This is a genomic window from Flavobacterium sp. (assembly GCF_031423415.1).
Taxonomy (GTDB): Bacteria; Bacteroidota; Bacteroidia; order Flavobacteriales; family Flavobacteriaceae; genus Flavobacterium.
The window spans coordinates 1-57,671 of sequence record NZ_JANPFL010000038.1; the positions used below are offsets into that span (position 1 = coordinate 1).

Here is a 57,671-nt window from a genome sequence, read left to right on the forward strand (position 1 = left end):
TGTCTCGTCCTAAAATAAGTTTACATATTTATACTTAATCCTAAAATAGATTTACAACTCATTTTTAGTCCTGTTATTGGTTTACAATAATAGGACTTTTTACATAATAATTCTTCCATAATTTTTCAGTTTTTATATTATTTTGATGTACTTGATTTGGTGTAAGATTACCTATACTCATATGAGGTCTTTCATTATTGTATAATTTTATAACTGCTTCCAATAATTCTTTAGCTTGTTCTAAATTATCTACTTGATAATCATTTAAATATTCTTCTTTAATTATACCATTAACCCTTTCTGCAATTGCATTTTCCAAAGGATCTCCGTTTTCTGTCATGCTAATTCCTATGTTATTGCTTTCTAAAAGCTTTACATATTTATCGCTGCAATACTGCATTCCCCGATCAGAATGGTGCGTGAGTTGAAAATGGCAATCTGGCCCCTTTCTTAGGCCAGAGATTGCTATTTTCAACGCTTCCATGGTTTCAACCGCTTCCATGGTTTGCGCTACATGAGAGCCAACAATTTTTCTTGAATAAGCATCCGTTATAAAGCTGATATAAACAAATCCTGTTGCAATTTTCCAATACGTTATGTCGCTAACCCATAATTGATTTGGTTCTGTTGGAATGAAGTTCCGTATCAAATTCGGATACTTTTTAAATCGATGATAGGAATTGGTTGTAATTGTTTGTTTTTTTCTACGCTTAACTAAAAGATAATTTGCAGATAAAACGTCGAATAATCGATCTCTACCCATCTTTATTTGATGCTCTATTAGAAAGGGTTGAAGTAATTCATACAACTTTCTTCCTCCTATATGACGATGATTCTTTCTTATATTTATCACCTCAGACACAATTAATTCATCTTAAAAAGCATATTGTTCTTGATGCCAAAAGTGTTGATAATATGCTTGTCTTGTTACACCAAGTAATCGGCAAAATTTGCCTAAACCAATCTTAGGATGATTGTTTTTCATCTCCTGAATTACTTGGTACTGGACTTTTTTACAATATTAATTTTAAACTCTTTTTCAGCTATTTCTATCATTTTACGATAAGCTTCAGCTAAAAGGTTTGCTTCTTGTAGTTCTCTTTCCAGTTCTGTAATCGACTTTTGAGACTCTTTTCCGCTGGCATCAATTTTAACTGCTTTCATATCAGGTAAAGATACAATTCTTGGTTTTAAATAGTCATATCCCATTTCTCTTAACCAATAAGTGAGTCGAGAATTACCAATACCATGTTTTACTTCAACTTCTCGCCTAGTAAAAGAACCTGTTAAATAATCATTACAAACAAATCTTTTAAATTCTTCCGAATATATAGATTGCCACTTTGAACTACTTACTCTTGAATATCTTTCCATATTTTTACACTTTTTTGTAAATCTATTTTAGGACAAGACAATATATAGAAAATGTTTTGAATACTAGTGTCGCTTCGTACCCTATATATAGTAAATGTTTTGCATACTAGGGTTGCTTCGTTCCCTATATATAGAAAATGTTTTGAATACTAGTGTCGCTTCGTTCACTATATATATAAAATGTTTTGAATACTAGGGTCGCTCCGTTCCCTATATATAAAAAATGTTTCGAATACTAGGGTTGCTTCGTAGGGTTCATATAATGAAACTACTTTACTATACCCTACGCTCGTAGGGTACATATAATGAAACTACTTTACTATACCCTACGCTTGTAGGGTACATATAATGGAACCACTTTACTATATCCTACGCTCGTAGGGTACATATAATGAAACTACTTTACTATATCCTACGCTCGTAGGGTACATATAATGAAACTACTTTACTATATCCTAGGCTCGTAGGGTATCTATAATGAAACTACTTTGTTATATTCTACATCCAATCGCTCGGTCTTTAAAATATTTATCGTACCAAAATCAGTCATTAGCCTCAAATAATGCAATGAAAATCAATCTTTGCATCAAAATCTTTAACATTTTCAAATAAAAACAAAAAATAAAACAGTTTCATAAGTTACTTTTTGCTATTTTTAGACTTTTTAAATCAAAAACGTACTAAACTGAATCTGATATGCATCTTTCACCAAGAGAAACCGAGAAATTACTGCTGCACCTAGCAGGTGAATTGGCAGAAAAACGAAAAGCAAGAGGCTTAAAATTAAACTATCCCGAAGCGATTGCCTTAATTAGCTCTCGTTTACAAGAAGCCATTCGAGACGGAAAATCGGTCGCAGAATTGATGCAGTATGGCGCCACTATTCTGACCAAAGAGGATGTAATGGAAGGCATTGCCGAAATGATTCACGACATTCAAGTTGAAGGAACTTTTCCGGATGGCACGAAGCTCGTAACCGTTCACGACCCGATTAGATAATCTTTCAAAAACCTAATTTAATTCCCATTCGATTATGATACCAGGCGAATACATCTTAAAAGAAGGCAGCATCGAACTGAATGTTGGTCGTGCTACATCAAAAATACTTGTTACCAATACTGGAGATAGACCAGTGCAAATAGGCTCTCATTTTCACTTTTTTGAAGTGAATTCACAAATGCAATTCGATCGAACTAAAGCATTCGGCATGCGGCTGAATATTGCTGCGGCTACTGCGGTACGTTTTGAACCTGGGGAAGAAAAAGAGGTAGAATTGGTAGCATTTGGTGGAGAAAAGAAAATTTTTGGGTTTAATAATTTAGTTAACGGAAGTGTCGCAATTCAAAAGTAAATAGGATGAGTTTAGAAATTAGTAGAATAAAATATGCCAACATGTATGGCCCTACAACTGGCGATAAAGTTCGGTTGGGCGACACTGAATTGTTTATAGAAATTGAAAAAGATTTTACTGTTTATGGTGATGAAGCCAAGTTTGGTGGCAGTAAAACCATACGGGACGGAATGGCGCAATCTGCCAGAGCGACTAGAGCTGAAGGTGTTTTAGATTTTGTGATTACTAGTGTAACGATTGTCGATCATTGGGGAATTGTGAAAGCGGATATTGGTATTAAAAACGGAAAGATTGTAGGCATTGGTAAAGCCGGGAATCCCGATACAATGGACGGAATTTCGCCAAATATGGTTATTGGCGCCAGTACCGAAGTTCACGGAGGTGCAGGAATGATAGCCACTGCGGGAGGAATAGATACACATATTCACTTTATATGTCCACAACAAATAGATCACGCTTTATTTAGCGGAATGACCACGATGATAGGCGGAGGAACTGGTCCTGCAGATGGTACCAATGCCACTACGGTAACGCCCGGCGCATGGAATCTTCAACGTATGTTAGAAGCTGCTGACTCCTATCCGATGAATTTGGGGTTCTATGGTAAAGGCAATTGCGCTTCGCTCGCTCCTTTAGAAGAACAAATAGAAGCAGGTGCATTGGGTCTTAAAATACACGAAGATTGGGGAAGCACTACTGCAGTAATTGATGCGGCTTTAACGATTGCCGATAAGCACGATGTTCAAATTGCCATTCATACCGATACGCTCAATGAAATGGGGTTTTTAGAAGACACCATAAAAGCTATTGATGGTAGAGTGATACATACGTTTCATACCGAAGGTGCTGGTGGCGGTCACGCTCCAGACATCATCAAAGCATCTATGTATCCTAATGTATTGCCCTCCTCTACCAATCCCACCAGACCATTTACGGTAAATACTATCGATGAACATTTAGACATGTTAATGGTTTGCCATCATTTGGATAAAAATGTTCCAGAAGATGTTGCTTTTGCCGATAGCAGGATTCGTCCTGAAACCATTGCAGCCGAGGACATTCTTCATGATATGGGCGTATTTAGTATGATGAGTAGCGATTCGCAAGCGATGGGTCGCGTTGCCGAAGTAATTACTCGTACGTGGCAAACCGCTCACAAAATGAAAGTACAACGCGGTCCATTAGAAGAAGACCAAGACAATAACAACGACAATTTTAGGGTAAAAAGATATATCGCAAAATACACCATAAATCCTGCTATTTCTCACGGAATCAGTGAAAATGTAGGTTCTATTGAAGCGGGAAAACTAGCAGACATTGTCTTGTGGAAACCGGCAATGTTTGGTGCAAAACCAGAAATGATTATCAAAGGAGGGATGATTATAGCCTCAAGAATGGGCGATCCTAATGCCTCAATACCCACGCCGCAACCTGTTATTTACCGCCACATGTTCGGGGCAAGTAGCAAGGCAATATTCAATACATGCATTACTTTTGTTTCTAAATTATCATTAGAAAACAATGTAGTTCAAAGTTATGGTTTGCAAAAAATGGTTTTACCGGTCAAAAATTGCAGGAACATCTCAAAAAAAGATTTGATTCACAACGATAAAACACCTCAAATTGATGTAAATCCTGAAAACTATGAAGTAAAAGTAGATGGCGAAGTCATAACTTGCGAACCAATGAAAGAATTACCATTGGCGCAACGCTATTTTTTATTTTAATGCTGATTTTTGCTCTAAAGAAAATTTCAACCCCATCATACTATGCTCATTCAAAAAAAAATAGGGAATACTAGTGATTATTCTATTTCAAATAAAACTATAGATTGGCTGTTATTGCAATGGTATGAAACCAATAAACGCATTCAAAGAAAACAAACCCAACTAGGCACAGAAATTACAATTAAATTTTTAAATGAAAGTCCAAATTTAACGCAAGGAGATATTTTGTTTGAAGATGATACCACTATTATTGTGGTGGAAATAGTACCCTGCGAATGTTTGATCATTACACCCAAAGACAGGTTTGAAACAGCCAGTATTTGCTATGAAATCGGCAACAAACATTTGCCACTGTTTTTTGAAAATAAAGCCTTGTTAGTGCCTTTTGAAAAGCCTTTATACCATTTATTTGTAGCGCAAGGCTACGAAGTAGAACAAGAACAGCGAAAATTATTGCAGCCCTTAAAAACTACTGTTTCGCCCCACGGCAGTACTAACGATACTTTGTTCTCCAAAATAATGAAGCTCACTATACCCAATGAATAATTCTTTACTTTCTTTATTGCACCTTACAGACCCAAACTTACCCATTGGGGGCTTCTCTCATTCTGCAGGATTAGAAACCTATGTTCAAAAAGGATTGATTCACGATACCGCTTCGGCTAAAGAATTTGTTGTTCAAATGCTGTCACAAAATTTACGATATACTGATGCTGCTTTGGTTTCATTAGTATATAATGCCGCAGACAACCATAATTTAAAAGAAATTTTATCCTTAGATGACCAATGTACAGCGGTAAAACTTCCTAAAGAAATGAGACAAGCTAGTCATAAATTAGGCTTACGATTGATGAAAATTTTTCAACCTTTCAATAAAAGCGAATTGATTGATGGGTACGCTTTGGCGATCAAAAATCAAGAAATTGTTGGACATTACTGCATTGCATTCGCCTTATACGCGCATTCGCTAAACATAAAAAAGGAAGATGCACTAAGCGGTTTTTACTACAATGCTGCGGTAGGTTATGTTACTAATGCTGTAAAATTGATTCCGTTAAGCCAACAAAGTGGTCAGGAAATTTTATTTTCTATTCAAGATTTGATTGCAGAATTAGTGCAACAAACGGTAGATCCCGATGAAGATTTAATAGGAATGTGCTGTTCCGGTTTTGATATCCGAAGTATGCAACATGAGCAATTGTATTCGAGATTGTATATGTCGTAAGTTTGAGTTATGGGTTAAGGGTTATGAGTTATGGGGTATGAGTTAGCGGTAAGTTTAAAAAACACAACGAATATGAAAATAAGATTGAAAATTGCCACACTATTTGTTCTTGCAAGCCAAGTAGTAATTGGCCAAAATGGCTATTTGACAAGTAATGAAGCTCATATTTTGTGGCAACCAAATACAAAAATCACAAAAACTGATTATCAAGGGCAACCAACAAGTCAAGTTGATAAAATGATGGACGAATATGGATTTACAGCTTCGGCATCAGTTGGACTTTGGAGTGTCCTAGACATTCCAAAGAAGAAAAAAGACAGATATAAGAAGTTTGAGAAAGTATATTTTGCACCTGCATTTGAAAAAACAACCTCTTACATTCGGACAAACGATTCTCTGCAAATAGAAATGCAAAACTTATATTTTGATATATGTGAAGTATGGGCAAGATGGGCAAGGAAAGAATTAAAAGTATTTCAAGACGCGACAAAAGCAACAGGAACAATGAGTATTTTTTATATGACAGTTAAAGAAGATATGCACAAAAATAGAATTTCAATGTTTCGTGCTTATTTTAAAGAAGTGTTCATTGACAAAAATAAAGGTGCATTTGAAAAATGGCGAAAAGAGATTGACAAAACACTTGAAGAAACTAAAATGTGGGCAACAGCACCAGAAGAATGTCATAGATTGTTGACACAAAAGCCGATTGAAGAAGGATATATAATGGCACCACCCTTAATCGGGCCATTATTTAATGACAAGAAATAGAAGACCTACCGTAACACGGGTTTTGTGCCAGGCGGGCTGACGTGCAAACTTGTAGCTTTGTTCTTCTATTCAAGTTCAGTTCTAGCTGACAGTTTTGTGCTCCGAAACCGGCCCGCACGAAAAGCCCGAAAACGTTATGGGTTGTGAATTGTAAATGATGAATTAGTAAATGATATATTAAAAATGAACGAGAGAAATTATATAAAAATAGGAGTTGCTGGACCGGTTGGTTCGGGAAAAACAGCCTTGATTGAACGATTGAGTAGAAAATTAGCCCATAAGTACAGCATTGGGGTGATTACCAATGATATTTATACCAAAGAAGATGCTGATTTTTTGACACAAAATAGTTTGTTACCCAAAGAAAGAATCATTGGGGTAGAAACTGGAGGTTGCCCTCATACTGCCATTCGAGAAGATGCCAGTATGAATCTTGAAGCTGTCGATGAAATGGCAAACCGTTTTGCAGACATTCAAATTATTTTTATAGAAAGTGGTGGCGATAATTTATCAGCAACTTTTAGTCCTGATTTGGCCGATGTCACCATTTTTGTCATTGATGTAGCCGAAGGTGATAAAATTCCTCGGAAAGGTGGACCCGGTATTACAAGAAGCGATTTGTTGGTCATTAACAAAATTGATTTAGCTCCTTATGTCCATGCTGATTTAGGTGTTATGGAACGTGATGCCCGAAAAATGAGGAATGGAAACCCATTTATTTTTACCAATTTGATGAGTTTACAAGGCTTAGATGCCGTGATTGGCTGGATCCAAAAATATGCCTTGTTAGAAGAAGTGGACGAACCCCAATTGTGCCGATGATAGCCAAATTGCACATTCAAACCACATTCAAAAACGGCATAACCCAGTTGGGTAACTGTTATTTTTCTCCACCTTTTAAGGTGATGAATATTACCGAAGACAAGAAAGCAACCCAATTGCATTTGATGCTCATGAGTTCCTCACCCGGAATTTTAGATGAAGATGAATTTGAAATAAGCATTGAAGTCTCTGAAAATGGTGCGCTGCAATTGCATACCCAATCCTACCAACGGTTGTTTACTATGACTAAAGGAGCGCAACAAATCACGGAAGTTACTCTAAACGATAACGCATCATTTACCTACTTGCCTCATCCTTCGGTCCCGCATAAAGAGTCTATATTTAAGTCTAAAAATAAAATTTATCTAGGAAATCATTGCCATTTACTGTGGGGCGAAATCATCACCTGCGGAAGAACGCTAAAAGACGAAGTTTTTACTTTTTCAAAATACCATAATTGCACCGAAATATTCCTGAAAAATAAACTCATCATCAAAGAAAATATCGTGATGCAACCTTCATTATGTGATCCCACACAAATGGGACAACTAGAAGGTTTTACTCATCAAGCGAGCTTGCTAATTATAAACGAAACGCTAGATGTCGATGGATTTACAACCGCTGTAAATGACTATCTTCAGCAACAAACTCAGATCGATTTTAGAATTTCTACAATAGCAACACATGGAATTATAGTTAGAATTTTAGGGTTCAAAGCGGAACAATTGTTCGATGATTTGAAACATATTGCAGCCTTAGTCCCCACATTTAAAATGCAAATGTCGAGTTAGGATGTAGATAAATGTTCTAAGTCAGGTAGTGATTGATAATTTTTTAAAATAAGTAAAATCTTAAAACCAACATCCCTTTTTTTGAAGCGTTTAAAAAAAGATAATTTATGTATGATTTTCAACTATTAATTACCAGCGCTATTGCCATTGCTTGTTTGCATACGGTTTCAGGACCAGACCATTATTTGCCTTTTATTGCTTTGTCAAAATCAAGAGGATGGAGTTTTGCCAAAACACTTTTGTGGACTGTTATCTGCGGGTGCGGTCATGTTTGGAGTTCCGTTTTATTGGGGCTTGGTGGTGCTGCAATTGGTTGGAATTTATCAAAAGTGTCGTGGCTTGAAAACGTGAGAGTTGGGATAGCGGGATGGGTTATGCTGGTTTTTGGTCTGGTGTATGGAATATGGGGATTGGTTAGAACGTATAAAAACAAATCCCACAAACATTTTGACACTTATGAAGATGGCAGTATGTTTGTTTATGAACACCAACACGGCAGCCCCATTCCCACGTCCGAAAGACATAGAGTAACGCCTTGGGTGATGTTTGTCATCTTTCTTTTGGGCCCTTGCGAACCTATGATTCCGCTATTGTTTTTCCCTGCGGCCCAACATTCTTGGCATGGCATGGTTTTGCTCGTTGCAGTTTATACTTTTTTTACCCTAGTTACCATGGTGACTATGGTAGTTTTAGGATATTATAGTATCTCATTTTTTAAAACTGAGCAACTCGAAAAACACATGCATTTCTTAGGAGGTTTAACCTTATTTATTTGCGGTGCAGGGATGGTTTTATTAGGATGGTAAAAGTGGTTTATTGGACTACTTCGCTTTTCTGTTTTCTAGTATTTTCTTAAAGGATCGACCTCTAATTTCATCTAATGTTAAACCAGTTGCCAGCACTTCTTCTTCAGTAATAGCGCCACTATTCAAGGCACGAAGAAAATAATTCAGCAATCCTTGTCCTGTTGCAGCATCATCAAAAACGTCTCCAATCAAGGTAGCACGTGCTGCTTTGTCAACAAAGGTTTTCAAACGATCCACCGCATCATCATAACTTTCCAAAAAGAATGCATATACCGCAGCATATCGCATAGGGAATTGGGCAGGATTCAAATCCCATCCTTGGTAATACCCATTCCATAATGAATGACGAATGTGATCATATCCTTTTTTCCAAGCTCGATGCACGACCTTTTTGTTCTCTTCTTGTTGCTCTGGAGTCAATTCGCCACGATGTGGTCCTATCGGCATCGTGTTTGTAGCACCATCACTTAACCAAATTCCGGTATGAGCCAAAGCTACTTTGGTCACGTGATGGGCAAAGTCACAAACAGGATGATCCATTTCTTGGTATTTTGCAGTAATGCTACAACTGGCGGTATAATCATAAGTTCCAAAATGCATCGCAATGCAACGCCCTTGAGCGGCTTTAATAAAGCGATACAGGGGATTGGTTCCATTTACATCCATTATGGCTTGTGTTGTTTCTACCATCATTTCCATTTTTAGGATTCCTTTGGTTAAACCCAATTCTTCCTCTAAAATGCTGAAAAAATTGGCTAAGGTTTCGGGTTGTTCTGGAATGGTCACTTTAGGCAACATGACCACAAAATTATCGGGTATTTTGCCTCCTGTTGCTGCCACTAAAGTGCTGATAAAAATATCCAAAGTGCGTAAGCCTCTTTCTTTCATTTCTTCGGTAAATGGCTTGATACGAATGCCAATAAAGGGCGAAAGAGTTTGGTCTGCCATTCCTTTGGCTACCTCTTTCGCAGTAGATGCTGCTGTGGCATCTTCTTCTTCATTGCTTCGGTTTCCATAACCGTCTTCAAAATCAATTCTAAAATCCTCAATGGCTTCCGTTTGGAGTTTGGCTACTACTTTATCATAAATACGTTTGCTGAAATCAGTACCACCAATTAATCCAAAAGCTTTTCCGAATACTTCATGATTAGGCGCATAGGTTTGTAGTATTTCTAAGGCTCTATTTCCCAAGGCAATAGGTGAATCGGATTTGAAAAGATTGGCACCTCCATATAAGGTGTGAACCGGTTGGCGGTCGCTACGGTCTCCTGGATAAATTTCGTTAAATGCTGTATTGGCTTGACTTAAACTTTGGAACAATTGTTCTTTTTTGGTTGAAGGAATGGTCATTTGAGTTATGGGTTATGGGTTTTGGGTATTGGGTTCTAGGTTCTGGGTTCTAGGTTTTAGGTTCTGGGTTTTAGGTTCTAGGTTATGAGTTATAAAATTATATTTAATTCTAATTTCTAGCTGTCTATTATCTATCCGTCTATCATCTATCCGTCTATTTCTTTTATCTAAACGTCTATTTTCTTTCTCTAGCTTCCTCGATAGGTATTAAAACCAAAAGGATTAATTAGCAACGGAACATGATAATGCGTTTCGTCGAAAGTGCTGAACTGGATTTCTACCTCGGGATAAAAGGTTTTTAAGTTTTGATGAGCATAATACGAACCCGTATCAAAAACCATTTTATACGTTGCAGGTTTTAAATTCCTTTCTTGTGGTAACAAATCCGGAATTCTGCCATCAGTATTTGTAATGCCTTGTGCGATGGTTTGCCAAATGTTATTTTGTTTTGCTTGCAGTCGAATAGAAATGTTTGCACCGGGTAAACCAATGGCTGTATCTAAAACGTGAGTGGTAATTTGGCTCACTTTCAAAAAACTGAAATCACCGTCGGTTAGTAATTTTCTGAATCGGATAATACTGATTTTTTGCTGTTCACCCATTGCAATATGCAACTCTTCTTCGACTGTGTTTTTTAGTCGATCTAAAAGGATTTGCAACATTTCGTTAGCCGATTTTCCGGTCGCACAAACAATGAAAATAAAACCATTTTTGCTTTCATAATTGGTATTGGCTTGAGCCAATGCTTCAATTGTTTGGGTTGTGGCAACGGCTACACCAGCTTGTTCTTTGCCTGCAAATTTTTCGGTTAAGCTCTTCACGTCACCAATTTTTGGATGATGCGTAAATGATTCTCTCCAATCTTTTTCTCCACATTCGTCATACCAAATTTTTCCTGATAAATCGACCAACTCTTTTTCTGAAGTAAATGGAAAATGAGCCATCATACTAGAAGCCCATTGGGTAGAACCACAACAATCCATCAAATGTTTGGTGGCAGTGGCAACGTCTAAAGTATTAAATTGAGATAATGTCATAACTATTTATTTGAGACTTGCGCCTTGTTCGATCCAACAACGAATCGTGTTTCGTTCTTCTTCAGTAATATTCGTTTTATTATTTTGAGGCATCGTTTTGGTAATGACCACACGCTGCATAATCAAATCTTTCTTCTTTACTATTTCTTCTGGAGTGTCGTACATAACACCATTTGGAGCTACTTTATAAACATCATCGGTGGGATTTGAAGAGTGGCATTGCACACATCGTTTTTGTATGATCTCTTGAACTTCGGTAATACTTACTTCTTTTTTACATTCGTACGGATCAGTACTTGGCGCAGATATAAAAGTTGCAGCGAAAAGAATCAAAATCGAAACCGGTAAAATCCAAACATTGAGTTGTTTTTTCTCCTTGAGATTTAAATAATGTTTTACTCCGGCAGCGCCTAATGAGATAATTGCCAAGATAAGCCACGGATATTCATAACCAAAAGTAGACGGAAAGTGATTACTAACCATAACAAACAAAACGGGTAAAGTAAAATAGTTGTTATGCAAGGAACGAGCTAAAGCTTTTTTACCCAAAGAAGGATCTAATGGAATTCCTAATTTGGCGCATCGCACCATTTCTTTTTGACCCGGAATAATTACAAAGAAAACATTAGCGACCATAACGCTTCCTATCATAGCTCCGAAATGAATGTATGCCGCTCGGGCACTAAAAACATGGCAATAGAACCAAGCAAAACCAAGCAGAATGAGAAAACCAATAATAGAAAATGCCAATTGATTTTTGATTAATGCCGATTTGCACATAACATCATAAATTATCCAAGCAACAACGAACGAGCCAACACCAATCAAGATGCCTTGCGTTGCGGAAATATCCATTACATTTTTGTCAATAAGAAGGGCAGAGGCATTGAAATAATACACTACAAATAACAAACATAAACCAGAAAGCCAAGTAAAATAGGCCTCATATTTAAACCAATGCAAATGCTTAGGAATGGTTTTGGGAGCGACTTTGTATTTTTCTAAATAGTAAAAGCCACCACCATGAACCGCCCAAAGATTGCCGGCTAACTCATCGCGAACATCTTCCGTTCTATTCAAAGCGTTTTCAAGAAAAACAAAATAGAAAGAGGCACCAATCCAAGCAATACCAAACGTAATATGCATTAGGCGAATGACAATATTAAGCCATTCCATCATATGACTTTCTAGAGGAGAATCTTGCACCAGAATATACGTATTGACCAAAATTCCTATAATAGCCAACAGTATTCCGGTATAGATATAATTCTGACTGGTATTTTTAATTTCTTCTGTGTTCTCCTCACTGGTTTTGCCCATTTTAAGCGCGGGCATTTTATAGGACACATAGCCTAGTAGTATTAAAATACCAAAATAAACAAAATATAAAACTAATATTATGAATGTACTTACTATCACTATGTATTGATTTTACCAAAAATTCTTAATCGGCTAATTCCTCCGTCAGGAAAAATATTCAATCGAACATGTGTTATTGCAGTTCCTTTATTAATCTCTGAAATAAATTCATGTTCGTGATCGGCGCTTAACTTTTGCTGCGGCAATAGTGTTTGCCAATTGGCATTGTTTTCGACATCATCCGTATCAGAAACACATGCTTCAATCAGACAACTATCGGGATAATTCCCTTTGAAATGACAAGTATCAACAACAATGCGGTCAACAGTTCCTTTATGTGCTAATTTTAAAATGACCCAATCACGGTTATTAGGCGTTCTGTTTCTTTTAGTTTCCCAACCGTCACCCATGTTAGCCCCACGATTCGGCATAATTAAATTACTCATGTCGCTAAAGAACATATCGTTACAGGCAATGGCTTGACCACCATTGATGGCTGCAGCTAAATCTATTTCTTGAGTTGCGGCAACGGCATCCCAATTTTTAAATACTTCGCCATAAACGCGTAATCTTGCGACACCACCATCAGGATAAATGTGTAAACGAAGGTGCGTAAAAATGGCATCACTATTCGATTCGTAGAAATTCTGAGAACCTGGATCTAAATGTGATTTTGGTAGTATTTCTTTCCAAGCCAGCGTTGACCAATCGGTAATTTCGTCAGCATTTGTAATACTAATGGCTTCAATAGAAGCATGTGGCGGATGATTTCCTAAAAAGAAATTGGTGTCAATATCAAAACCTGTAATTTTTCCCGAAGTCGCTAATTGAATAATTGCCCAATCGTGACCTGGAGTTCTTTTACGACGGCTTTCCCAACCGTCCATCCATTTTCCTCTATCGGTGTATTTATCGGTAATGAAAATACCTCGAGTTGGTGCTATTAAGTTTTCTTTTTCAGCAAAAAAATCATCGGTTGCAAACAATACTTTTCCACCCAATCGCTCAGAAGCTAAATCAGTAAGTTTTGTATATACGGGGGATTCTTTGATTATCTCTGTTACTTTTGCAAAAGCCATTGTCCTTTATTTTTACTTTGTATGGATTTATTTTTATAAATTGTTTCGCCATTAACTATGGTCTCCGTTACAACTCCACTTAAATTTTGATTTACGTATGCACTTATTTTATATCTAAAAAGAATATCATCTTCCTTTACAATGCTTGTTTTTTCGGGATTCCAAATAACAAAATCAGCATCTTTTCCAATGGCAATGCTTCCTTTTTTATCCGATTTTATAAACTTCGCAGGCTTTGAAGTGACTAACGGAATAAATTGTTGTAAAGTCATGGTGTTTTTCAATGCTGTCCATGAACCATTTAGCAAAAATTGAATTCCTGCAATTCCTCCCCAAGCTTTTTTTAAATTACCTGTTTCCATTTCCTTTATACTCGGCGGCGCAGGAGAATGATCGGTTGTAATGAAATCTAAAACGCCGGTTGAAAAAGCATTTTTTAATTGGTCATTGTTTGCTTTTTCCCGAATTGGCGGCGCACATTTATAAATGCAACTGGCATCTGGAATATCTTCGGCATTAAAGTAAATGTATTGTGTACAAGTTTCAGCGGTAATTGGTAAACCTTCTTTTTTAGCGGTTGCAATTTTAATCAAGGCTTCAGCAGAAGCTACGTGCACAATATGAACGGGACAATTGTGTTTGCGACACATTCGTATCATTAAATCTATCGCATCATTTTCCCATTTTTTGGGTCTGCTGGCTAAATAATGTTGGTAACTTGTGGGATTATTTTCAAAATCGCAATCAATTTCTGTATCATACAATTCGCAATGCGCAAGTAAAGGCAAATTATATTTGGCAATTATAGGCATAGCTTCATCTAAATCTTTTTCAGTAACATTGGGGAATTCATTAATTCCAGAATGCGTCAGAAAACATTTCACACCAATAACACCCGCTTGAATCAGTGCTTCTAAATGGGGAGTATTTCCGGGAATAAGTCCGGCATAAAAACCAACATTGACATTCATTTTTCCTACTGAAGAATCTAATTTTTCTTGGAACGCTTGTAAAGTTGTAGTCACAGGACTTGCATTCAAAGGCATATCAATAACTGTAGTTGTTCCGCCAGCAGCTGCGGCTTGTGTTGCCGTTTCAAAACCTTCCCATTCAGTTCTCCCAGGTTCGTTGATGTGCACATGTACATCAATAACACCGGGCATAATAACTACATTACCAAAGTCTTCGGCATCATTAGTTTTTTCAAAATGAATAGCATTAATGTGTGCCTTATTAAAACAAATTGTCGCAGGTTGAAGTTTATTTTCAACCCAAACACGTTTGCTATATATTTTTCTTTCGCTCAAGATAGTTATGTTTAATTTTAGAATGTATTTAGACGGCTTACAAATATAGTTTTAAATAATAAAAACAGATAAATTGATTGCAGAATTATTAGAAATCAACACCAAAAACGGAAATTAATTGCGATTTTTAACACTTATTAGCTGTGTAGCAACACTAATTGCAATTTCATAAGCCGTTTCACTTTTAATAGCAACACCTATTGGCGCATATACTTTTGATAACTGATTTTCATCAAAAGAATCGGCAATCATATTTTTAAATAAGGTGGCAATCTTTTCTTTGCTGCCCAACATTCCGATGTATTTGAAATTCTTATTCACTAATCGCCTCAAAATAATATCATCTGTTCTATAACCAAATGACATAATTACAACATATACCGAATCGCCATCGGGAATGTGGTTTTCTATTTGTTCAAAATCGACAGTTTCCCGAAAATGGGCAAATCGATTGGCATTCATCGTATTCAAATTATCCCTATGATCTAAAATATGAATTTCAAAATCTAGTTTAGATAATACTTCGCTTAAAGCTAACCCAACATGTCCTCCACCTACTATATATAATTTTTGAACTAATCCAATCGATTCTTTAAAATAACATGCTGCATTTTTAACTTCATTGATTTCGATATTTTTATCAGTGTAAAAAATAAAATCGTTGTTTTGCGTTACAATTTTTTCAATTACTGGAAGAAAAGCCAAATCACAATCATAAAAAGCAATCGTTTGTTGGCCTGAACATATCATTCCCGATTGATCTTTAAATGCCGATTTATCGTGAATTTGTTTTTTTACAAAAGGTTCAAAAGCAGGTTTATCTAAAAGTGTTTGAGCATACTCAACCAGTTTATGTTCCATTATTCCGCCACCGATTGTGCCGAACATTTGACTTTTAGTTACCAACATTTTAAAGCCCATTCTTCCTGGACTACTGCCTTCATTCGCAATAACAACCAATAAGATGAGCCGTTCTTCTTGAAGTAATACCTCTTTAAGTTTAGTATAAAATTCTAAAACCATATTTTAAAAACTTTTTTTGATATTGACACCAATAGTATATATGAACTATCGTTACTGACATGCCATTGCGCCGCCTGGCCCGTTCGCTAAAAATGTCCACTGGACATTTTTGCTTCGCACAGTTCGGCTTTTAGCCTCGGGTCTTAACGCTCCGTCCTATACAAATCCATCAATACTTTTTCTGGAGTATAAGGCGCATTTACAGCCAAATCAGCATTAGGATTAAAAGCCTTTACAGCAGCCCTAATAGCAAAATAGGCACCAATGCCATACATTAATGGTGGTTCACCAACTGCTTTCGATTTTTTGATGGCTAATTCGTGCCCTTCGGTTTCTAAATGTTGCACTTGTATCAATTTTGGCACCGAATATATATCTGGAACTTTATACGTAGAAAGAGCATTCGAAACCAATCGACCTTTTTCATTATAGATAATTTCTTCTAATGTCATCCAACCAACTCCTTGCACTAATCCACCTTCAATTTGTCCGTTGTCAATTGTTGGATTCATACTTTTTCCAAAATCATGAACGATATTTACGCTGTCAAAATCATAAATTCCTTTCAAACAATCCACAGTTACTTCTACAATTGCGGTTCCATAAACGTGGTAGGCAAAAGGATGTCCTTTTTCTTTAGATTTATCAAAATGAATCGTTGGCGTCGCATAATGTGCATTCTCACTAAGTGCTACTCGTTGCGTGAAGGCTCTAGTGATTAAATCATTCCAAGAAATTTCAGTTTTGATTTCATTAGCAAAAACCATTTCTTCTTTCAGTTCAATAATTTGATCCGTATATTTTTTTTGAGCTACTGCTTTCAATCGTTCCAATAGTGAGGTACATGCCATTTGCAAAGCTTTCCCGTTCAAATCTGCGCCGGCACTTGCGGCTGTTGGAGATGTATTGGCAACTCTTAATGTATTGGTAGATTCTATGCGAACTTTAGAAGGTTTTATGCTAAAAGTTTCGGTGACGATTTGCAACATTTTAGTATTTACTCCTTGTCCCATTTCAACTGCGCCAGTACTTACCACAACACTTCCGTCATGATAAATATGAACCAAAGCACGAGCATGATTCATCATCGTATTGGTAAATGAAATTCCGAAACATATAGGTTGAATGGCTAATCCTTTTTTGAATCTTGTGTTAGTGCTATTAAATGCTTGCACTCTTTCTTTTTGGGTTTGATAATCATAACTTTTAATGCAGGTTTCCCAGGCGTGATGCGCTTCAGTTTGTTGAAGAATTTGACCGTAAGACAATTCATCTCCATCCACTACCAAATTATTTTTTTGAATTACAGCTGGACTTATTCCTAATGTTTCAGCCGCTTTTACAATGGCCGCTTCGATTACAAATTTTCCTTGTGGTCCGCCAAAACCACGAAATGCAGTATTTGGAGGTAGATTTGTTTTACAACTGTATGCTTTTGCAATTACATTTGGAACAAAATACGCATTGGTCGAATGAAAAAGAGTTCGTTCCATAACCGCAGGAGACAAGTCAGCCGCAGCACCAGCGTTTTGATAATGAGTTACTTCGTACGCTAAAATTTTTAAATCTTTGGTTAAACCAATTTTAAAATCGGCAGAATAGGGATGTCTTTTTCCTGTCATTCGCATGTCATCCATTCGGTGCATTGCCATTTTCACGGGTTTGTGTAAATGCTGTGTTGCCAAAGCTACCATCACTGCCCAAGGTGTTGCTTGATCTTCTTTTCCTCCAAATCCGCCTCCTAAACGAACCGTATCGATTTCGATTTTGTGCATCGGAATTCCTAATACACGCGCCACCATTTTTTGAACCGCAGTTGGTCCTTGGGTTGACGAAGAAATAATAATACTTCCATCTTCCTTCGGACGAGCGTATGCACCTTGCGTTTCTATATATAAGTGTTCCTGACCGTTTACATCTGTTCTTCCTTCAAAAACATATTCGCAATGCGCCCAAGATTCGGCGGTATTCCCGAGTGTAAATTGTCTCGGAGGCATAATCAATTTATTTTGCGCTTGTGCTTCTCTGGCATCAGTTATAATTGGTAATTCATCATAAACTACTGTAATTAATTTAGCTGCCATTCTACAATGGTGTTCCGATGTTCCGATGATTAGTGCAATTACTTGACCGCGAAAATGAACTTCGCCATCGGCAAATAATGGTTCGTCGGGAAAAATTCCACCAATTTGATTTTCGCCAGGAATATCTTTTGCTGTTAAAATATCCACTATACCTTTGCGTTTTAAAGCAGCTTCGAAGTCTATACTTTTAATTTTGGCATGCGCCACAGTAGCATCAAAAGGCAAAGCATATAAAGTACCTTGCAATTCTTGAATATCATCCAAGTAAATGGATTTTCCTTTTACGTGATTATGTGCATCTATATTTACCATACTAAATCATCCATTTTAAAAGTTTCTGGAAACAATGTAATAAAATGAGCAAAGAATAATTGTCTCGCTAATAATCGCTTGTATTCTACAGTTCCACGCGCATCGCTAATTGGAGTGATTTCCGTTTGTAAAATTTTTTCTGCTTCCTTAATTACTTCAATGGTTATGGATTGATTTACTAAAAAAGCGCTAGTTTTTGACAAATACTTTGGAATTGGTCCAACGCCGCCCATCGAGAAATCAGCATTACTAATTGTAGCTCCGTCAACTGAAATAGCACAAGCGGTATTGACACTGGCAATATCTAAATATTGTCGTTTGCATACTTTTTCAAAGTTAAATATATTGGTCGTTGGAACTTCAAAAGTAATTGCAGAAATGATTTCATCTGCAGTTTTATTTAAAGTTTTGTATTCTAAATAAAAGTCTTTAAGTGCTAATTGACGGCTACTATTTTGTTTGTTAGTCAATGTCAGTTTTGCATTCATTGCTAAAAGAATAATTGTAAAATCTCCAATAGGGGAACCGTTCGCTAAGTTACCTGCAACGGTTGCAATGTTTCGGATAGGAGTGGAAGACAGTAGTTTTAGATAGTTGTACCAATTAGGAATTTCTTTCAACAATCGTTCATTATTGATTAAATCAGAAACGGTAACAGCCGATTTTATAGTGCAAAGATTACCTTCAAAGGTGATTCCTTTCAATTCGTTTTTATCAAAAAGATAGTTCAAGTCCATGTCATGTATTTCGTCATGTTTTTGAACATATAAATCGGTGCCTCCACTAATAGGAATTTGACCGTTAGTAGTATATGTTGTTTCGATTTCCTTTACTCTATCGGCAACATGCAGAAAATATTCAGGTACAAAATCATTGGCAATTAGCCATGGCAGCGGATTTTCTAAATCTTTGTCTTTTAATTTTTCGGTCAATTTCGCAGTGGCTCTTTCTATAGATTTATAACCAGTACAACGACAAATGTTTCCGTCGATAGCGCTAATCGCGTTTTCTACAGTTGGTGCAGCGCAAGTCAAAGCATAACCGCTCATAGCGTTTACAAAACCTGGCGTACAAAAACCACATTGTGTTCCCGAACAATCAACCATAGCTTGCTGCGCTTGGTTTAGTTTGTGTTTAAGATTCGTTCCTTCTACTGAAACGACATGTTTTCCATGAACGTTAGGTAATGGTGTCAAACACGAAGTTACACTCATATATTCCATTTTGCCATCTTTCAAAGAACCAATCAAAACGGTACACGCGCCGCAATCGCCTTCACGACAACCTATTTTAGTGCCACGGAGATTTTCATCGTATCGAATAAAGTCGAGTAGCGTAGTGCTTGCCGGCTTATCAGTTTGAATCAGCCGATTATTTAAAATGAATTCAATCATAAATCAGGGAATCAATATTCTATTTTAGCATTACTTGTTGCCCAAAGTTTAAAAGCTTCCAGCGCTTCTTCTGCCATTATTTGTTCAGTTTTCAATTTTCTATTTTGATATGGCAATTCTAATTCTTCGTATATGAATTGGTCATCAAAATTTATGTCGGCAGCATCCTTTTTAGTATTGGCAAAATACATTTTATCAGGTCTAGCCCAATAAATTGCGCCCAAACACATCGGACATGGCTCACAACTGGTGTATATTTCACATCCATCCAATTGGAAAGTTCCTAACGCCGCACAAGCATTTCTGATAGCAACTACTTCGGCATGTGCAGTTGGATCATTTGTAGCAGTTACTCCATTTGCACCACGGGCAATAATTTCACCGTCTTTTACAATTACTGCGCCAAAAGGGCCGCCATTACCACTTGTAACATTTTCTATTGAAAGGCGAATAGCCTCGAGCATAAATTTATTTTGATCTGTAGAAGCCATAAGTAAAAAAAAATTAGGGGGTAAATATAGGTGAAAACTTCGGAAATAAGCACGGAATATTTGACATCTATTGTTTATGTTCAAAGAAATAAGAACTAATCAAAAAACAAATATATATTTATATAATTATCAATTAACCGAAAGATTTATTTTCATTTTATTATCTAATACAAGACACAACGAAGTCCTTAGGAAACAATAAATTCATTGAATTATGCGAAAGGTAAGATTTATTCTTACGCCAATTTTTTTTGCAGTTTTCGGAATTTGATGTTTCCAGAAATGCTGAGTAGTTCCTTTCATGAGCAATAAACTACCGTGTTCCAATACAATATTTTGTTTTAAACTTGAAATGGTATTGTGTTTAAGTTGAAAAATTCTCTCTGTTCCAAAGCTAATAGATGCAATTATTGGATTTGTGCCTAATTCTTTTTCGTTATCGGAGTGCCAGCCGTTGCTGTCTTTTCCGTCGCGATATAGATTCAGTAAAACCGTACTGAAATTTGTATCAGAAACATTTTCTACCTTCGATTTTATCTTTTGTAAAAGCGGATTCCAAGTGTGCGGTTGCATTTTAATATTCGAGTAAGAATAGGATTTTCCTTCGTTACCGTATAAAGCGGTTAATCGAGGTTGGGGATGGGTTTTTCCAAAAACTCGTATTTCATCTTGTTGCCAAGGAATATCATTGCTTAATTGTTCGAAAATGGCATCAGCCTCATTTTTGTCAAAAAAATGAGGGAAATAAATAATTTCTGCGTCAGGCAAGTTAAAAACTATCGGTTCTGGTTGAAAAAGTGAATTCATTTTACAAAAATAAAGAGAATAACCAAGATTTTCATCTTTGCTTTTCTCTTTTAAATCAATTTTTTTTGTTAAAAAAAAGTATATCTGCTTATCAAATCAACTCTATAAATGTTTTCCTTTACGATTTAATGCGATGAAAAATTAATAAATTTTCTAAGAATTAAAATTAGAACAGTCCTTCCAAAGCTTTGTTTTGTATTCCAATTTTCGATGGGTCAAAAGCCAATTTATTTTTCAAAAGCGAGGCATAAACACATCTAAAATCAATCTCGTGTTTCAAATCTCCATTGTCTAAATCAGCAAGATTGGGATTGTTGCCAATAATTTTGCCACGATTATTTCCTCCAATAACAAACATTGGAGCTGCCGTTCCGTGGTCTGTTCCTCGTCCGTTGTCTTTTACTCTTCGTCCAAATTCCGAGAAAACTACTATCGTCACGTTTTGTAATTGTTGTGATTTTTTCAAATCTTCATAGAAACTATAAACGGCATCGTTGAGTTCTGTCAATTTATTTTTATGAATGGCCAATTGATTGTCGTGTGTGTCAAAACCGCCAAGCGAAGTGTAATACACTTTGGAATTCAAGTTTCCTTTTATCAATTTCGAAATCCATTCCAGATTTTTGGCCAAACCCGTTTTTGGATAAATCACGTCCGAGGTTGCTGAATTAGCTAGTGCTTTCTGGATGTCATCAGAACCTTCGACTACAGAATTAGCTATTTTTCGAACAAAATCCAATTGTGGATTGTTGGATAACTGACCCTCGTTTTCCACCTTGCTTTTGGCTCTAAATCGGTTCGGGTCTTTTACCGTAATCGAATTGGGCTCATCACCTTTCAATGCTAAATTATCAATATTGTCGATATTGATTCCAGCAGTTGGTTGGTGTTCTTTGCATTGTAAATCAAGATATCGACCCAACCAACCATCACTTAAATATTCCTGATTTTTGGGAGCGGTTTGCCAAATTTCCTGACTTCGGAAATGAGAACGAACCGGATTTGGATACCCTACATTTTGTATCACCGACAAATCGCCGTTTTGTTGGATTGCCGCAAATCCTTTCAAAGCGGGATGAAAAGCCATTCCTTTTGCTGAATTTAAAACCTCAGTTTTTGATAATGAAATTTTTGGACGCAAGTCATAATAAAGTGCATCTTCAAATGGGATAAAGGTATTCAATCCATCATTACCGCCGTTTAATTGAACGAAAACGACACATTGTTCGCCCAAAACCAAATTATTTTGTGAACCAAAAGAGTATAGAAAATTAGGCAAAAGGAGTGAACCGCCTGTGAAAGTTCCTGTGAGTGCTAAAAAATTTCGTCTGTTCATAATGATACAATTAAATAAGTTGAAATTCTGGAGTTTTTACCATAAAATTAAACAATCGCATCACCGCATTTTCAGAGCCGTCAGTTTTGCTATCGAAATCGTATTTTAATATTTGTTCAAAATCTTGTTGCATATTTTCGTCAGCTTGAAACAGTAATCGATCTTTAAGCTCTGCTACAATTTGTTTGTTATTTCCTGCTGCGTCCCAATTCAATTTTATCGAAAGTTGATTGTTTGGGTTTTGTTTCGTCAACCTATTTTCATAATCTTTATTTGCTCGGCTTATGTTTTTACCATTGCAAAGCAAATCTGCGGCATTGTTTCTTTGCAGAAAAACCTGCGAAGTCAGCCAAGAATTTCCGCCGTCCCATCCTTTCACATTGGGTTGGTTGAACAAATCCATTCCTTGTTCCTTTAGAAAAAAAGCGATTAGTTTTCCGTTAGGATTTTCAATATTTAGTTCGCTCATTAATTGCAAACTGAATTCTAATGGGTTTTTAATTTTGGAACCTGCATTGTTTTTAGTAAACTCTTCGGTAAAAATTTTGGTCAAAAGCGGTTGGATTTCAAAGTTCATTTTTTTAAAATAATCACCATAATACTTTACTAATTCTTCTTTTGGATTATCGTAAATGAACCAATTCAATATTTTTCGAGTAACTAAATACGGAATATTGGGTTGTTCGAAAATGATGTCTACCATTTCGTTTATTTTGAAATTTCCTTTTTTTCCGAGGTAAGTAAAACTTTCACTGTCTTCAAAAAATTTTCTATAGACAGCATTTTCTTCGCCTATGCCTAATCCAGCAAGACCTTTGGCCCCATTTTTTATATCTTGTTCGGTATAATTCCCTATGCCAAGAGTGAAAAGTTCGAGTAATTCCCGACTCAGGTTTTCGTTGAGTTTATCTTTTCGATTATCAACATTATCCAGATAGCGAACCATCGCATTGCTTTGAATGATTTTTTTGGTCAAGGTTTTGAAATTGCCAAAGGCGTTCTCTCTCAGGATTTGATTGTGCTGAAAAACCCAATAATTAACTTTCACTTTTTGAAAAGTGGAAACATAATGATTGTGCCAGAAACAAGTCATTTTTTCGCGAAGCGGAAATTCTTCTTCGTTCATTTTAGCAATCCACCACGCTCTCATTTCAAAGGAAGTTTGACCTTCCTTTTTGAGTAATCCTTTTACCTCTTCAGGACTTGCTGCTTTATATTTTTTTCGAATTTCTTTATACTCGTTTAGTGTTTTCGGGCTGTCTTCCAAGAAATCTGGAATTTTAGAATCAAACTTTGTCGCAAAAGACTTTTCCAAAAACTTTTTCAAGCCTAATTTTTCGATAGTTTTTGCATGTCTTGCCGAATATCCGAGTCGCAATGACCAAAGGGTGTTTATGTTCATAATCTCAAGTGCTATAGAAGTTGGACTTAGATTTTGTGAAAGGGTTTAATTTATATTAATCTTATTTTTAATAAAAATAAAACATCAATTATTTATCTTCTTTTTTTTCTGTTAAATCGCTCAAATGCAAACGCAAGGCATCAATCGAAATACTAATTTCCCAAAAAGAGATTCCTAATGAGACCAGCAGGGCAAGTAAACTTAAGCCGAAAAGATAAATGCCCAGTACTTGTTGATCCATAAACAACAACAGCATTGCAAAAACAGAAAGGAATAAACACAAAACGCCAAACATTTGCATATAACGGATGAGTGTCAATCGTAAGTTTAGATTTTTAATTTCTAATAGAACACTTTTGCTTTCCTCTTCATCATATGTTTTTTTTAGTTTTCGAATGATTTGGGCAATTGTTAGAAATCGGTTTGTGTAAGCCAATAAAATTAATGAAGTTGCGGAGAAAAGTAGGGCAGGAGTTTCTATATGTAGAGTCATTTTGTTAGGTTTTAAAAAAATATAGTCAAAGTTCGTGATTCTTTATTCAATACGTTTATTTTTATAAAAAAATGTCAATTAGACAACACAATAAAGTTGATAATTTAGTCCTTTTTTAAACTTTCAATTTTAGTAACGATTACCAATAATTAATGCCGCTATTGCATTTTTAGTAATTTTTAAAGTACAATATTTATTTGTTGAAAATTGTTGATTTAAAAATGTCTTTTTGTTATATTTTTTTTACTATTTATGCTAAATTGCGCTTTTTTAACTAAATTATAATTTAAATGAAATTTAAATTTATTTTAAACCTCTGGTGTTTTCTCGCTGTAGGTCTTCTGATCAATCAAAAAATCCAAGCACAGTGCCCGCAAATCGAGAGCATTTTAGTTGATGCTTGCGATAATAGTAGTTTAGACGAAGGTCTTAATGAAATGGTTCGGTTTCAAGTCGGTAGCAACGCTATGAACACTAGTGCTTTATCGGTTGTGTGGCCAAATAATTCTTGGCAAGGCCTTATTCAGAATTCAACTACAAACACTAAAGTAGCCACATTAAATGCACAAATTAAGTCTGCTGGTGGCTGTGGCCAATTGCTACAACCTACAGGTGGTATAATTCTTGCAAACTCCAAGGTAGTTTTAGTAACTAGCTACAACTTTGATGTGAATCTAAATGCATTTGGTGCCATTTCGGAAAATATATATATTATTTTCCAAAATAATCCTGATACAACTATAGGTCATTTTGCCAATTACTCTACTACTGGAACTATTTTAAGGACACTTTCAATGTCTTTTGGCTCAGGATGTAATGATTCGGTAACATATCAAAAAACATTATTAATTAATACTGCAGGGAATAATGCAGCGGAGAATGGTGCGACCGTCAATTTTACACCATCTGGAACAGCCTCTTATGTGAATAATGGATGTGTTGCACCTGTAGATGTTTTTGCTGTAGATGCGGGTAATTCTCCTATAACCGCTTGTCCAGGAGCTACTATTTCTTTGCTTGGAATAGCACAAGGGCAACAGTCTGTAAGTTGGTCGGCAGCAAGTGGAATCTTTTCCTCTTCAACTACATTAGGAACTAATTATACTATTGATTCTGCAGCTACCGGCTCGATAACCTTAACATTAAAAGCTACAAATTCTTGTGGAAAAGATAAAATAGATACTGTAGTTGTTAACATTAATTCGGGCACATCTCCCGTAATCAATTGCGGCACTATTACAAGTTCTTCGGTTCAGTTTGATTGGCCAGCGGTTATTGGTGCAACCACATATTCTGTTTCATATCAGATTGGTTCAGGAGCACCGACGGCTTTAGTAAAAATTGGAAATGTATCAAACTATACAGTAAGCGGCTTATCGGCAAGTACTAGTGTCACCATTACTGTTTTGCCAATTGGTGGTGCAGGAACTTGCTTTGTGTCTTCTTCAAAAACTTGTACATCCAGTGGTTGTATTCCTCCTGTTTTAAGCATAATCAATCCAGCCTCAGTTTGTTCGCCTGCGACAGTCGATATTACTGCGGCAGCCGTAACTGCAGCAAGCACGGGTTCAGGAATTTTAAGTTATTGGACCGATGCTGCTGCAACAATTGCTTTGACCAATCAAGCTACTATTTCAATAAGCGGAACCTATTATATCAAAAGTACAGCAGGAACTTGTTTTGACATCAAACCTGTAACCGTAGCCATAAATTCAACTCCGGCTTTAAGCATAACTAATCCTGCGTCGGTTTGTTCGCCTGCCACGGTCGATATTACTTTAGCGTCCGTAACAGCAGGAAGTACTGGTTCGGGAGCATTAAGTTATTGGACAAATTTGGCTGCAACGACACCTTTATTAAATCCAACAGCCATTGCGAACAGCGGAACCTATTTTATTAAGAGTACAGCAGGAACTTGTTTTGACATTAAACCTGTAACATTAACCATAAATTCAACTCCAGTTTTAAGCATAACTAATCCTGCGGCAGTTTGTTTTCCAGCAACGGTTGATATTACTTTAGCAGCCGTAACAGCAGGAAGCACGGGTTCAGGAAATTTAAGTTATTGGACAAATGCTGCTGCAACAATTGCCTTAGCAAATCCATCAGCAGTAGCTTCTAGTGGAACTTATTTCATCAAAAGTACATCTGGAACTTGTTTTGATATTAAACCTGTAACAATAGCCATAAATTCAGCCCCAGTTTTAAGCATAAGTAACCCTGCGTCAGTTTGTTCGCCTGCCACGGTCAATGTTACTTTAGCAGCCGTAACAGCAGGAAGTACTGGTTCGGGAACTTTAAGTTATTGGACAAATGCTGCTGCAACGATTGCCTTGGCAAATCCATCAGCCATTGTCACTAGTGGAACGTATTTTGTCAAAAGTACTTCTGGAACTTGTTTTGACATTAAACCTGTAGTAGTTTCTGTTATTAGTAGTTTTGATTTTGATATATCAGGTAGTTGCGTCAACGGGTCTTTCACATTGGTATCAAAACCCATTTCAAATTCGTATGATAGTGCAACAGCAACGTTTCAATGGAAGGATGAACTTGGAAATAATATTGGTTCGAATGAATCCACTTTGGATGTTTCAAAAGCATTGGCAAACACTTCAGTTGTTGAGGAATTTCCGCTTACTTATTCCTTAGAAATTACTCCAGTAGGAGGTTGCCCTGCGACCAAAAGCTATATAATTTCGGGAGTTTTTTGCAGTATACCGAAAGGAATTTCGCCCGATGGGAATTCTAAAAATGATGAATTTGATTTAACTGGACTAGGAGTCAAAGAGTTACACATCTTCAATAGATACGGAACAGAAGTGTACAATCTTATCAATTATACCAATCAATGGCACGGGCAAACGAATGGAGGTGAAGAACTTCCCGATGGCACCTACTTTTATTCCATCCATAAAGTAGATGGTACTAATACGACAGGTTGGGTTTATATTAATAGAAAACAATAAAATGAAGAAAATATATTTCACTATCCTATTAGTTGCAATGGCTATTGTGGATGTAAGCGCACAGCAAGACCCTCATTATACACAGTACATGTATAATATGAATGTGATAAATCCTGCCTATGCAGGTTCGAAGGAAAATATATCATTTGGTTTGTTATATCGTAAGCAATGGGTAAATATTGATGGAGCGCCAAGCACATTTACTCTCTCTGGTTCAAGTCCTATTGGGAATAACTTAGGTCTCGGATTATCTATGATATCCGATGAAATAGGACCTGTAAGCGAGCAAAACGTCTATACCGATTTATCCTATACTTTGAATTTAGGCGGTGAACATCGTTTGGCTTTTGGTATGAAAGCTGGAGGTACTTTTCAAAAAATTGGATTGAACAGCGAAATTGCAAATTCGCTTCCTTTTCCAGATGAAGATGCTTTCAAACAAGACACCAATACTATTTCTTTCAATGCTGGAGCAGGTATTTTTTATTACACGAATACCTACTATATTGCCTTTTCAGTACCAAATATGATTAAATCCACACATTTAGATTATAACGGAGTACGATATGGCACTGAGGTTCAACACTACTTTTTGACAGGTGGTTATGTTTTTGATTTAAGCCCAAGCTTAAAATTCAAGCCGTTTATGATGTTGAAATCGGCATTTAATGCACCAGTTTCTTTAGATGTCTCGTCTAACTTCCTGATAAACGAAAAATTTGAAATCGGAGCAACTTACCGGTTGGACGACAGTTTTGGTGCGATGGTAAACTTTGCAATAAGTCCAGAGTTACGAATAGGATATGCTTATGATCATATAGTTTCTGATTTAAATATCACAACACCGTCGTCACACGAGATTATCCTACTTTTTGATTTGAATATTGCCAAAAAAGTATCCCGTTCATCAAGGTATTTCTAACCTATTAACAAAACTAAATAATGAAGAATTTATATATTTTATGGAGTTTTGTGTTTGTTAGCACAATAACTTTGAAAGCACAAAATAAAGAAACCGCAAAAGCCGATAAATTGTATCTACAATTTGAATATGTCAAGGCTACCGAAGCCTATCTAAAACTAATTGACAAAGGAGAAAAAGATACCTATATCTACAAACAATTAGCAGAAAGCTACTATAAGATGTTTAATCCTGTTGAAGCTATCAAATGGTATGCAAAAACAATAAGCACGCCACAAGATGCTGAAATTTATTACCATTATGCTCAAATGCTGAAAGCAAATTCACAATACGAAGCAGCAAGCAGTCAAATGGTCACTTTTACAAATAAAGCTCCAAATGACCCACGAGCAAAAGAATATAAGGAAAATCCAAATTATATCCCTCAGTTATTAGAAAAAAGAAAACTTTTTGACATTGAATTGCTGAAAATTAATAGCGACAAGTCAGAATTTGGTCCTTTTTTGACCGATGGCGGCACCTTATACTTTACTATTGCTAATCAAAAATCTAAAAAAACAGATGGAATTAAAGAGGAACCTTTTTTAGATATTTTTAAAGCTGTTTACAATCAAGATGGAACTATTGAAGCGCCAACTGAAGAACCTGAACTTAATACCAAATGGCACGATGGTCCGGTAAGTATCACTGCTGATGGTAACACAATCTATTTTGCTAGAGAAAGTTTTGCTATAAAAAGTTTTGAAAAAGACAAAAAAAACCATCTCAAAATGGGTCAGGTCAACCTTTTTAAAGCCACAAAAACCGGCGGAGCTTGGGCAAACATTGTCCCATTGACATTCAATAGTAAAAACTATTCAACTAGTAGTCCTTGTATAAGTAAAGATGGTAAAACTTTGTATTTCAGTTCCAATATGCCAGGCGGAAAAGGAGATAATGATATTTGGAAAGTAAAAGTAAATTCAGATGGCAGTTATGGTGCACCAGAAAATCTAGGTGAATCAGTAAATACAATGGCTAGCGAACAATTTCCATTTATAACTGAGGACAATATTCTTTATTTTGCGTCTAGCGGAAAACCAGGTTTAGGAGGTTTGGATGTGTTTTCGATAGATTTAAATTCTAAATTAGCAGGAAAAGCCATAAACCTTGGCAAACCTATAAATAGTGAGAAAGACGATTTTTCATTCAGTTTCAATAACCAATATGCAGTAGGTTTCTTTGCAAGTAACCGATCAGGAAATGATGATATTTATGCAGCAAATCCGGTTTGCACGGTTGAAAATACAACAATTGTTACCAATTCAAACACAGGAAAAATATTAGAAAATGCAATTGTTACGATACTCGACAATAATAAAAATACTGTTGACACGAAAAACACTGCTACAAATGGTGCCGTCATTTCTTCCTTAGATTGCAACAAATCGTATACAATAAAAGTTGTAAAAGACGGTTTTGAAAGTGGTATTTTTGAAATGCCATCGAACAAAGGAGGCAAATCTATAGTAAATGCAGCACTCAGGCCAATTACTGAAATAGTATCACCAACCGAAATTGTTTTAAATGATATAAATTTTGAATTCGATAAAAGTAATATTACCCAAGATGCTGCTTTTGAATTGGATAAGTTGGTTCAAGTGATGAAAAACAATGAAAAAATGATAATAGTTGTAAAATCGCACACCGACAATTTAGGTGATGATGCCTACAATAAGAGTTTGTCTGAAAGAAGAGCAAAGGCTACCATCCAATATGCGATTTCAAAAGGCATAAATGCAGAAAGAATATCAGGGAAAGGCTATGGTGAATCGGAGTCAAAAGTAAACTGTCAAGAAAATTGCACCGATGCGCAAAATGCACAAAACAGACGAAGCGAGTTTTTGCTTGTGAAGTAGTTGATTTGAAAGGATTCTAAAACTAAAATTCAATAGAAGTCAATACGATTGCACTTAAGATGTGAAATTGAATTTAATTATTTTTTGTAAATAATGTAAAAAAAGATGAACAATAAGGATATCTCTTTTAAAATTAAACTATTCGTCTTAACTATTTTGTTCTTCGCAAAAGGTTGGGGTCAAGTTACAATTGCTCCAGATGGATTAAATAATTCGAGCTTGTCGTTTAGTACAAGCGGGGGACAATATTATACTGGAAAGTCTACTTCAGGTGATTTGCCTTCAAACTCACCATTTTTTTTGGAAGGTACCCATTCGTATGGTGTCATTAATGGAACTGCAACTTTAACATCCAATTCAGACATTAATACTTCTGGATATTCATTTGTAACGATGTCACTTCGTGTCGCAGCATTTTCAATTGGATCATCGGGGAATGGTGTAGAACTTGACGATATTGTAACGGTTGAGGTTAGTCCAGATGGAGGCTCTAATTGGTTCAGTACATTACGCGTTTTAGGAGAATCCAATGCTTGTTGGTCGTTTAGTGGAGGAAAAAATGCGACAACAGCTTATGATGGGAATTCAAGTCCTGTTAATTTTAAACCAAATTCTGGTGGAGAACTCACAAGCGACGGCTATTCGACAATTACCATAAATAATCTACCCTCCGTACTCAATTTACGATTTAAAATTACTTTAGTAAATGATAGTAGTAGAGAACTATGGGTAGTAGATGATTTTAAAGTTACAGGAACTGTTTCTTGTACTCCACCTGTTTTATCGACAGTTTATCCTAATTCTGGTCCGGTGGGTACTGAAGTTGTTATTACTGCCAGCTCAGGCGATTTATCTGGCGCCACCGCAAATTTTGGTGGTGTTGCTGCCACAGTTATTTCTACTTCTACAACGCAAATGACTATTCTAGTTCCTACAGCAGCTACCGGAAATTTAACAATTAAAAATAGCGTTGGATGTCAAGTTCCGGGTGCTTTTACAATTCTAAAAGAAGATAAAACGTCCTGTAGTGGCGGAACAGGAAGTTTTAGTGATTTAATTATTTCAGAAGTATATGATTCGAAGGATTTTAATGTCTGGCACATGGAATTGTATAATCCTACTGCTTCGCCAATTGATTTATCGGTTTCAAATTATGAATTTGAAATTTATCAAACTAAAGGGGATCCAAGTAGTCTATCAAGAACAGTACTGCTTTCTGGAATAATTCTTCCAGGGAAAGTTTTCTTAGCAAATTTAGGTGATTCGGGGACTCCGTGTCCAAAAGCATTTGATTTTACGGACAGTTCTCAAGGTATAAACGAGGACGATCAAATACGTCTGACTAAAAATGGGGTTTTGGTAGATGTAGTCAATTGCCCTACTACAAAAGGATATACAATCGAAAGAAAACCGACGGCAATAGGACCAAAAACAACTTTTTCAGATAGCGACTGGACGACATCGGATAATGAAAGTTGCAGCAATTTAGGGACTTTCCCATATACATCAAGTTCAGCACCCACAATTGTAACCCAACCCACATTTTCGCCAAGCTGTTCCAATATTGTTTTTTTTGTCACTGCAAATGAAGGTGTTGTGGGAGGGAATTCATTAGCCTATCAATGGTATTTTGCAGTACCAAATAGTCCTACGTGGATGCCTGTAACCGATGGAGGAGTTTATAATGGGGCAACCAATTCGGTGTTAGCAATTAGTTCTTATTCGGGATTATTGGGGTACCAATATTATTGTCAAGTACGGGAAAACACGGCAACCTGTTCTTCTGATTCGAATGCTGTAAAAATAAGTAGTTCTGGTTCTTCTGTAGTGTTAAACATTACTAATCCAGCAAAAGTGTGCGGTGCTATAGGCATTGTTGACATTACGGTTCCTGCTGTTACTGCCGGAAGCATTGGTTCGGGATCTTTATCCTATTGGACGGATATTGCTGCGACCATTCCTTTGCCAAATCCTTCGACCGTTGCATCAAGTGGGACCTATTATATCAAAAGCGTTGCCGGGACTTGTTCAGATATTAAACCTGTAGTCGTTACGATAAATTCGGCATTGGTGTTAAGTATTTCCAATCCTAATCCAGTTTGTGCGCCAGCAACAGTTGATATTACTGCTACAGCGGTAACGGCCGGAAGTACTGGCTCGGGAATTTTATCCTATTGGACTGATCCTGCTGCGACCAGCGCTTTGGCTAATCCATCTACTATTGCAACAACGGGCACCTATTATATCAAAAGCGTTGCTGGAACTTGTTCTGATATAAAGCCCGTAACTACTATTGTCAATCCTCAAGGAGGTGTATTGACCTTATTTTGTGATGCAGCAAACACAACAGCAACCTCAGTGCGGTTTGACTTTAATAATATTACCGGCTATAAAGGATATAATTATTCCTATTCTATTGCAGGTGCGGCACCTGTAATAGGATATCACGTTTCTCCATCTAATTTCGATGTTCCTGTTTCAGGGCCAGGAATATCGGTGACTTTCACTATTTTATCAGTTGACGGGGTTCCTTGTGTGGCGCCCGTATCAGCAACTTGTAGTTCGACTTGTACTAGTCTAGTGACTCCAACATTCACGGGAATAAATGCGATTTGTGCTGGAGAAAGTTTATCGGCTTTGCCAACGACATCGAACAATTCGATTACAGGAACTTGGTCGCCAGCTTTAGATAATACAGCAACAAAAACCTATACTTTTACACCAACAGCAGGACAATGTGCTACGACTACAACACTAACTATACCAGTAAATTCGAAAGTTATCCCAACATTCACAATATTAGATCCGATATGTACTGGAGAAAGTTTATCGGCATTACCAACGACATCGAACAATTCGATTGTAGGAAGTTGGTCACCAGCGTTAGACAGCACGACAACAACAACCTATACTTTTACACCAGCAGCAGGGCAATGCGCTACAACTACGACACTAATCATACCAGTAAATTCGAAAGTTATTCCAACATTCGCAGCAGTAGCTCCTATATGTTCTGGAGTAACTATATCGGCTTTGCCAACGACATCGAACAATTCAATTACTGGAACTTGGTCGCCAGCACTGGACAATATGACAACTAAAACCTATACTTTTACGCCAGCTGCAAATCAATGCGCTACTACAGCTACAATGACTGTTACCGTTAGTCCGAATGTTGTAACACCGACTTTTAGTCCAGTGGCCACGATTTGCTCAGGAGAAATTTTATTGCCTTTGCCTACAACATCCAACAATTCGATTACAGGAACTTGGTCGCCAGCTATAGATAATACTGTAACAAAAACCTATACTTTTACGCCAACGGCTGGGCAATGTGCTGCGACTACGACACAAACTGTCACTGTGAATTCAAAAGTTATCCCAACATTCACAGCAGTAGCTCCGATATGTTCTGGAGGAACTTTATCGGCTTTGCCAACAACATCTAACAATTCGATTACAGGAACTTGGTCACCATCTTTGGACGACACGGCAACAACAACCTATATTTTTACGCCGACGGCTGGACAATGTGCTTCTAATGCAAGTTTGACTGTGGTTGTGAATAATAATATAACAACTGATTTGATTTATTATTTATGCATTGATAAAGCAGGACTAATTGTGGCTCCAATACCTATTGAAACTAATTTATCCCTAATAGATTACAGCTTTGCTTGGGAATACAATGGCAGTCCAATTAGCGCAACGTCCTCCTCCTATGATGCTACTGCTGTTGGTGTTTATAAGGTTACTGCAACTAGTTCCACTGGAGGATGTACAATTGTATTCAATGCTGATGTCAAGGAATCAAAAGAAGCCATTGCAGTAGCTACTGTGGGAAATGATTTTGATAATCAGCAGCAAATTATCGTAACGGTTACGGGAGGATTAGGGAATTATGAATATCAATTAGATGATGGATTACCACAGAGCAGTCCAATTTTTTCCGTTTTTAAAGGAGGAGAATATACTGTAAAAGTTATAGATAAATTAGGGTGCAATAATTTTGACTTGAATGTAACCGCTCTTAATTACCCTAGATTTTTCACCCCAAATACGGATGGATTTAATGACACTTGGAATATAGAAGGACTAAATCAACCAGAAAAAGCAATTATTTATATTTTCGATCAATATGGTAAGCTTTTGAAACAAATAGCACCTACAGGCAGAGGTTGGGATGGCATTTACAATGGTGTTGCATTACCAGCTTCCGATTATTGGTTCCATTTATTATATCAGGATTCGATAGGTGCTAACAAAGAATTTAAAGCTCATTTCTCCTTAAAAAGATAGTTTCTTAGAACAAAAAACCTTTCTTTTATACTCCTTGCTTCACGGTTGAAAGTCATTTTCCCTTGTGCGAAAATGATTTTTACTTGTGCAAGAATGATTTTCACTTGTGCGAAAATGATTTTCCCTTGTGCAAGAATGATTTTCCCTCGTGCGAAAATGATTTTCCAAGGCTCAAGACGGATTCTCTGCGGTTCAAGACTGATTTATTTGTCTTGCTCCAGTAGGTACTATTCGAGCGATTTTAGAACTACTTTGCTATGAACCAAAAGACCTGCAAATTTTCACTTGCAGGTCTATTATCTATCGGTCTATTATCAATTTGTCTTTTACTTAATCAAATCAAAACTTCTCTTCACGAAAGCCGTAAGTTCTTCTCCTTTCAAAAGGTTTTGTGATAGTTTTGCCAAATCCAAAGCTTGTTTTACCAAACCTTCCTGAGTTGTTTTGTCTTCGGTGTTCAAGATATTAGAAGCCAAATCCGAATTGGTATTGACTACCAAGTTGTACATTTCTGGCATATTTCCCATTCCGAACATTCCGCCACCACCAGACTGACTCATTTCTTTCATTCGACGCATAAACTCTGGTTGCGTGATGATGAAAGGTGCAGCTTGGCTGTCCAAAGCTTCTAGTTGTACAGTGTACGCTTTTGGAATGTAAGTTTCCAATGAAGTCTTCAAACTTTCTTTTTCGGTATCGGATAATTTAGAAATTGTAGTTTCGTCCTTTTTAATCAAATTATCAATATGATCTGAATCGACACGAACGAAAGTCAACTCTTTATTGTCACCTTCAATTTTTTGGATTAAGTGCGAGATAATTGGCGAATCTAGAAGTAATACTTCATATCCTTTTTCTTTAGCGATTTCGACATACGAATGTTGCGCTTCTTTATTTCCAGCATATAAAACAACTAGTTTTCCGTCTTTGTCAGTTTGTTTTTCCTTCAAGTTTTCTTTCAATTCATCTAAAGTGAAGAATTTATCATCGACAGTTGGATACAAGACAAAAGCACCTGCTTTTTCATAGAATTTCTCTTCTGAAAGCATGCCGTATTCTAAAACTACTTTGATATCGTTCCATTTTGATTCAAAATCTGCGCGATTTTCCGTGAACAGTGATTTCAATTTATCGGCTACTTTACGAGTGATGTAATTCGAAATTTTCTTCACTGCACCATCGGCTTGCAAACCAGAACGAGAAACATTTAACGGGATATCAGGAGAATCAACAACGCCGCGAAGCATCATCAAAAATTCAGGAACAATTCCTTCTACGTTATCAGTAACGTAAACTTGGTTTTGATACAATTGAATTTTGTCTTTTTGAATTTGCATATCAGAACCCAATTTTGGGAAATACAAAATTCCCGTCAAGTTGAAAGGATAATCTACGTTCAAATGAATATGAAATAACGCTTCTTCGAACTGCATTGGATACAATTCGTGGTAAAATTTTTTATAATCTTCATCCGCTAATTCCGTTGGTTGTTTCGTCCAGGCTGGATTTGGGTTGTTGATTATGTTGTCAATTTCAATGGTTTCATTTATGTAATCTTCTGGAGCATCCTCTGGTTTTGGTAAAGTTTCTGTCTTAGTTCCAAATTTAATTGGAATAGGCATAAACTTGTTGTAACGATTCAATAATTCCTTGATTTTGAACTCTTCTAAAAATTCTAATGAATCTTCTGCAATGTGCAAAATAATTTCAGTGCCACGAGTGGTTTTGTCCGATGGTTCCAACGTGAATTCAGGGCTTCCGTCACAAATCCAGTGAGCTGCTGGCTCGTCTTTGTATGATTTGGTAATAATTTCCACTTTAGAGGCCACCATAAAAGCAGAATAAAAACCCAAACCAAAATGACCAATGATTCCTGAATCTTTGGCAGAATCTTTGTATTTTTCTAGAAATTCTTCTGCTCCAGAAAAAGCAATTTGGTTAATGTATTTCTCTACTTCCTCGGCAGTCATTCCCAAACCTTGGTCGATAATATGCAATTTTTTGCCTTCTTTATCGATTTTAACTTCCAGAATCGGGTTGCCATATTCTACTTTGGCATCGCCAACGCTTGTTAGATGTTTTAACTTTAGGGTAGCATCGGTCCCATTCGAAATCAACTCACGTAAAAATATTTCGTGATCGATGTATAAGAATTTCTTAATTAAAGGGAAGATGTTTTCTACCGAAACATTAATTTTTCCAGTTGTCATAGTTGAAGTTTTTAAAAATTATTTTTATTATATTCGTGCTTTCAAATAGAATACCAATTTCGGTTGAAGTGACAAATTGTCGGAAACGTGAATTTTGATACAAAAATATTTTATTTTGATACTATTTTTTGGAGGTTCGTTGTAACTTTGCATCAAGTTTAATATAAAAAAGACTATAAAAATGAAAAAAACAATTACAATTATTATGCTTGCTGTTTTGATCTTTTCTTGTAAAAGCAAATCGGGTGCAACTGCTACAACAGTAAAAAATGAACCAGTAACAAGTACGAAATTGGATAGAAGTTCGCAAGTTGCAATAAAAGGAAATTGGGTTATAACCAGCGTAACTTTTCCAGGTTCAGATTACATCAGAGTGAGTTCCTTTAATATTGCCGATACTAACTGTTTCGTTGGGAGTACGTGGAATTTTATTTCTAATAACAACAAAGGAAGTATGAGTTTGACAAAGACCGATTGTCTTGCTTTCAGTTCGCCAATTGTTTGGAGTATAAATAAAGAAGGCGTATTCGTACTCAAAATTGTAGAAGCTGGAGTAAAATCAAAAACGGTTACTCAAGGTTTTCTATTACGGGTGGCCAATCAAACTGAGAATTCATTTCAATTAATTGACAAAATCAACGTTGGTGGTCAAGATAAGGAAGTTACTTACCAATTTGTAAAAATCATTTCTACTAAAAACTAAATAATCATGAAAAAAATATCAATTTTAGGGATAAGCAGTATGTTTCTTGTGGCAACCCTTTTTGCAGGTTGTAATTCAGTAAAAAATGCTAATAACACTCAAAAAGGAGCAGGAATCGGTGCGGGAGCAGGAGCTCTAATTGGCGCAATAATAGGAAATAATTCAAAAATTGGAACCGCAGGTGGAGCACTTATTGGAGCCGCAATAGGAGGCGGAACTGGAGCTTTGATTGGAAATAAAATGGATAAACAAGCCAGAGAAATTGACCAAGCATTGCCAGGAGCGGAAGTGGAAAGAGTAGGCGAAGGTATTCGATTAGTTTTAAACGAAAATGCAGTTCGTTTTGACACTGGAAAAGCGACGTTAACAGCGGCCGCAAAAGCCAATTTAAACAAGCTAGTGCCGGTTTTTAAGGAATATGCCGACACCAATATTGAGATTTTCGGTTACACTGACAGTACTGGAAGTCCGGAATTCAATCTAACGCTTTCTCAAAAAAGAGCCGAATCAGTTAAAAATTATTTGGCGTCTAACGGTTTGCTAAATTCTCGTTTTAAAATTACAGGAAAAGGAATTGCTGATCCAATTGCTACAAACGATACTGCAAATGGAAGAGCTCAAAATCGCCGAGTTGAATTTGCTATTTTAGCAAATGACAAGATGGTGCAAGATGCCAAAAAAGAAGCGGGTCAATAAAATCTTCGTTTTATAAATATTCTAAAGCTGTTTCGTTTTGAAGCAGCTTTTTTTTTGGAATTAATTTGTACATTTGAATTCTAAAATCTTTTAAAATGGGAAATCAAAAGAGAAGTTCAATTGATAATAAAAAGGATGCTGTTCAGGAGCCTGCTACAGATTATAAAATAACTTATACAGAAAAGCTTGATCCAACAAATACTGATGAACAAGAAACTTTGTTGCGAAAATTGTTAGAAATAGGTTTGGAACAAAGCAAAATGGGTTTGGGAATTTCTAACGAAGAAATGAAAAGGAGAACCAAATTAAAATATCCTTTCCTGAAATGATTTATAAAATTGAATGGAAAACAATTGCCACATATAGTTACTTCAATGAAATAAATTTTATTTTGTCAAAATGGAATGAAATTGAAGTTCAAAAATTTGAAGATTTAGTTTATGATTTTTTAGCAACATTATCCAAAACTCCTGAAATCGGAATTTTCAAATCCGAATACAATTGTTATTCATTAGTAATTTCAAAACAGACCACTTTGTACTATAAAATCATTGAAGATAAATCTCAAATTGACCTAATTTTATTTTGGAACAACAAGCAAAATCCAATACATCTTAAAAAAATGTTGCACTAATTTACTGTTTTTTTATGCAACTATCCGTAATAATCCTCAATTACAACGTGCGTTATTTCTTGGAACTTTGTGTTCTAAGTGTTCAAAATGCTTTGCAAAATATCGATGCCGAAATTATTGTAATCGACAACAATTCTCAGGACGATAGTTGCGAGATGATGAAACAGCGTTTTCCGAACATCAAACTCATAGAAAATAAGGAAAATACCGGTTTCCCGAAAGGGAATAACATAGGCGTAAGCCAAGCAAAAGGCGAGTATATTTGCATCCTCAATCCAGATACAGTTGTTGCTGAAGATACGTTCACGAAAGTATTGGCTTTTGCCAAAAAACAAAAAAATTTGGGAATTATTGGCTGCAAACTCATCGACGGAACAGGAAATTTTCTGCCCGAAAGCAAGCGTGGAACTCCAACTCCTTTTGTCGCTTTTACCAAAATAGCAGGTTTGTATAAAATATTTCCAAAGGCTTTTGGAAAATATTATGCTCAACATTTATCCGAAAATGAATCTGGAAAAGTCCAAATTCTAGTCGGTGCTTTTATGTTGATGAAACGTGATTTGTATGATGAAATCGGAGGTTTTGACGAGAATTGTTTTATGTATTCAGACGATATTGATTTATCGTATATGACGTTAAAGAAGGGAAAATCAAATTATTATTTTCACGAAACTTCAATTATACATTACAAGGGCGAAAGTACAGTTAAGGACGGAATCTATATGAAACGCAATCAACAAGCGATGAATTTTTTCTTTGAAAAACATTTTCGTGTATCTTTTTTCTTTACGATATTTATGAAGATAGGAATTGTTTTCTTTTCTTTGGTAAAAATGTTTCAAGGAAAACCAAAACCAAAATCAAATCCAGATAATTATATACTGATTTCGAATGATGAAATTTTAAAAGAAAAATTAGAAAAGCAATTAAATAAAACGGTTGAAATGCAAGATGTTTCATATTCATTTATGAAGAATAGTACATCTACTGAGATTATTTTCGACCAAAATTATCTCAATTTCAAAACGATAATTAATGCATTGGAAGCAAATAGATACAAAGAATTTACCTTTAAAATTATCCCGAAATCATCTCGTTTTATGCTGGGTAGCAATAGCAGTTTTGATCGAGGTGAAGTCATCGAGATTTAAGAATTTAGACATCAGATTTCTGATTTTTGATTTATCCAAAAACCATCAATTATCAGCTTAGAACTAAAAATAATCACTAATTTTGCATTCATAAAATCAAAATCACCTTTTAGGTTAATACTATGGCAAGATTTGAATTGAAACTCCCAAAAATGGGAGAAAGCGTAGCGGAAGCAACTATTACAAATTGGTTGAAACAAGTAGGTGACAAAATCGAAGCCGATGAAGCTGTGCTTGAAGTTGCTACTGACAAAGTCGATAGTGAATTGCCCAGCGAAGTTTCGGGTATATTAGTTGAACAATTGTTTGGTAAAGATGATTTGGTTCAAGTAGGTCAAACCATTGCAATTATCGAAACCGAAAGCCCCCCAGCCCCCGAAGGGGGAGCTCAAAGTGAGGTAAATCAAGACATTTCTGAATCTTTAAAAATTATAGAAAGCAGTATTACCAATGCTACTGACATTGTTTATGCTCTCCCTTCGGGGGCTGGGGGGCTTTCCGAAAAGTTCTTTTCTCCTTTAGTAAAAAACATTGCTAAAGAAGAAGGGATCTCTGTTGCAGAATTAGAAAATATTACAGGTTCGGGAAAAGACGGAAGAGTGACAAAAGAGGATATTTTAAATTATATACAAACAAGACTTTCTGTTGCACCAAGTGAAATCCTAGAACAAAAAATAATTGCTCAATCACAACCCATAACTTTCAACCCACAACCCATAATTTCTTCCCTGAATGGAGGCGACGAAATCATCGAAATGGACCGAATGCGCAAGCTGATTGCGGGTTATATGATGGCTTCAGTACAGACTTCGGCACATGTGCAATCGTTCATTGAAGTGGATGTGACCAATATTGTAAAATGGAGAGATAAGGTAAAAACTGCTTTCGAAAATAGAGAAGGAGAGAAGCTAACGTACACGCCAATTTTTATGGAGGCTGTTGCCAAAGCTTTGAAAGATTTCCCGATGATGAATATTTCTGTTGATGGTGAAACTATCATCAAAAGAAAAAATATCAACCTTGGAATGGCAGCTTCGTTGCCAAATGGAAACTTAATTGTTCCCGTTATTAAAAATGCGGACCAACTCAATTTAGTTGGAATGGCTAAGGCCGTGAATGATTTAGGAGGAAGAGCGAAAGCCGGAAAACTAAAACCAGACGATACACAAGGCGGAACATATACCGTCACTAATGTTGGGACTTTTGGTAGTGTTTTTGGAACGCCAATTATCAATCAGCCGCAAGTGGGGATTTTGGCACTTGGAGCTATCAGAAAAGTGCCAGCCGTTATCGAAACACCTGAAGGCGATTTCATTGGTATTCGCCAAAAGATGTTTCTTTCCCACAGTTATGATCATCGTGTTGTTGATGGCGCTTTGGGAGGAAGTTTTGTAAAACGCGTTGCAGAATATCTAGAAGCGTTTGATGTGGATAGAAATTTTTAATCACTTATAAAATCGAATACAAACCCGACTGTTTTCGAACTTGTCGGGTTTTTGATTTTTGTCTAAAACTTTTTAAAATAATCGACAAACTATATGTTCAAAAAGATATATTTGTCATTCTAAAAATAAATAATGGAGCTCAAACTTAATAAACCAATTTGCTTTTTCGACCTAGAAACTACAGGAATTGATGTGGCCAAAGATCGAATTGTTGAAATAGCAATTTTCAAAGTTTTTCCCAACGGAAATAAAGAAAGTAAAACGTGGTTGGTGAATCCCACTATCCCCATTCCATATCAAACTACATTGGTTCACGGAATTACAGACGAAAAAGTAGCTAACGAGCCTACTTTTAAGGAATTGGCGTCGCAAGTTTACAACATAATTAAAGATTCTGATTTGGCTGGATACAATTCTGATCGTTTTGATATTCCATTATTGGCAGAAGAATTGCTTCGCGCTGGAGTAGATTTCGACATGAAAAACCGTGTTTCTGTAGATGTTCAAACTATTTTTCACAAAAAAGAAGAACGAACATTAAGCGCAGCATTGAAATTTTATTGTGGTCAAAGTCTCGAAAATGCCCATTCTGCCGAAGCCGATACAATGGCAACTTACGAAATTATGAAAGCCCAATTAGAGCGTTATCCCGATTTGCAAAACGATATAAAATCACTTTCAGAATTTACCACTAGAAAAAAAATTGCCGATTTTGCAGGAATGATTGCTTTTGATAAGGAAGATAATGAAATTTTTACCTTCGGAAAACACAAAGGAGTAAAAGTCGACACAGTTTTAGAAAATGAACCCGGTTATTTCAGTTGGATTCAAAATGCAGATTTTCCTTTATATACTAAGAAAGTTTTGACAGCCATAAAGTTGAGAAAATTGAACACGAAATAGGTACAGGGTCTTAGGTATTGGGTGCAAGGTATTCCCAAAACCCAGGACCCAAGACCCAAAACCCCAATTATGAAAATAATCTGTATCGGCAGGAATTACGCCAAGCATATCGAGGAATTGAAAAACGAAAGACCATCGGAACCGGTGATTTTTATGAAGCCCGATTCGGCGGTTTTGTTGAAACAACATCCTTTTGTGATTCCAGAATTTTCCAATGATATTCATCACGAAATAGAACTTATAGTCAAGATAAATAAAGTGGGAAAATATATCGATACCAAGTTTGCTCATAAATACTATGACGAAATTAGTGTAGGTATAGATTTTACTGCCCGAGATTTGCAGAATGAATTAAAATCTAAAGGATTGCCTTGGGAAAAAGCGAAATCGTTTGATGGTTCGGCAGTAATAGGCGATTTTTTGCCCAAAAGTCAATTTAATTCATTAGAAAATATTACTTTTGAATTGACGAAAAACGGTGAAACAGTCCAAAAGGGCAATACCGATTTTATGTTGTGGAAGATTGACGAACTAATTTCTTATGTTTCACAATATTTCACTTTAAAAATTGGTGATATTATTTTTACAGGAACACCAGAAGGAGTTGCAGTTGTAAAGTCAGACGATGTTTTAGAAGGTTTTTTAGAAGGAAATAAATTATTTAGTATACAAATAAAATAGATGGCACTACATTATAACTTAGCAAAAGTGTACGCACTTTCAGATAACGATCCAGAATTTGTCCTTCAAATCGTAACGTTATTTGTTACCGAAATTCCCGAAGATATCGCAGAAATCAAAGAAGGAATCAAAAAAAAAGATCATAAACATGCTTATTCTTACGCACACAAAGTAAAACCATCACTAGATTTATTGGGTTTAAAAGTAGCTTTCGAAGAAATTCTTCAAATTGAAGCGTGGACAAAAATCGAAGGTGAAAAGAAGGAAATAAAAGAAACATTCAAGAGCGTCAAGCACCAAGTAAAAGATGCCATTAAGGAATTAAAAAAAGATTTCGATTTATAAGAAGCAAATCCTGCTGTATGTTGCAAGTTTTTTTAAAATCACTTTTTTTCAAAAAAAATAAAAAAGGAGCTTCCTCTGGTCGCTCTTTTTTATTTAGAAAAAATAGTGATTTTAGGCAAAAGCTTTCCACTTCCATCAGGGCTAAAAAGATTTCAGATTTCAGATTGTAGATTTCAGAATTTAGATTTGAGATTTCAAAATTGACATTCTTTAACTTCCAACTTCCAACTCCTAACTTCCAACTCCTAACTTCCAACTCCTAACTTCTAAACTCTAACCTCAAATGAAAGCATCCATAATAACCATTGGCGACGAAATTTTAATAGGGCAAATAGTCGATTCAAATTCGGGATTTATTGCCAAATCATTAGATAGAATTGGTGTCGAAATACACGAAATGATTTCCATTAGTGACAACAAACAACATATTCTAAGCACCTTTGAAAAACTTCAAAACAAAGTCGATTTGGTTATCATTACCGGTGGACTTGGGCCTACAAAAGACGATATCACCAAGAAAACTTTCTGCGATTATTTTGATGATCAATTAGTTGTAAATGACCAAGTACTTAAGCATGTTACCCATTTGATCGAAGGGTTTTACAAACGCAAGATCACTCAACTGAACATAGATCAAGCCTTAGTGCCGTCAAAATGTACTGTGCTTCAGAATAAAGTGGGTACCGCACCAGGAATGTGGATGAAAAAAGAAAATACCGTTTTTATTTCGCTTCCAGGAGTTCCGTTTGAAATGAAATATATAGTCGAAAACGAAATTATCCCCAAAATTGTTACCGAATATAAGCGACCATATATCATTCATAAAACCGTTTTAACCTATGGAATTGGCGAAAGTTTATTGGCAGAAACGATTGAGAATTGGGAAAATAATCTACCCGAGTTTATAAAATTAGCCTATTTACCAAGTCTAGGTCGAGTGCGATTGCGCCTTTCAGCTCGCGGAACAGATAAAGAATTTTTGGAGCAATCCATTTCCGAAAACGTAACATCTTTGTCCAAAATATTAGGCGATAGTATTGTTGGATTTGAAGATGATGAGACACTTGAGAAGGTAATCGGAAGTCTATTGACACAGCAAAACAAAACCATTGCTACCGCCGAAAGTTGCACAGGCGGAAAAATTGCTCAGGTTTTAACCTCGGTTGCAGGAGCTTCAAACTATTTTAAAGGCGGCATTGTTTCTTATGCGACCGAAACTAAAATATCGATTTTGGGACTTTCTGAAGATTTGATCAAAGAATATTCAGTTGTAAGTGCAGAAGTGGCAAAGCAAATGGCGGTTAATATTCAAAAATTAATGAAAACCGACTATGCAATTGCCACAACTGGGAATGCCGGTCCATCAAAAGGGGATTCAGATGCCGAGGTTGGTACGGTTTTTATTGCCTTGGCAACGCCAAATGAAGTGCTAATTGAAGAGTTTAATTTCGGTCAACCCCGTGATAAAGTGATAGATAGAGCGGCTCTTAAGAGTTTAGAAATGTTGCGTAAAGAAATTTTTAAAAATGTGCCATAATTTTTTTGCTTCATCCGTTTATTTTTCTTTTCTTTGCACCCTCTATTTGAATAACGATAAAAGATAAGATAATGTCAAGAGTTTGCGACCTTACGGGTAAAAGAGCGATGGTAGGAAATAACGTTTCTCACGCTATGAATAAAACTAAGAGAAAATTTTCTGTAAACTTAGTTAAAAAGCGTTTTTATCTTCCAGAAGAAGACAGATGGATTACTTTAAGAGTAGCTGCATCAACGGTAAAAACAATTAATAAAAATGGAATCGCTGCAGTTTTGAAAAAAGCACAAGCAGGTGGATTTATTAAATAATCCATTCCTAAAAATAAATCACGATGGCAAAGAAAGCAAAAGGTAATAGAATCCAAGTAATTTTAGAATGTACTGAGCACAAAACAACTGGTGTTGCGGGAACTTCAAGATACATTACAACAAAGAACAAAAAGAATACTCCAGATAGATTAGAGATTAAAAAATTTAATCCAATCTTGAAACGTGTAACTGTTCACAAAGAAATTAAATAATAATTAGAGATTTTAATTCAATTTTAGATGTAGCATTTGAAATTTATTAAAATACAAACAACATAGAATCATGGCAAAAAAAACCGTAGCATCCTTACAGACATCTTCTAAGAGATTATCAAAAGCCATAAAAATGGTAAAATCTCCTAAAACTGGCGCATATACATTCGTAGAATCTATTATGACTCCTGAAGCGGTTGATGAATTCTTGAAAAAGAAATAATTAACTTTCGCATTTTATAGAAAAGCTACTTTCATTCGGAAGTAGCTTTTTTATTTTCTATATTTGCTTCGCCTGTTCGCTATTGCTCTGGTGTTAATCAAATTTTTTTGAAACTAAATCGTTTTTAGATGTTGTATTAAATGAATATTTGAATTGGCAGTTTTCTAACTTCTAACGTCTAACTTCTAACTTTTCTACTATAATGAGTTTTTTTAAAAAATTATTTTCTTCCGATAAAAAAGAGTCACTTGACAAAGGTTTAGAGAAATCCAAAATATCTTTTTTTTCTAAGTTAACCAAAGCCGTTGCAGGAAAATCTAAAGTGGATGATGAGGTTTTAGACAACTTAGAGGAAGTATTGGTTTCCTCAGATGTTGGAGTAAATACAACGCTGAAAATCATCACCCGAATCGAAAAACGTGTTTCCGAAGATAAATTCCTTGGAACTGACGAACTCAATCAAATTCTTCGAGAAGAAATTGCAGGTTTGCTTTCAGAAACGAATTCTGGGGAAGCTACTGAATTTGTAATTTCAAATACTACAAAACCTTATGTTTTGATGGTTGTTGGTGTCAATGGTGTTGGAAAAACGACAACTATAGGCAAACTCGCTTACCAATTCAAAAAAGCAGGTTATAAAGTAGTTCTAGGTGCAGCTGATACTTTCCGTGCCGCAGCAATCGATCAATTGCAAATTTGGGCAGACCGTGTTGGTGTTCCCATCGTAAGACAAAATATGGGGAGTGATCCAGCTTCTGTAGCTTTTGACACTTTGCAATCTGCCGTTGCTCAAAACGCTGACATTGTTATTATTGACACCGCAGGTCGTTTGCACAATAAAATCAATTTGATGAACGAATTGACCAAAGTAAAACGTGTAATGCAAAAAGTTGTTGGAGATGCGCCTCACGATGTGTTATTGGTTATCGATGGCTCAACAGGACAAAACGCTTTCGAACAAGCCAAACAATTTACAGCCGCTACCGAAGTAACTTCGCTTGCTGTAACCAAATTAGATGGCACTGCCAAAGGTGGGGTGGTGATCGGAATTTCAGACCAATTCCAGATTCCCGTAAAATACATTGGAGTCGGTGAAGGAATTGAAGATTTACAAGTCTTCAATAAATATGAGTTTGTAGATAGTTTCTTTAAATAATAGTCTAGTGGGTTTTTATAATAACATCAAACCGATTTACTTTTACTTTGCAAGTTGTATAGCGTTCGTATTATCCAATGTTGTGCGAGACCTAAACGTTCCTCTTTATTATATTTGTTTATTATTAGGTACTATTTTTTTTATTCTTGGTTTTTTTAAGGGAAGATCTGAACGTTAAATTATTGATACAAAGCATTTATTTTTTGCCAAAGCACATTATCAAAATCAGATAGAGCAAGGTTTGCGTTATCTGCAGCTTCGCCCATTCTAATGACTACCATTTTTTTGCTTGGAATCACATAGATTTTTTGGTCATTTTTACCCAAAGCCATGAACATATCATTGGGTCCAGAAGGAATAATACTTCCTGGAAATTGTAGTTGAGATTGAGGCAAATGATAACTTGATTTGCCGTTCAACCACCACAAATAACCGTATCCTAAATTGATGTTTTGAGAAGTATTGGTCGCTTCATTGAAATAGGTTTCGTTCAAAATGGTCGTGCTTTCCCATTTCCCTTTGTTGAGTGATAATAATCCAAAACGCGCCATACTGCGAGCAGTACTCCAATACACGCTGTTGTTGTCTATTTGTATCCAATTTCCGGTCATTCCTATTTTATCTCTTAACTTTGAATTAAAATAATTAGACCATGTTTGTCCACTTGCTTTAGCAATTACATCTTGCAATTTTACATATACGTTATGATAAGCCCATCGAGTTCCTGCATCAGCTTTGTAAGTTAGTTTTGAGGCAGAAACATTATCACCATTGGCAATATCTTCGATGCCAGATGTCATTGTGAGTAAGTGCTTGTTGGTTATCAAGTTTTCTTTTGCCAATGGCAAACTAGTCCAACCGGTTCCAATATAATCAGAAACTTTGTTGTTGATGTTGATCAAACCTTCTTGTTGAGCTATTCCTGTAATTGTTGCAGTTAACGTTTTGCCAGCACTTGCCCAATACCAAGGAGTTGAAGCGGAATGTCCATTGAAATACTGTTCCATCACGATTCTTCCATTCACCAAAATGATGAAGCTTTTGGAGTTTTTTAGTGTTAAATAATCCAAAAGAGGTTGCACTGCATTTTGTTTCCAACCCAAATCAGCGATAGATTTTGTTTCCCAAACATCACCAGTTTTGGGTGGGAAATACATTGTTTCTTGTGGTGATGGATTTGGATCCGGAGTATTTGAACTGCAACTGACTAACAAAAACAGACAAAGAAGGATATAAATTTTTGACATAGCTTTACGATTTTAATTGGAGATAAGACCAAAAATAGTATAAATAGTTTAATGAGTTTTTTTTATTTTTTGTTTTCTTTGGAATTTAATAAGAGTAACTTTGTCGAAGATAGAAAATATCTTTTGATTGCAAAACCCTAGCCCTGATGGGATCGGCATCCTTTTGTGGCGGTGTTCGCCACAAAAGATATAGTGAACAGCAGGAAGTAGCTCCCCAAAAAACAAAATTTATGAGAAATATAGTTGGATTGTTGTTTATTACATTTCTTTTTGCCTCTTGTCAGCAAAAGGTAAAAACGGAGGATATTGCCAAAATCAATGGCTATTGGGAAATTGAGAAAGTCGTTTTTGAAGACGGAGAAGACAAAAATTACACCATAAACGAAAGTTATGATTATTTTGAAATGGACAAAAATAATAGTGGTTTTAGAAAAAAAGTCATGCCGCAATTAGACGGTACTTTCATTGTAAACGACACCCAAGAAAGTTTTAAAGTAAGGATTGATGACGATAAAGTATTTTTTGATTACGTTACTTCATATGCCAAATGGTCGGAGGAATTGATTTCGATTTCTAGTGAAAAAATGGTTTTTGAAAACTCTGAAAAAAAACAATATCATTACAAAAAAGCAACCCCTGTAAACATTCTAGGTGATGGCAAAAAGATTAAATAATCAAAGCACTGTTGGAGATGTTTTGAAACACATTATCCAAGTTAACAAATTGCAACCTGGAATGGATCAAATTGATGTGCGAGAGGCATGGAAAATCCTTATGGGCAATGGTGTGAATCATTACACTAAAAATGTGGTTTTGAAAGGCAGTACTTTGTATGTGGAACTTTCTTCAGCAGTTTTGAGAGAAGAATTAACCCACGGAAAGTCCAAAATTGTCACCATGATTAACGAAGAATTGAAACGCGAAGTAGTTAAGGAAGTAGTTTTGAGGTAATGATTTCAGATTGCTGATTAACGATTTTTAATTGCAGATTTTTTTAATAATAGATAAAAAAATCCATTTTCAAAATTTTGAAAATGGATTTTCTATATTGTGGGATTTTTAAATCTTAATTCAAAAATCGTTACTCTTAAATCATAAATTTAGAATTGCTCTCTTCCTGCAAAATGAAAACCGCTCTCTATAGCTGCATTCTCATCACTGTCAGAACCGTGAACTGCGTTTTCTCCCATTGATGTTGCGTATGCTTTACGGATAGTCCCTTCAGCAGCATCAGCTGGATTTGTTGCTCCAATCAAAGTTCTGAAATCGGCAACTGCATTTTCTTTTTCAAGAATTGCAGCCACAATAGGTCCGCTTGACATAAATTGTACTAATTCCCCATAGAAAGGTCTTGCTGCGTGAACGGCATAAAATTCTTGGGCATCAGCCACTGTTAGCTGTGTCAATTTCAATGAAACGATTTTGAAACCAGCATTGGTAATCATTGCTAAAATATTTCCAATGTGTCCGTTTTTGACAGCATCGGGTTTAATCATTGTAAAAGTTCTATTAGTAGCCATTTTTTTGTTTTTTTAATTGGGTGCAAAAATACCATTTATTAGTTAAATGATACTCTTATTGCATCCTAAAATTAGTAAAATGACATTTAATTTTGAAATTAGTCTATTTTTTATACTTTGAAGAATAGTTTTTTTTTATAAAATATCCATAAAATAATGGTCCAGAAGAGGGTATAAATCAATGCATAGGTCAAAGAGGCATCTTTTGGATTTTCAAAATAGGGCACAATTCCATAATTGTAAAAATAGCTTTGAAAACCGAGTGGTTCGCCTGGAAGTGTAGGATGATCCACTTTTATCATCGTCAGCACTCTAGGAATTATCCCAGAAAAGAAAAAAACAATCATCGGATTTACACCCCAAATCAGGAATAGTTTTGTCCATTTTTTATAATTGGAAATTTCGATGATGTAATACAACATACAAAAACTTATGGTGGCCAAACCCGAAGTATATAGAACAAAAGAGCCGCTCCAAATGGATTTGTTTATAGGGAATTTAATGCTCCAGATTAGTCCAAAAATGACTAAACCAAGACCAATTACTATTATTTTCTTAACGATTTCGATTTTTGACAATGGTCGATTGAGCATTTGACCTATCAACATCCCGATGATTCCAGATGTTATGGCTGGAAGGGTGATTAAAATTCCTTCGGGATCCCAAGTTTTTGATTGGCTGTACATATGGTTTTTCAAAAATATATTGTCTATGTATGCTGCCAGATTCGTTCCTTTTTCAAGATTTGCTTCGCCAATTCCCGGAACAGGAATGAGTGTCATCACAGCCCAATAGCCTAATAATAGTATTGCAACGACCAAAATTTGAGTTTTCATTGTTGATTTTAGATACAAAATGGAAGTGAAAAAATAGACAATCGCTATGCGTTGCAAAACACCAGGGATTCGTACTTCTTGATAGGCTGGAATGCCACTATAGGCTAAAAAAAGTAAAATGGAAACTATTGAAAACGCTAAAATGGTTTTGATTTTTAGTTTAAATTTCCCTAATAAAGCATACGCTATTGCAAATGTAATTACTAGTTTTTCTATCAATAGAGGAATGCCTATGAAGCCAAAGAATTCGATAGAATTGAAAAAATTTAGAAATAAGCCAAGGCAAAATATGCGCAAAGAACGCACCATTATTTTATTTAAAATGGCGGAATCGTACTTTTTGTGGATGGCGAACGGAATCGCAGTTCCCATTATAAAGATAAAGGAAGGGAAAATTAAGTCGGTTGGTGTGCAGCCATTCCACTCAGCGTGTTCCAATGGAGGATAAATCGCAGCCCAACTTCCCGGATTATTGACAATTATCATCAACATAATCGTAAATCCACGGAAAACATCCAATGAAGTTAAGCGTTCTTTTATCATATTTTTTTATGAATAGTAATTTTTTAGGACAGCCTAATAACTTCAAAGTTGGTATCTAAAGGTTTCAACGTTGAAATCAAATTAGTAATTAAATCATTGCCATATTCCAAATAAAATTCCGAAAAGTTGACTTGGCGTTCTTGCAAACTAGTATTAGGAAACAATTCGTTTTGCAAAGCGGTAATTCGCTCTAATGTTTCTGAAAAATTCCGTTTTTGGGCTTTCAGCAATCGTTTTTCTAAATTTTCTAGACCTTTAATTTGTTTGGCTTCCTGCGCTTTTACTGCTCCAAGAAAAGATTTATCCGTTTTGTTGGCAATTTCAAATAGTGCTTCGAATTGTTTTTGTAAATGCTCTTTTTGAATCGTAAAATCAATAGGAAATTCTGATAATTGTGCCGTTTTTGTATTTAGCAAATCAGTTTGTTTTGAAAATAAATCTTTCCAAGTTAATCCTAACTTGTCCGCTTTTTTGGATTGCTTTTCGGTGGCCAAAAGCACTGAATTCCGAAGTAATAGTATCGGAAAAGTAACATTTACAGCATCGAAAAAAGATTTTAGTTCTAGCCAATAGGCAATTTCTCCGCCTCCGCCAATGTAGCATAAATTGGGTAAAATCACTTCTTGGTACAACGGACGCATAATCACGTTCGGGCTGAATTTTTCGGGATGGCTATCTACTATTTGTAAAATTTCAGTTTCTGAGAAGACTGTTTTAGTGTTATTTACTTTATAAAATCCATTCTCTAAAATGATTCGTTCCCGCAAATCATTTTCTATATAAAACAAATTGATCTCCCTAGGATTGACTTGAATGGTATAGTCTTTTAATTTTTCTACAGTTTCAATAACTTTTTTGTGAGAAGTTTGCTGTGTCAATTCTTCCTTAATGTAAGGAATAAAACTGCGTTTTAAATTTGGATTATCCGCATCAAGAATAACCAATCCGTATTCGCCAAAAAGTACGTTGGCTAGAAAACGAGTGGCATCAGCCAGATTAGAATGATTCAAATACGATTCTTTAAAAAGTTTTTTGATGACTTCTGCATTTTTTCCTGACCCCAATTCTTGCGCGAAAATGTCAAAAAAATCAGCTAAACCTTCAGTCGATAATCGTCCAACGGGACCAGAACTTTCAGCATTCCAGCGAAACTTTCGACTCTTGAAATTAAAGTAGTTAATTTCGTCAAAATCGTGGTCTTCGGTCGCCATCCAATAAATAGGAACGAAGTTTTGCGATGGATATTTTCCTTTTAATTCTTTGGTCAGATTGATGGTCGAAATAATTTTATACAAGAAATACAAAGGTCCAGAAAACAAATTCAGTTGATGACCGGTTGTAATTGTGAAAGTGTTTGAATCGTTTAAAAGTTTGATATTGTTTAAAGTTGTTTCAGAAGTATTTATTTGAACATATTGTTTTTCGAGTACTGAAACTAAAACTTTTCTCTTTTCATTGCTGTTTTCATTGCCATTGAAATTGATTTTTTTTTCTTCAATTTGTGCTTCGAAATTTTCAAGACTTGGAAATCGGTTATATAAGGACTGCAAGTCAGACTTTTGCTCTAAATAATCATTCATTAAAGGAGAGAAATATCCCGAATTTTGATAGCTAATACAGTCTGTTGGCATATTGGAGTTTATTTGATGCTAATTTAGTGAAAAATTATTGGAACTAAATAGTTGCAAGTTTCGAAAATTAGCATCATTTTTATCGAAATATTATGAACACGATATGAAAAATAATTCCAATCCTGCAAAAGTAAATTCTTTAAAACACGTACTTTTTGGTAGTTTAATAGGCACAACCATAGAGTTTTTCGATTTTTATATTTATGCCAATGCTGCGGTTTTAGTATTTCCGCAATTGTTTTTTCCGGGTTCTGACCCGACTACTTCCACCATCGAGTCATTAGCTACTTTTTCAATAGCTTTTTTTGCACGTCCAATTGGTTCTGCCGTTTTCGGACATTTTGGAGATAAAATAGGACGAAAAGCCACATTGGTTGCTGCTTTATTGACGATGGGAATTTCTACTGTCGCCATCGGATTTTTGCCTACTTATCAAAGCATCGGAATCGTTGCTCCTTTGTTATTAATGCTTTGCCGTTTTGGGCAAGGTTTGGGTTTGGGTGGCGAATGGGGTGGAGCTATCTTACTCGCTATCGAGAATGCACCACCGGGAAAACGGGCTTGGTACGGAATGTTTCCGCAATTGGGAGCGCCAATAGGTTTAATACTTTCAGGTGGAACTTTCTTGTTGTTGAGTGATTTTTTTACCGATGAAGCGTTTTTCGACTATGGTTGGAGAATTCCATTTATAGCCAGTTCGCTGCTGGTTTTGGTTGGGTTTTACATTCGATTAACGATTACTGAAACACCTGCGTTTTCTAACGCTATCGAAACAAAAAAACAGGTCAAAGTTCCTATTATAACGATTTTGAAGTTGTACAAACGAGAATTGGTTCTTGGCACATTGTCGACTGTGTCTATGTTTGTCATTTTTTATCTAATGACGGTCTTTAGTTTGAGTTATGCCACGACCGATTTAGGATTTAGTCGTCGTGATTTTTTAATAATTCAATTGTTTTCGATCTTGTTTTTTTTAATTGGCATTCCAGTTTCGGCAGTTTTAGCAGATAAATTCGGAAGAAGAAAAATTTTAATTGCAGTCACTACACTAATTTTACTATTTGGATTTAGCTTTTCGTTTTTTTTAGAATCGCAAGGCGATCAAATGATTACGACTTTGGTTTGTATCGGAATGGGCTTGATGGGATTGATTTTTGGTCCACTCGGAACTTTTTTATCGGAGTTGTTCCCGACTGAGGTTCGATATACTGGAGCCTCTTTGACCTTTAATTTGGGGGGTATTTTAGGAGCGTCTTTTGCGCCATTAATAGCCATTTGGTTAACTAAGAATTATGGTATTGGTTATGTAGGCTTGTATTTATCTCTTGCGGCTTTGATTTCAGTTTTGGCATTTTTTGCTATTAGAAAAAAAGAGGAAAAGTTTTAATCTTGAACCATTTTAAAATATAATCTATATTAGATTTTCTTTATTGAAAAATTATTTAGATATTTGTCTAAATATATAAATGAATTATGAACTCCATTTTCAAAGCATTGAATGACGGAACTAGAAGAGAAATTCTAGAGCTTTTGAAAGTTAAAGATTTATCGGCGGGTGAAATTGCAGATTATTTCAACATTTCGAAACCTAGTATTTCACATCATTTGGATATTTTGAAACGTGCCGATTTAATTTCTTCCGAAAAAAAAGGGCAATTTATTATTTACTCTTTAAACACTACTATTATGGAAGATGTTTTGAAATGGATTTTAACTTTTAAAAAATAAAACGATGAATAAGACTTTAAAAAATGAACTTCCAATTATTGGATTTGTGTTACTACCTTTTATTTATTTGGCGTATTTGTGGAATAGTTTACCCGAAAAAGTTCCAATTCATTGGAATTATAAAGGAGAAATTGACAATCGGGGAACTAAATATGCTTTGATTGGAATCCTCTTTTTATTGCCAGTCTTAACCTATGTTTTGATGCTAGTTATACCAAAAATAGATCCCAAAAAACGAGTGGAATTAATGGGAGGGAAGTACTACCACATAAAATTTGTTTTAGTAGTTTTTATGTCGGTTTTGGCGCTTTTTATTATACATTCGTCTAATAGTCAAACGCTTTCAAGTCCGAGTATCGTTTTTGTTTTGTTAGGAGCGCTGTTTATGGCTTTGGGGAATTATTTCAAAGTAATCAAACAAAATTATTTTCTTGGCATCAAAACGCCTTGGACATTAGAGAGTGAAGAGGTGTGGAAACTAACGCATATTTTAGCCGGTAAATTATGGATTATTGGCGGATTATTAATTGTGATTTTTAGTTTGGTTCTTCCTCAAGACGTAAATTTTTACTTTTTTATTGTGATTACCGCAATAATTTCAATTGTACCGATTGTTTATTCCTATATAGTATTTAAAGAGTTGAAAAAATTAAAGCAATAGTTTACACCTTAATATCCTGAAAATCATTCGTAATAGCATACCGAATCATATTTGTAAAAGCTTTATTATCTAGGGTAGGGATTTCGAGAATTGTATTCAATACCGTAGTATCATATTCATTGGCTTCTGTTATAAAGTATGGTTTTAGATGCTTACCAATACTTTCATAATACATTTTTTCGATGCTGTTTTTGTATTCAAAATCAAGGTCGTTTGGTATGAAAGTAAAATTGGTATAACCAACTTCGGCCATAATTATTTTAAGGCCTTCTCTCATATTGAAACTTTTGTAATGTACAATGTTCAGTTGGTCGACCCCATCGTTTTCGAAGGTATTTACCACTACTTTGGCAACATAGTCAACAGGTATTATGTTCAAATTTGTGTCATTATTAACGATAATCCGAACATTTTCCTGTTTGCCTTTGCGTTTTGCAGTAAAATAAAAAAACTTCGCCAAAAGATAAAAAACCATATATTTCGGAATGAAATAGTTGTTTTCTGTCCCAAGCATTTTGCCACCAATAACGCTTGGACGAAGAATTTGAAACGGCAAGCCTATGGCTTTACATTCTGTAGCAATGAAGTTCTCCGAATGGAATTTAGCATATTCATAAGCATTGCGATGCTCGGGTGTGAAATCTAAAGTATGAAAATCATTCGCAATCAAACCGGCTCTAACTCCAGACGAAAAAGCGGTACCGATGTAAATGAATTTTTTTATAAACGGATGAAAAACCGAAAATAGTTTTTTTGTTAGTAAGACATTTTCATCAAATATCTTCTCCTTTAATTCCTCGTCGGTCGAGAGGTTCACAAAGCCAGCTGAATGAATCAAGTAGGCTCCTTTGATTTTATCTAACAAAAATTCTCCATTCAATACTGAATCTAAGCTAATGAATTCAATACATTGCTGCAGATCATTGATTCCAATATTGTGTAAAATTTTTGGAGTATAATAACTGGACAATAATTCGTTGATGCGATTCTCGGCTGAGTTCTTTCCGTTATTTCGGGCAATAATGTATAACTTGTTGGTTGTATTTGGATTTTTTATATAAAGTTCTAAAATCTCATACATAATATGAGAACCTAAAACGCCAGTAGCTCCGGTAAGAATTATTTTCATTATTTTTTTTCTTCGTGGCAAATATACCTTTTTAGACGCAATCAAGAAAATCAAGTCGATGAAGTATTTATTTGGGAATAGAAATAAAGTGATTTTGAAATTATTTTCGAAAGAAGTAGGAGCAATTTTTACCGTTTCAAACTAAAATGCCCTTTGTATTCTTGTCCGTTGGCTCGTGCAACAACAAACCAATAATCGGTGGCGGGAAGATTGTTGCCGTTAAAAGTTCCGTCCCAACTGGCAGTATTGGAGCTTAGATTTTTGATTAGTTTTCCATAACGGTCGAATATTTTTACCGTTAATCCTGTTTCAAAATCTGAGAATTTAATTTTCCAAGTGTCATTGTATCCATCGCCGTTCGGCGTGAAGAATTTGGGATACATCAATAAATAAACCTCTTCTGTAGCTGGTTCGCAGCCGTATTGGTCTCTGACCCAAACGGTATATTTTCCGCTGCTTAGTCCTGAGAATTGATTGCTAGTCTGATAATTGACACCGTCAATAGAATAGTCATAGTTGCCAGTGCTAGTGGTCGCGATGTTTACTATAATTGTATTTTCATTAGCCGTCCAATCTGTAGTTTCAATAGAATTGATGATGGCTTTATCTGATTTTTTTACCTCGAAGTTTTTAGTACTTTCACACGAAAAAGAACCATAATCATTGGTCAGCGTAATCGAAAAACTACCGGGATCTTTGACAGTTATAGTCTGTGTTTTATCTCCAGTAGACCACAAATAGTGATCAAAACCTGCGCCTGCATCAATGGTAATTTCTTTGTTTTCGCAGATGGGAACAAGGTCTTGAATATTGATGATGGGTTTTGCAAAAAGTGTTAATGTCAATGTGGCAACAGCATAGCAAGGCGTACTCGAATTGATGCGAATATAAATTTTGTTCTCACCCAAAGCCAATTTATAGCTACTAAAATTGATGATTTTATCGCTAACCGTTTCCTTTTCTGCACCGGAAATCGAATTGTAATACGTGAAAAAATAACCGCTTGGGTTTGAAATAACTTTAGCATCATAACTACTTAAATTTACAGGTTCAGCTCCGTCATTCAAATCATCACAAAATTGTTCTTCATAATTATTTGCGGGTAAAGTAGAAATTAGCGCAATGCTTATGCCTAATCGGGTTGGGCTTTCACAACCATTTAAAGTTTGAGTTGTGTAGTAGGTTTTCCCATCTTGCAACGGAGTCGAAGCGGGTAAAATACCTCCTGCAATTAAACTATCATACCATTTTATGGCAGTTCCAATACTTGCAATAGTATTTAAAGTTGGGTTTTGGCTAGAGCAAAAAGTTTGCGGAGAAATTGCCGTTGGCGTTGCCGTATTTTGAATATTGATTACCACAGGAACTCTTTCGCTCTCGCAACCGTTGATGGTTTGCGAGGCGTAATACGTTATTCCGTTTTGCACTAAAGTTGTATTGGCTAATAAAGTCCCATTGGTCAAAGCATCGTACCATTTTATGTTTTGCCCTGTAATGGTAATTGAACTTATAGTTGCATTTTGTTGGATGCAGAAGGTTTGTGGGGAAATTGCCGTTGGTAAGGATTGAGGGCTAATAATAACCGTTTGGTTTTGAGGAACCGAATTTCCATTTCCATCATTGTAGTTCCAAACAACAGTATAAGTTCCGGGCAAACTATAAGAAAGCGGACTTGTTGTTGTAGCTGTAATGGCTCCGGCACAAGCATCAGTAGCAGGTGGGATGGTGGTGATTTTAGTTTTGCAA

At 35.8% G+C, this 57,671-nt stretch carries 54 protein-coding genes (1 of these 54 running past the window's edge); 32 read left to right on the forward strand and 22 right to left on the reverse strand.

The features are described from left to right. Positions 1-73: 73 nt before the first annotated feature. A complete protein-coding gene (locus RMO83_RS03865) occupies positions 74-862 on the reverse strand; it encodes an IS3 family transposase (protein WP_310558360.1) in 789 nt (262 codons plus the stop codon). 131 nt (positions 863-993) lie between these two features. Continuing rightward, positions 994-1,374 (reverse strand): hypothetical protein, encoded by a 381-nt coding sequence (locus RMO83_RS03870; RefSeq protein WP_310558361.1) that lies wholly within the window; start codon positions 1,372-1,374, stop codon positions 994-996. A 696-nt stretch (positions 1,375-2,070) separates the two neighbouring features. Between RMO83_RS03870 and ureA the strand changes: the two genes are divergently transcribed. The 9 genes from ureA (at position 2,071) to RMO83_RS03915 (ending at position 8,867) form a co-directional block, all read left to right on the forward strand. After that, positions 2,071-2,373 (forward strand): urease subunit gamma, encoded by a 303-nt coding sequence (gene ureA, locus RMO83_RS03875; RefSeq protein ID WP_310558362.1) that lies wholly within the window; start codon positions 2,071-2,073, stop codon positions 2,371-2,373. A gap of 34 nt (positions 2,374-2,407) precedes the next feature. Further along, entirely contained in the window at positions 2,408-2,725 is a 318-nt protein-coding gene (gene ureB, locus RMO83_RS03880) for an urease subunit beta (protein WP_310558363.1), read from the forward strand. 5 nt (positions 2,726-2,730) lie between these two features. Beyond that, positions 2,731-4,452: an urease subunit alpha gene (ureC, locus tag RMO83_RS03885; RefSeq protein WP_310558364.1), complete on the forward strand. Its 1,722-nt coding sequence runs from the start codon at positions 2,731-2,733 to the stop codon at positions 4,450-4,452. Positions 4,453-4,494: 42 nt separating this feature from the next. Next, a complete protein-coding gene (locus RMO83_RS03890; protein WP_310558365.1) occupies positions 4,495-4,998 on the forward strand; it encodes an urease accessory protein UreE in 504 nt (167 codons plus the stop codon). Continuing rightward, the gene (locus RMO83_RS03895) at positions 4,991-5,677 is read left to right on the forward strand and encodes an urease accessory protein UreF (RefSeq protein WP_310558366.1); all 687 of its coding nucleotides are present in this window, start codon (positions 4,991-4,993) and stop codon (positions 5,675-5,677) included. The genes RMO83_RS03890 and RMO83_RS03895 overlap by 8 nt, the downstream gene beginning before the upstream one ends. 72 nt (positions 5,678-5,749) lie before the next feature. After that, the gene (locus RMO83_RS03900; RefSeq protein ID WP_310558367.1) at positions 5,750-6,448 is read left to right on the forward strand and encodes a hypothetical protein; all 699 of its coding nucleotides are present in this window, start codon (positions 5,750-5,752) and stop codon (positions 6,446-6,448) included. 183 nt (positions 6,449-6,631) lie between these two features. Then, positions 6,632-7,270, forward strand: a complete 639-nt coding sequence (gene ureG / locus RMO83_RS03905; RefSeq protein WP_310558368.1) for an urease accessory protein UreG — start codon at positions 6,632-6,634, stop codon at positions 7,268-7,270. Continuing rightward, complete coding sequence (locus RMO83_RS03910) at positions 7,267-8,061, forward strand: urease accessory protein UreD (protein WP_310558369.1); 795 nt, start codon at positions 7,267-7,269, stop codon at positions 8,059-8,061. The genes ureG and RMO83_RS03910 overlap by 4 nt, the downstream gene beginning before the upstream one ends. A 107-nt stretch (positions 8,062-8,168) precedes the next feature. Then, positions 8,169-8,867 carry a hypothetical protein gene (locus RMO83_RS03915; protein WP_310558370.1) on the forward strand — a complete coding sequence of 233 codons (699 nt, stop codon included), beginning with the start codon at positions 8,169-8,171 and terminating at the stop codon, positions 8,865-8,867. Between the two features lie 15 nt (positions 8,868-8,882). Here RMO83_RS03915 and RMO83_RS03920 read toward each other — a convergent pair whose 3' ends face one another. The 13 genes from RMO83_RS03920 to RMO83_RS03980 all read right to left on the reverse strand — a co-directional run bounded on the left by RMO83_RS03920 (position 8,883) and on the right by RMO83_RS03980 (position 24,341). Beyond that, entirely contained in the window at positions 8,883-10,217 is a 1,335-nt protein-coding gene (locus RMO83_RS03920) for a DUF6986 family protein (RefSeq protein WP_310558371.1), read from the reverse strand. 188 nt (positions 10,218-10,405) lie between these two features. After that, positions 10,406-11,254 carry a 2-oxo-4-hydroxy-4-carboxy-5-ureidoimidazoline decarboxylase gene (gene uraD, locus RMO83_RS03925; protein ID WP_310558372.1) on the reverse strand — a complete coding sequence of 283 codons (849 nt, stop codon included), beginning with the start codon at positions 11,252-11,254 and terminating at the stop codon, positions 10,406-10,408. A 6-nt stretch (positions 11,255-11,260) separates the two neighbouring features. After that, entirely contained in the window at positions 11,261-12,574 is a 1,314-nt protein-coding gene (locus RMO83_RS03930) for a urate hydroxylase PuuD (protein ID WP_310558373.1), read from the reverse strand. A gap of 98 nt (positions 12,575-12,672) precedes the next feature. Further along, entirely contained in the window at positions 12,673-13,692 is a 1,020-nt protein-coding gene (gene alc / locus RMO83_RS03935) for an allantoicase (RefSeq protein WP_310558374.1), read from the reverse strand. Further along, complete coding sequence (gene allB, locus RMO83_RS03940; protein WP_310558375.1) at positions 13,674-14,999, reverse strand: allantoinase AllB; 1,326 nt, start codon at positions 14,997-14,999, stop codon at positions 13,674-13,676. The genes alc and allB overlap by 19 nt, the downstream gene beginning before the upstream one ends. A 114-nt stretch (positions 15,000-15,113) precedes the next feature. Next, positions 15,114-16,022, reverse strand: coding sequence for an XdhC family protein (locus tag RMO83_RS03945; protein WP_310558376.1), 909 nt, complete (start codon positions 16,020-16,022; stop codon positions 15,114-15,116). 143 nt (positions 16,023-16,165) lie between these two features. Continuing rightward, positions 16,166-18,418 (reverse strand): molybdopterin cofactor-binding domain-containing protein, encoded by a 2,253-nt coding sequence (locus tag RMO83_RS03950; protein WP_310558377.1) that lies wholly within the window; start codon positions 18,416-18,418, stop codon positions 16,166-16,168. Continuing rightward, positions 18,412-19,812, reverse strand: a complete 1,401-nt coding sequence (locus tag RMO83_RS03955; RefSeq protein WP_310558378.1) for an FAD binding domain-containing protein — start codon at positions 19,810-19,812, stop codon at positions 18,412-18,414. Before RMO83_RS03955 ends, RMO83_RS03950 begins: the two co-directional genes overlap by 7 nt. A gap of 11 nt (positions 19,813-19,823) precedes the next feature. Beyond that, positions 19,824-20,303 carry a nucleoside deaminase gene (locus RMO83_RS03960; protein WP_310558379.1) on the reverse strand — a complete coding sequence of 160 codons (480 nt, stop codon included), beginning with the start codon at positions 20,301-20,303 and terminating at the stop codon, positions 19,824-19,826. 204 nt (positions 20,304-20,507) lie between these two features. Further along, positions 20,508-21,110: an alpha-ketoglutarate-dependent dioxygenase AlkB gene (locus RMO83_RS03965; protein ID WP_310558380.1), complete on the reverse strand. Its 603-nt coding sequence runs from the start codon at positions 21,108-21,110 to the stop codon at positions 20,508-20,510. Positions 21,111-21,276: 166 nt separating this feature from the next. Next, positions 21,277-22,446: a DUF1501 domain-containing protein gene (locus RMO83_RS03970; protein WP_310558381.1), complete on the reverse strand. Its 1,170-nt coding sequence runs from the start codon at positions 22,444-22,446 to the stop codon at positions 21,277-21,279. 10 nt (positions 22,447-22,456) lie between these two features. Next, a complete protein-coding gene (locus RMO83_RS03975) occupies positions 22,457-23,848 on the reverse strand; it encodes a DUF1800 domain-containing protein (RefSeq protein WP_310558382.1) in 1,392 nt (463 codons plus the stop codon). 88 nt (positions 23,849-23,936) lie between these two features. Beyond that, the gene (locus tag RMO83_RS03980) at positions 23,937-24,341 is read right to left on the reverse strand and encodes a DUF2721 domain-containing protein (protein ID WP_310558383.1); all 405 of its coding nucleotides are present in this window, start codon (positions 24,339-24,341) and stop codon (positions 23,937-23,939) included. A 290-nt stretch (positions 24,342-24,631) separates the two neighbouring features. Between RMO83_RS03980 and RMO83_RS03985 the strand changes: the two genes are divergently transcribed. The 4 genes from RMO83_RS03985 to RMO83_RS04000 all read left to right on the forward strand — a co-directional run bounded on the left by RMO83_RS03985 (position 24,632) and on the right by RMO83_RS04000 (position 34,426). Next, on the forward strand, positions 24,632-27,307 hold the full coding sequence (locus RMO83_RS03985; protein ID WP_310558384.1) for a gliding motility-associated C-terminal domain-containing protein: 2,676 nt from the start codon (positions 24,632-24,634) through the stop codon (positions 27,305-27,307). A 1-nt stretch (position 27,308) separates the two neighbouring features. Further along, complete coding sequence (locus tag RMO83_RS03990; RefSeq protein ID WP_310558385.1) at positions 27,309-28,229, forward strand: type IX secretion system membrane protein PorP/SprF; 921 nt, start codon at positions 27,309-27,311, stop codon at positions 28,227-28,229. Between the two features lie 20 nt (positions 28,230-28,249). Further along, a complete protein-coding gene (locus RMO83_RS03995; protein ID WP_310558386.1) occupies positions 28,250-30,127 on the forward strand; it encodes an OmpA family protein in 1,878 nt (625 codons plus the stop codon). A gap of 105 nt (positions 30,128-30,232) precedes the next feature. Next, on the forward strand, positions 30,233-34,426 hold the full coding sequence (locus tag RMO83_RS04000) for a T9SS type B sorting domain-containing protein (RefSeq protein WP_310558387.1): 4,194 nt from the start codon (positions 30,233-30,235) through the stop codon (positions 34,424-34,426). 326 nt (positions 34,427-34,752) lie between these two features. Here the strand turns inward: RMO83_RS04000 and htpG are convergent, their stop codons facing one another. Beyond that, positions 34,753-36,636, reverse strand: a complete 1,884-nt coding sequence (gene htpG / locus RMO83_RS04005) for a molecular chaperone HtpG (RefSeq protein ID WP_310558388.1) — start codon at positions 36,634-36,636, stop codon at positions 34,753-34,755. A gap of 181 nt (positions 36,637-36,817) precedes the next feature. On the opposite strand from htpG, the gene RMO83_RS04010 reads away from it, so the two are divergent. The 14 genes from RMO83_RS04010 (at position 36,818) to ftsY (ending at position 46,630) form a co-directional block, all read left to right on the forward strand. Next, on the forward strand, positions 36,818-37,339 hold the full coding sequence (locus RMO83_RS04010; RefSeq protein WP_310558389.1) for a lipocalin family protein: 522 nt from the start codon (positions 36,818-36,820) through the stop codon (positions 37,337-37,339). A 6-nt stretch (positions 37,340-37,345) separates the two neighbouring features. Next, the gene (locus RMO83_RS04015) at positions 37,346-38,035 is read left to right on the forward strand and encodes an OmpA family protein (protein ID WP_310558390.1); all 690 of its coding nucleotides are present in this window, start codon (positions 37,346-37,348) and stop codon (positions 38,033-38,035) included. A gap of 95 nt (positions 38,036-38,130) precedes the next feature. Then, positions 38,131-38,364 (forward strand): hypothetical protein, encoded by a 234-nt coding sequence (locus RMO83_RS04020; protein ID WP_310558391.1) that lies wholly within the window; start codon positions 38,131-38,133, stop codon positions 38,362-38,364. After that, positions 38,361-38,669, forward strand: coding sequence for a hypothetical protein (locus tag RMO83_RS04025; RefSeq protein ID WP_310558392.1), 309 nt, complete (start codon positions 38,361-38,363; stop codon positions 38,667-38,669). The genes RMO83_RS04020 and RMO83_RS04025 overlap by 4 nt, the downstream gene beginning before the upstream one ends. A 14-nt stretch (positions 38,670-38,683) precedes the next feature. Continuing rightward, complete coding sequence (locus RMO83_RS04030) at positions 38,684-39,820, forward strand: glycosyltransferase family 2 protein (protein ID WP_310558393.1); 1,137 nt, start codon at positions 38,684-38,686, stop codon at positions 39,818-39,820. A gap of 122 nt (positions 39,821-39,942) precedes the next feature. Further along, complete coding sequence (locus RMO83_RS04035) at positions 39,943-41,265, forward strand: dihydrolipoamide acetyltransferase family protein (RefSeq protein WP_310558394.1); 1,323 nt, start codon at positions 39,943-39,945, stop codon at positions 41,263-41,265. A 132-nt stretch (positions 41,266-41,397) separates the two neighbouring features. Then, positions 41,398-42,168 carry a 3'-5' exonuclease gene (locus tag RMO83_RS04040; RefSeq protein WP_310558395.1) on the forward strand — a complete coding sequence of 257 codons (771 nt, stop codon included), beginning with the start codon at positions 41,398-41,400 and terminating at the stop codon, positions 42,166-42,168. A gap of 69 nt (positions 42,169-42,237) precedes the next feature. After that, entirely contained in the window at positions 42,238-42,849 is a 612-nt protein-coding gene (locus RMO83_RS04045; protein ID WP_310558396.1) for a fumarylacetoacetate hydrolase family protein, read from the forward strand. After that, complete coding sequence (locus RMO83_RS04050; protein WP_310558397.1) at positions 42,850-43,194, forward strand: Hpt domain-containing protein; 345 nt, start codon at positions 42,850-42,852, stop codon at positions 43,192-43,194. A gap of 283 nt (positions 43,195-43,477) precedes the next feature. Beyond that, entirely contained in the window at positions 43,478-44,731 is a 1,254-nt protein-coding gene (locus RMO83_RS04055) for a competence/damage-inducible protein A (protein ID WP_310558398.1), read from the forward strand. Between the two features lie 71 nt (positions 44,732-44,802). Next, on the forward strand, positions 44,803-45,039 hold the full coding sequence (gene rpmB / locus RMO83_RS04060; protein WP_103806174.1) for a 50S ribosomal protein L28: 237 nt from the start codon (positions 44,803-44,805) through the stop codon (positions 45,037-45,039). A gap of 23 nt (positions 45,040-45,062) precedes the next feature. Continuing rightward, positions 45,063-45,251, forward strand: coding sequence for a 50S ribosomal protein L33 (gene rpmG, locus RMO83_RS04065; protein ID WP_103806173.1), 189 nt, complete (start codon positions 45,063-45,065; stop codon positions 45,249-45,251). Positions 45,252-45,321: 70 nt separating this feature from the next. After that, a complete protein-coding gene (locus RMO83_RS04070) occupies positions 45,322-45,474 on the forward strand; it encodes a DUF4295 domain-containing protein (RefSeq protein ID WP_082014152.1) in 153 nt (50 codons plus the stop codon). 202 nt (positions 45,475-45,676) lie between these two features. Continuing rightward, on the forward strand, positions 45,677-46,630 hold the full coding sequence (gene ftsY / locus RMO83_RS04075) for a signal recognition particle-docking protein FtsY (RefSeq protein WP_310558399.1): 954 nt from the start codon (positions 45,677-45,679) through the stop codon (positions 46,628-46,630). A 179-nt stretch (positions 46,631-46,809) separates the two neighbouring features. On the opposite strand, the gene RMO83_RS04080 is transcribed toward ftsY, so the two are convergent. After that, the gene (locus tag RMO83_RS04080) at positions 46,810-47,877 is read right to left on the reverse strand and encodes a serine hydrolase (RefSeq protein WP_310558400.1); all 1,068 of its coding nucleotides are present in this window, start codon (positions 47,875-47,877) and stop codon (positions 46,810-46,812) included. 230 nt (positions 47,878-48,107) lie between these two features. Between RMO83_RS04080 and RMO83_RS04085 the strand changes: the two genes are divergently transcribed. Together RMO83_RS04085 and RMO83_RS04090 are read left to right on the forward strand one after the other, a co-directional pair. After that, on the forward strand, positions 48,108-48,551 hold the full coding sequence (locus RMO83_RS04085; RefSeq protein ID WP_310558401.1) for a lipocalin family protein: 444 nt from the start codon (positions 48,108-48,110) through the stop codon (positions 48,549-48,551). Then, the gene (locus RMO83_RS04090; RefSeq protein WP_310558402.1) at positions 48,532-48,828 is read left to right on the forward strand and encodes a DUF721 domain-containing protein; all 297 of its coding nucleotides are present in this window, start codon (positions 48,532-48,534) and stop codon (positions 48,826-48,828) included. The genes RMO83_RS04085 and RMO83_RS04090 overlap by 20 nt, the downstream gene beginning before the upstream one ends. 149 nt (positions 48,829-48,977) lie before the next feature. On the opposite strand, the gene RMO83_RS04095 is transcribed toward RMO83_RS04090, so the two are convergent. From RMO83_RS04095 to bshC, 3 genes are all read right to left on the reverse strand, one after another. Beyond that, positions 48,978-49,397, reverse strand: coding sequence for a nucleoside-diphosphate kinase (locus tag RMO83_RS04095; RefSeq protein WP_310558403.1), 420 nt, complete (start codon positions 49,395-49,397; stop codon positions 48,978-48,980). Positions 49,398-49,507: 110 nt separating this feature from the next. Then, entirely contained in the window at positions 49,508-50,776 is a 1,269-nt protein-coding gene (locus RMO83_RS04100) for a DUF5009 domain-containing protein (protein WP_310558404.1), read from the reverse strand. Positions 50,777-50,799: 23 nt separating this feature from the next. Then, positions 50,800-52,407, reverse strand: a complete 1,608-nt coding sequence (gene bshC / locus RMO83_RS04105) for a bacillithiol biosynthesis cysteine-adding enzyme BshC (protein ID WP_310558405.1) — start codon at positions 52,405-52,407, stop codon at positions 50,800-50,802. A gap of 103 nt (positions 52,408-52,510) precedes the next feature. Between bshC and RMO83_RS04110 the strand changes: the two genes are divergently transcribed. The 3 genes from RMO83_RS04110 to RMO83_RS04120 all read left to right on the forward strand — a co-directional run bounded on the left by RMO83_RS04110 (position 52,511) and on the right by RMO83_RS04120 (position 54,796). Then, positions 52,511-53,794 (forward strand): MFS transporter, encoded by a 1,284-nt coding sequence (locus RMO83_RS04110; protein WP_310558406.1) that lies wholly within the window; start codon positions 52,511-52,513, stop codon positions 53,792-53,794. Positions 53,795-53,880: 86 nt separating this feature from the next. Then, complete coding sequence (locus tag RMO83_RS04115; RefSeq protein ID WP_310558407.1) at positions 53,881-54,135, forward strand: autorepressor SdpR family transcription factor; 255 nt, start codon at positions 53,881-53,883, stop codon at positions 54,133-54,135. Between the two features lie 4 nt (positions 54,136-54,139). After that, entirely contained in the window at positions 54,140-54,796 is a 657-nt protein-coding gene (locus RMO83_RS04120) for an SdpI family protein (RefSeq protein WP_310558408.1), read from the forward strand. A gap of 1 nt (position 54,797) precedes the next feature. Here the strand turns inward: RMO83_RS04120 and RMO83_RS04125 are convergent, their stop codons facing one another. Together RMO83_RS04125 and RMO83_RS04130 are read right to left on the reverse strand one after the other, a co-directional pair. Next, positions 54,798-55,925 carry an SDR family oxidoreductase gene (locus RMO83_RS04125; protein ID WP_310558409.1) on the reverse strand — a complete coding sequence of 376 codons (1,128 nt, stop codon included), beginning with the start codon at positions 55,923-55,925 and terminating at the stop codon, positions 54,798-54,800. A 128-nt stretch (positions 55,926-56,053) separates the two neighbouring features. Next, a protein-coding gene (locus RMO83_RS04130; protein ID WP_310558410.1) for a T9SS type B sorting domain-containing protein crosses the window boundary here: on the reverse strand, positions 56,054-57,671 show its 3' end. 2,450 nt of this gene lie beyond the right edge of the window; only the last 1,618 of its 4,068 coding nucleotides appear in the window; its start codon lies beyond the right edge, outside the window; it ends in the stop codon at positions 56,054-56,056.

Coding starts and splice junctions, on each gene's coding strand:
- RMO83_RS03965 (WP_310558380.1), bottom strand. CDS start 21,110: ATGAATTCACTTTTTCAACCAGAACCGATAGTTTTTAACTTGCCTGAC.
- RMO83_RS04010 (WP_310558389.1), top strand. CDS start 36,818: ATGAAAAAAACAATTACAATTATTATGCTTGCTGTTTTGATCTTTTCT.
- ureB (WP_310558363.1), top strand. CDS start 2,408: ATGATACCAGGCGAATACATCTTAAAAGAAGGCAGCATCGAACTGAAT.
- RMO83_RS04025 (WP_310558392.1), top strand. CDS start 38,361: ATGATTTATAAAATTGAATGGAAAACAATTGCCACATATAGTTACTTC.
- RMO83_RS04045 (WP_310558396.1), top strand. CDS start 42,238: ATGAAAATAATCTGTATCGGCAGGAATTACGCCAAGCATATCGAGGAA.
- RMO83_RS04055 (WP_310558398.1), top strand. CDS start 43,478: ATGAAAGCATCCATAATAACCATTGGCGACGAAATTTTAATAGGGCAA.
- RMO83_RS04110 (WP_310558406.1), top strand. CDS start 52,511: ATGAAAAATAATTCCAATCCTGCAAAAGTAAATTCTTTAAAACACGTA.
- RMO83_RS04015 (WP_310558390.1), top strand. CDS start 37,346: ATGAAAAAAATATCAATTTTAGGGATAAGCAGTATGTTTCTTGTGGCA.
- RMO83_RS04125 (WP_310558409.1), bottom strand. CDS start 55,925: ATGAAAATAATTCTTACCGGAGCTACTGGCGTTTTAGGTTCTCATATT.
- RMO83_RS04090 (WP_310558402.1), top strand. CDS start 48,532: ATGGCAAAAAGATTAAATAATCAAAGCACTGTTGGAGATGTTTTGAAA.
- RMO83_RS03975 (WP_310558382.1), bottom strand. CDS start 23,848: ATGAACATAAACACCCTTTGGTCATTGCGACTCGGATATTCGGCAAGA.
- RMO83_RS04035 (WP_310558394.1), top strand. CDS start 39,943: ATGGCAAGATTTGAATTGAAACTCCCAAAAATGGGAGAAAGCGTAGCG.
- RMO83_RS04000 (WP_310558387.1), top strand. CDS start 30,233: ATGAACAATAAGGATATCTCTTTTAAAATTAAACTATTCGTCTTAACT.
- RMO83_RS04040 (WP_310558395.1), top strand. CDS start 41,398: ATGGAGCTCAAACTTAATAAACCAATTTGCTTTTTCGACCTAGAAACT.
- RMO83_RS04095 (WP_310558403.1), bottom strand. CDS start 49,397: ATGGCTACTAATAGAACTTTTACAATGATTAAACCCGATGCTGTCAAA.
- rpmB (WP_103806174.1), top strand. CDS start 44,803: ATGTCAAGAGTTTGCGACCTTACGGGTAAAAGAGCGATGGTAGGAAAT.
- RMO83_RS04100 (WP_310558404.1), bottom strand. CDS start 50,776: ATGATAAAAGAACGCTTAACTTCATTGGATGTTTTCCGTGGATTTACG.
- RMO83_RS04085 (WP_310558401.1), top strand. CDS start 48,108: ATGAGAAATATAGTTGGATTGTTGTTTATTACATTTCTTTTTGCCTCT.
- RMO83_RS03895 (WP_310558366.1), top strand. CDS start 4,991: ATGAATAATTCTTTACTTTCTTTATTGCACCTTACAGACCCAAACTTA.
- RMO83_RS04120 (WP_310558408.1), top strand. CDS start 54,140: ATGAATAAGACTTTAAAAAATGAACTTCCAATTATTGGATTTGTGTTA.
- alc (WP_310558374.1), bottom strand. CDS start 13,692: ATGGCTTTTGCAAAAGTAACAGAGATAATCAAAGAATCCCCCGTATAT.
- RMO83_RS04080 (WP_310558400.1), bottom strand. CDS start 47,877: ATGTCAAAAATTTATATCCTTCTTTGTCTGTTTTTGTTAGTCAGTTGC.
- ureC (WP_310558364.1), top strand. CDS start 2,731: ATGAGTTTAGAAATTAGTAGAATAAAATATGCCAACATGTATGGCCCT.
- RMO83_RS03890 (WP_310558365.1), top strand. CDS start 4,495: ATGCTCATTCAAAAAAAAATAGGGAATACTAGTGATTATTCTATTTCA.
- RMO83_RS03900 (WP_310558367.1), top strand. CDS start 5,750: ATGAAAATAAGATTGAAAATTGCCACACTATTTGTTCTTGCAAGCCAA.
- ftsY (WP_310558399.1), top strand. CDS start 45,677: ATGAGTTTTTTTAAAAAATTATTTTCTTCCGATAAAAAAGAGTCACTT.
- RMO83_RS03910 (WP_310558369.1), top strand. CDS start 7,267: ATGATAGCCAAATTGCACATTCAAACCACATTCAAAAACGGCATAACC.
- RMO83_RS03920 (WP_310558371.1), bottom strand. CDS start 10,217: ATGACCATTCCTTCAACCAAAAAAGAACAATTGTTCCAAAGTTTAAGT.
- RMO83_RS03945 (WP_310558376.1), bottom strand. CDS start 16,022: ATGGTTTTAGAATTTTATACTAAACTTAAAGAGGTATTACTTCAAGAA.
- RMO83_RS04050 (WP_310558397.1), top strand. CDS start 42,850: ATGGCACTACATTATAACTTAGCAAAAGTGTACGCACTTTCAGATAAC.
- RMO83_RS03980 (WP_310558383.1), bottom strand. CDS start 24,341: ATGACTCTACATATAGAAACTCCTGCCCTACTTTTCTCCGCAACTTCA.
- RMO83_RS03960 (WP_310558379.1), bottom strand. CDS start 20,303: ATGGCTTCTACAGATCAAAATAAATTTATGCTCGAGGCTATTCGCCTT.
- RMO83_RS03930 (WP_310558373.1), bottom strand. CDS start 12,574: ATGGGCAAAACCAGTGAGGAGAACACAGAAGAAATTAAAAATACCAGT.
- RMO83_RS04070 (WP_082014152.1), top strand. CDS start 45,322: ATGGCAAAAAAAACCGTAGCATCCTTACAGACATCTTCTAAGAGATTA.
- RMO83_RS03995 (WP_310558386.1), top strand. CDS start 28,250: ATGAAGAATTTATATATTTTATGGAGTTTTGTGTTTGTTAGCACAATA.
- ureG (WP_310558368.1), top strand. CDS start 6,632: ATGAACGAGAGAAATTATATAAAAATAGGAGTTGCTGGACCGGTTGGT.
- RMO83_RS03870 (WP_310558361.1), bottom strand. CDS start 1,374: ATGGAAAGATATTCAAGAGTAAGTAGTTCAAAGTGGCAATCTATATAT.
- RMO83_RS03970 (WP_310558381.1), bottom strand. CDS start 22,446: ATGAACAGACGAAATTTTTTAGCACTCACAGGAACTTTCACAGGCGGT.
- rpmG (WP_103806173.1), top strand. CDS start 45,063: ATGGCAAAGAAAGCAAAAGGTAATAGAATCCAAGTAATTTTAGAATGT.
- uraD (WP_310558372.1), bottom strand. CDS start 11,254: ATGACATTATCTCAATTTAATACTTTAGACGTTGCCACTGCCACCAAA.
- RMO83_RS03955 (WP_310558378.1), bottom strand. CDS start 19,812: ATGATTGAATTCATTTTAAATAATCGGCTGATTCAAACTGATAAGCCG.
- RMO83_RS04030 (WP_310558393.1), top strand. CDS start 38,684: ATGCAACTATCCGTAATAATCCTCAATTACAACGTGCGTTATTTCTTG.
- bshC (WP_310558405.1), bottom strand. CDS start 52,407: ATGCCAACAGACTGTATTAGCTATCAAAATTCGGGATATTTCTCTCCT.
- RMO83_RS03985 (WP_310558384.1), top strand. CDS start 24,632: ATGAAATTTAAATTTATTTTAAACCTCTGGTGTTTTCTCGCTGTAGGT.
- RMO83_RS04115 (WP_310558407.1), top strand. CDS start 53,881: ATGAACTCCATTTTCAAAGCATTGAATGACGGAACTAGAAGAGAAATT.
- htpG (WP_310558388.1), bottom strand. CDS start 36,636: ATGACAACTGGAAAAATTAATGTTTCGGTAGAAAACATCTTCCCTTTA.
- RMO83_RS04020 (WP_310558391.1), top strand. CDS start 38,131: ATGGGAAATCAAAAGAGAAGTTCAATTGATAATAAAAAGGATGCTGTT.
- RMO83_RS03950 (WP_310558377.1), bottom strand. CDS start 18,418: ATGGTAAATATAGATGCACATAATCACGTAAAAGGAAAATCCATTTAC.
- RMO83_RS03915 (WP_310558370.1), top strand. CDS start 8,169: ATGTATGATTTTCAACTATTAATTACCAGCGCTATTGCCATTGCTTGT.
- ureA (WP_310558362.1), top strand. CDS start 2,071: ATGCATCTTTCACCAAGAGAAACCGAGAAATTACTGCTGCACCTAGCA.
- RMO83_RS03990 (WP_310558385.1), top strand. CDS start 27,309: ATGAAGAAAATATATTTCACTATCCTATTAGTTGCAATGGCTATTGTG.